At 70.3% G+C, this 54373-nt stretch carries 61 protein-coding genes, 2 tRNA genes and 1 pseudogene (1 of these 64 running past the window's edge); 42 read left to right on the forward strand and 22 right to left on the reverse strand.

The window, feature by feature from the left end; all coding sequences use genetic code 11:
* Positions 1-63: 63 nt before the first annotated feature.
* A complete protein-coding gene (locus P0592_RS17070; protein ID WP_276272114.1) occupies positions 64-753 on the reverse strand; it encodes a VOC family protein in 690 nt (229 codons plus the stop codon).
* A 126-nt stretch (positions 754-879) separates the two neighbouring features.
* On the opposite strand from P0592_RS17070, the gene P0592_RS17075 reads away from it, so the two are divergent.
* Together P0592_RS17075 and P0592_RS17080 are read left to right on the forward strand one after the other, a co-directional pair.
* Positions 880-1560: a hypothetical protein gene (locus tag P0592_RS17075; RefSeq protein ID WP_276272115.1), complete on the forward strand. Its 681-nt coding sequence runs from the start codon at positions 880-882 to the stop codon at positions 1558-1560.
* Positions 1561-1602: 42 nt separating this feature from the next.
* Positions 1603-2013: a JAB/MPN domain protein-containing protein gene (locus P0592_RS17080; protein ID WP_276272116.1), complete on the forward strand. Its 411-nt coding sequence runs from the start codon at positions 1603-1605 to the stop codon at positions 2011-2013.
* On the opposite strand, the gene P0592_RS17085 is transcribed toward P0592_RS17080, so the two are convergent.
* The 3 genes from P0592_RS17085 to P0592_RS17095 form a co-directional block, all read right to left on the reverse strand.
* Entirely contained in the window at positions 2014-2223 is a 210-nt protein-coding gene (locus P0592_RS17085) for a ribbon-helix-helix domain-containing protein (protein WP_276272117.1), read from the reverse strand.
* A 43-nt stretch (positions 2224-2266) separates the two neighbouring features.
* A complete protein-coding gene (locus P0592_RS17090; RefSeq protein WP_276272118.1) occupies positions 2267-2479 on the reverse strand; it encodes a hypothetical protein in 213 nt (70 codons plus the stop codon).
* A 180-nt stretch (positions 2480-2659) separates the two neighbouring features.
* A complete protein-coding gene (locus P0592_RS17095) occupies positions 2660-3835 on the reverse strand; it encodes a M24 family metallopeptidase (protein WP_276272119.1) in 1176 nt (391 codons plus the stop codon).
* 151 nt (positions 3836-3986) lie between these two features.
* Between P0592_RS17095 and P0592_RS17100 the strand changes: the two genes are divergently transcribed.
* From P0592_RS17100 to P0592_RS17130, 8 genes and pseudogenes are all read left to right on the forward strand, one after another.
* Positions 3987-4655 (forward strand): sensor domain-containing protein, encoded by a 669-nt coding sequence (locus P0592_RS17100; protein WP_276272120.1) that lies wholly within the window; start codon positions 3987-3989, stop codon positions 4653-4655.
* A 202-nt stretch (positions 4656-4857) separates the two neighbouring features.
* Positions 4858-5028: pseudogene (locus P0592_RS20255) on the forward strand (winged helix-turn-helix transcriptional regulator); the annotation flags it as partial.
* A gap of 126 nt (positions 5029-5154) precedes the next feature.
* Positions 5155-6168 carry an ABC transporter ATP-binding protein gene (locus tag P0592_RS17105; RefSeq protein WP_276272121.1) on the forward strand — a complete coding sequence of 338 codons (1014 nt, stop codon included), beginning with the start codon at positions 5155-5157 and terminating at the stop codon, positions 6166-6168.
* Positions 6165-7094, forward strand: coding sequence for an ABC transporter permease (locus P0592_RS17110; protein WP_276272122.1), 930 nt, complete (start codon positions 6165-6167; stop codon positions 7092-7094). The genes P0592_RS17105 and P0592_RS17110 overlap by 4 nt, the downstream gene beginning before the upstream one ends.
* 225 nt (positions 7095-7319) lie before the next feature.
* Positions 7320-7748, forward strand: coding sequence for a DUF6069 family protein (locus P0592_RS17115; RefSeq protein WP_276272123.1), 429 nt, complete (start codon positions 7320-7322; stop codon positions 7746-7748).
* Between the two features lie 71 nt (positions 7749-7819).
* The gene (gene aroA, locus P0592_RS17120) at positions 7820-9100 is read left to right on the forward strand and encodes a 3-phosphoshikimate 1-carboxyvinyltransferase (RefSeq protein ID WP_276272124.1); all 1281 of its coding nucleotides are present in this window, start codon (positions 7820-7822) and stop codon (positions 9098-9100) included.
* Between the two features lie 84 nt (positions 9101-9184).
* Positions 9185-10384: a chorismate synthase gene (gene aroC, locus P0592_RS17125; RefSeq protein WP_276272125.1), complete on the forward strand. Its 1200-nt coding sequence runs from the start codon at positions 9185-9187 to the stop codon at positions 10382-10384.
* A 1-nt stretch (position 10385) separates the two neighbouring features.
* On the forward strand, positions 10386-11012 hold the full coding sequence (locus tag P0592_RS17130; RefSeq protein ID WP_276272126.1) for a uracil-DNA glycosylase: 627 nt from the start codon (positions 10386-10388) through the stop codon (positions 11010-11012).
* Positions 11013-11033: 21 nt separating this feature from the next.
* On the opposite strand, the gene P0592_RS17135 is transcribed toward P0592_RS17130, so the two are convergent.
* A complete protein-coding gene (locus tag P0592_RS17135) occupies positions 11034-11579 on the reverse strand; it encodes a hypothetical protein (RefSeq protein WP_276272127.1) in 546 nt (181 codons plus the stop codon).
* A 101-nt stretch (positions 11580-11680) separates the two neighbouring features.
* Between P0592_RS17135 and P0592_RS17140 the strand changes: the two genes are divergently transcribed.
* From P0592_RS17140 to P0592_RS17185, 10 genes are all read left to right on the forward strand, one after another.
* Complete coding sequence (locus P0592_RS17140; protein ID WP_276272128.1) at positions 11681-12421, forward strand: hypothetical protein; 741 nt, start codon at positions 11681-11683, stop codon at positions 12419-12421.
* A gap of 40 nt (positions 12422-12461) precedes the next feature.
* Positions 12462-12545 (forward strand) — tRNA-Ser (locus P0592_RS17145).
* Between the two features lie 225 nt (positions 12546-12770).
* Entirely contained in the window at positions 12771-14171 is a 1401-nt protein-coding gene (locus P0592_RS17150) for a PGF-pre-PGF domain-containing protein (RefSeq protein WP_276272129.1), read from the forward strand.
* A 48-nt stretch (positions 14172-14219) separates the two neighbouring features.
* Positions 14220-14519 carry a DUF5785 family protein gene (locus tag P0592_RS17155; protein WP_276272130.1) on the forward strand — a complete coding sequence of 100 codons (300 nt, stop codon included), beginning with the start codon at positions 14220-14222 and terminating at the stop codon, positions 14517-14519.
* A gap of 66 nt (positions 14520-14585) precedes the next feature.
* Positions 14586-14915, forward strand: a complete 330-nt coding sequence (locus P0592_RS17160; RefSeq protein WP_276272131.1) for a DUF7344 domain-containing protein — start codon at positions 14586-14588, stop codon at positions 14913-14915.
* 48 nt (positions 14916-14963) lie between these two features.
* Positions 14964-15725, forward strand: a complete 762-nt coding sequence (locus P0592_RS17165) for a GTP cyclohydrolase III (RefSeq protein WP_276272132.1) — start codon at positions 14964-14966, stop codon at positions 15723-15725.
* Between the two features lie 82 nt (positions 15726-15807).
* On the forward strand, positions 15808-16386 hold the full coding sequence (locus P0592_RS17170; protein WP_276272133.1) for a CBS domain-containing protein: 579 nt from the start codon (positions 15808-15810) through the stop codon (positions 16384-16386).
* A gap of 40 nt (positions 16387-16426) precedes the next feature.
* Positions 16427-16894 carry a GNAT family N-acetyltransferase gene (locus P0592_RS17175; protein WP_276272134.1) on the forward strand — a complete coding sequence of 156 codons (468 nt, stop codon included), beginning with the start codon at positions 16427-16429 and terminating at the stop codon, positions 16892-16894.
* A 30-nt stretch (positions 16895-16924) separates the two neighbouring features.
* A tRNA-Thr gene (locus P0592_RS17180) sits at positions 16925-16998 on the forward strand.
* Positions 16999-17085: 87 nt separating this feature from the next.
* On the forward strand, positions 17086-17838 hold the full coding sequence (locus tag P0592_RS17185) for a hypothetical protein (protein WP_276272135.1): 753 nt from the start codon (positions 17086-17088) through the stop codon (positions 17836-17838).
* 42 nt (positions 17839-17880) lie between these two features.
* Here P0592_RS17185 and P0592_RS17190 read toward each other — a convergent pair whose 3' ends face one another.
* Positions 17881-18372: a DUF7529 family protein gene (locus tag P0592_RS17190; protein WP_276272136.1), complete on the reverse strand. Its 492-nt coding sequence runs from the start codon at positions 18370-18372 to the stop codon at positions 17881-17883.
* 274 nt (positions 18373-18646) lie between these two features.
* Between P0592_RS17190 and P0592_RS17195 the strand changes: the two genes are divergently transcribed.
* The 3 genes from P0592_RS17195 to P0592_RS17205 all read left to right on the forward strand — a co-directional run bounded on the left by P0592_RS17195 (position 18647) and on the right by P0592_RS17205 (position 21090).
* On the forward strand, positions 18647-19990 hold the full coding sequence (locus P0592_RS17195; protein WP_419181140.1) for a hypothetical protein: 1344 nt from the start codon (positions 18647-18649) through the stop codon (positions 19988-19990).
* Entirely contained in the window at positions 19987-20262 is a 276-nt protein-coding gene (locus tag P0592_RS17200; RefSeq protein ID WP_276272138.1) for a DUF7410 domain-containing protein, read from the forward strand. Before P0592_RS17195 ends, P0592_RS17200 begins: the two co-directional genes overlap by 4 nt.
* Positions 20263-20805: 543 nt before the next feature.
* Entirely contained in the window at positions 20806-21090 is a 285-nt protein-coding gene (locus P0592_RS17205) for a DNA-directed RNA polymerase subunit L (RefSeq protein ID WP_276272139.1), read from the forward strand.
* Positions 21091-21106: 16 nt separating this feature from the next.
* On the opposite strand, the gene P0592_RS17210 is transcribed toward P0592_RS17205, so the two are convergent.
* From P0592_RS17210 to P0592_RS17220, 3 genes are all read right to left on the reverse strand, one after another.
* A complete protein-coding gene (locus P0592_RS17210; protein WP_276272140.1) occupies positions 21107-21967 on the reverse strand; it encodes a hypothetical protein in 861 nt (286 codons plus the stop codon).
* Between the two features lie 80 nt (positions 21968-22047).
* Positions 22048-22863 (reverse strand): imidazole glycerol phosphate synthase subunit HisF, encoded by an 816-nt coding sequence (gene hisF / locus P0592_RS17215; protein WP_276272141.1) that lies wholly within the window; start codon positions 22861-22863, stop codon positions 22048-22050.
* A gap of 80 nt (positions 22864-22943) precedes the next feature.
* Positions 22944-24038 carry a PQQ-binding-like beta-propeller repeat protein gene (locus P0592_RS17220; RefSeq protein ID WP_276272142.1) on the reverse strand — a complete coding sequence of 365 codons (1095 nt, stop codon included), beginning with the start codon at positions 24036-24038 and terminating at the stop codon, positions 22944-22946.
* Between the two features lie 106 nt (positions 24039-24144).
* Here P0592_RS17220 and P0592_RS17225 point away from each other — a divergent pair, with 106 nt between their 5' ends.
* A complete protein-coding gene (locus P0592_RS17225; protein ID WP_276272143.1) occupies positions 24145-24336 on the forward strand; it encodes a DUF7550 family protein in 192 nt (63 codons plus the stop codon).
* 31 nt (positions 24337-24367) lie between these two features.
* Here the strand turns inward: P0592_RS17225 and purL are convergent, their stop codons facing one another.
* The 5 genes from purL to P0592_RS17250 all read right to left on the reverse strand — a co-directional run bounded on the left by purL (position 24368) and on the right by P0592_RS17250 (position 28465).
* Positions 24368-26530 carry a phosphoribosylformylglycinamidine synthase subunit PurL gene (gene purL, locus P0592_RS17230; protein WP_276272144.1) on the reverse strand — a complete coding sequence of 721 codons (2163 nt, stop codon included), beginning with the start codon at positions 26528-26530 and terminating at the stop codon, positions 24368-24370.
* A gap of 46 nt (positions 26531-26576) precedes the next feature.
* The gene (locus tag P0592_RS17235) at positions 26577-26975 is read right to left on the reverse strand and encodes a hypothetical protein (RefSeq protein ID WP_276272145.1); all 399 of its coding nucleotides are present in this window, start codon (positions 26973-26975) and stop codon (positions 26577-26579) included.
* Positions 26976-27047: 72 nt separating this feature from the next.
* Positions 27048-27701 carry a DUF2306 domain-containing protein gene (locus tag P0592_RS17240; protein WP_276272146.1) on the reverse strand — a complete coding sequence of 218 codons (654 nt, stop codon included), beginning with the start codon at positions 27699-27701 and terminating at the stop codon, positions 27048-27050.
* Positions 27702-27788: 87 nt separating this feature from the next.
* A complete protein-coding gene (locus P0592_RS17245) occupies positions 27789-28091 on the reverse strand; it encodes a DUF7521 family protein (RefSeq protein WP_276272147.1) in 303 nt (100 codons plus the stop codon).
* Positions 28088-28465, reverse strand: coding sequence for a winged helix-turn-helix domain-containing protein (locus P0592_RS17250; protein WP_276272148.1), 378 nt, complete (start codon positions 28463-28465; stop codon positions 28088-28090). Before P0592_RS17250 ends, P0592_RS17245 begins: the two co-directional genes overlap by 4 nt.
* Before the next feature lie 204 nt (positions 28466-28669).
* Here P0592_RS17250 and P0592_RS17255 point away from each other — a divergent pair, with 204 nt between their 5' ends.
* The gene (locus P0592_RS17255; RefSeq protein WP_276272149.1) at positions 28670-29818 is read left to right on the forward strand and encodes a multicopper oxidase domain-containing protein; all 1149 of its coding nucleotides are present in this window, start codon (positions 28670-28672) and stop codon (positions 29816-29818) included.
* Between the two features lie 96 nt (positions 29819-29914).
* Here P0592_RS17255 and P0592_RS17260 read toward each other — a convergent pair whose 3' ends face one another.
* Entirely contained in the window at positions 29915-30166 is a 252-nt protein-coding gene (locus P0592_RS17260; protein ID WP_276272150.1) for a hypothetical protein, read from the reverse strand.
* Between the two features lie 156 nt (positions 30167-30322).
* Here P0592_RS17260 and P0592_RS17265 point away from each other — a divergent pair, with 156 nt between their 5' ends.
* Together P0592_RS17265 and P0592_RS17270 are read left to right on the forward strand one after the other, a co-directional pair.
* Positions 30323-31009: a PHP domain-containing protein gene (locus P0592_RS17265; RefSeq protein WP_276272151.1), complete on the forward strand. Its 687-nt coding sequence runs from the start codon at positions 30323-30325 to the stop codon at positions 31007-31009.
* A 3-nt stretch (positions 31010-31012) separates the two neighbouring features.
* Positions 31013-32098 carry an asparagine synthase C-terminal domain-containing protein gene (locus P0592_RS17270; RefSeq protein ID WP_276272152.1) on the forward strand — a complete coding sequence of 362 codons (1086 nt, stop codon included), beginning with the start codon at positions 31013-31015 and terminating at the stop codon, positions 32096-32098.
* A 9-nt stretch (positions 32099-32107) separates the two neighbouring features.
* Here the strand turns inward: P0592_RS17270 and P0592_RS17275 are convergent, their stop codons facing one another.
* Together P0592_RS17275 and P0592_RS17280 are read right to left on the reverse strand one after the other, a co-directional pair.
* Entirely contained in the window at positions 32108-32584 is a 477-nt protein-coding gene (locus P0592_RS17275) for an NUDIX hydrolase (protein WP_276272153.1), read from the reverse strand.
* Between the two features lie 40 nt (positions 32585-32624).
* Complete coding sequence (locus P0592_RS17280) at positions 32625-33599, reverse strand: transcription initiation factor IIB (protein WP_276272154.1); 975 nt, start codon at positions 33597-33599, stop codon at positions 32625-32627.
* Positions 33600-33826: 227 nt separating this feature from the next.
* On the opposite strand from P0592_RS17280, the gene gatC reads away from it, so the two are divergent.
* Positions 33827-34105 (forward strand): Asp-tRNA(Asn)/Glu-tRNA(Gln) amidotransferase subunit GatC, encoded by a 279-nt coding sequence (gene gatC, locus P0592_RS17285; RefSeq protein WP_276272155.1) that lies wholly within the window; start codon positions 33827-33829, stop codon positions 34103-34105.
* Position 34106: 1 nt separating this feature from the next.
* On the forward strand, positions 34107-35387 hold the full coding sequence (gatA, locus tag P0592_RS17290; RefSeq protein WP_276272156.1) for an Asp-tRNA(Asn)/Glu-tRNA(Gln) amidotransferase subunit GatA: 1281 nt from the start codon (positions 34107-34109) through the stop codon (positions 35385-35387).
* A gap of 169 nt (positions 35388-35556) precedes the next feature.
* Here gatA and P0592_RS17295 read toward each other — a convergent pair whose 3' ends face one another.
* Positions 35557-38640, reverse strand: a complete 3084-nt coding sequence (locus P0592_RS17295) for a PAS domain S-box protein (RefSeq protein ID WP_276272157.1) — start codon at positions 38638-38640, stop codon at positions 35557-35559.
* 217 nt (positions 38641-38857) lie between these two features.
* On the opposite strand from P0592_RS17295, the gene P0592_RS17300 reads away from it, so the two are divergent.
* The gene (locus tag P0592_RS17300) at positions 38858-39172 is read left to right on the forward strand and encodes a DUF7344 domain-containing protein (protein WP_276272158.1); all 315 of its coding nucleotides are present in this window, start codon (positions 38858-38860) and stop codon (positions 39170-39172) included.
* 88 nt (positions 39173-39260) lie between these two features.
* Complete coding sequence (locus P0592_RS17305; protein ID WP_276272159.1) at positions 39261-39443, forward strand: hypothetical protein; 183 nt, start codon at positions 39261-39263, stop codon at positions 39441-39443.
* 5 nt (positions 39444-39448) lie between these two features.
* Here the strand turns inward: P0592_RS17305 and P0592_RS17310 are convergent, their stop codons facing one another.
* Positions 39449-39760, reverse strand: coding sequence for a HalOD1 output domain-containing protein (locus tag P0592_RS17310; RefSeq protein ID WP_276272160.1), 312 nt, complete (start codon positions 39758-39760; stop codon positions 39449-39451).
* A gap of 131 nt (positions 39761-39891) precedes the next feature.
* Between P0592_RS17310 and P0592_RS17315 the strand changes: the two genes are divergently transcribed.
* Complete coding sequence (locus P0592_RS17315) at positions 39892-41415, forward strand: FAD-binding domain-containing protein (RefSeq protein ID WP_276272161.1); 1524 nt, start codon at positions 39892-39894, stop codon at positions 41413-41415.
* On the opposite strand, the gene P0592_RS17320 is transcribed toward P0592_RS17315, so the two are convergent.
* Positions 41412-42515 (reverse strand): glycosyltransferase, encoded by a 1104-nt coding sequence (locus P0592_RS17320; protein WP_276272162.1) that lies wholly within the window; start codon positions 42513-42515, stop codon positions 41412-41414. The genes P0592_RS17315 and P0592_RS17320 overlap by 4 nt on opposite strands.
* On the opposite strand from P0592_RS17320, the gene P0592_RS17325 reads away from it, so the two are divergent.
* Positions 42420-43937, forward strand: coding sequence for an MFS transporter (locus P0592_RS17325; RefSeq protein ID WP_276272163.1), 1518 nt, complete (start codon positions 42420-42422; stop codon positions 43935-43937). The two genes, P0592_RS17320 and P0592_RS17325, sit on opposite strands and share 96 nt — an antisense overlap.
* Before the next feature lie 31 nt (positions 43938-43968).
* Here the strand turns inward: P0592_RS17325 and P0592_RS17330 are convergent, their stop codons facing one another.
* The gene (locus P0592_RS17330; protein WP_276272164.1) at positions 43969-45018 is read right to left on the reverse strand and encodes a glycosyltransferase family 4 protein; all 1050 of its coding nucleotides are present in this window, start codon (positions 45016-45018) and stop codon (positions 43969-43971) included.
* Between the two features lie 87 nt (positions 45019-45105).
* On the opposite strand from P0592_RS17330, the gene P0592_RS17335 reads away from it, so the two are divergent.
* The 3 genes from P0592_RS17335 to P0592_RS17345 are packed head-to-tail and all read left to right on the forward strand — an operon-like array spanning position 45106 to position 46577.
* Positions 45106-45393 (forward strand): ribonuclease P protein component 4, encoded by a 288-nt coding sequence (locus P0592_RS17335; protein ID WP_276272165.1) that lies wholly within the window; start codon positions 45106-45108, stop codon positions 45391-45393.
* A gap of 51 nt (positions 45394-45444) precedes the next feature.
* Positions 45445-45693, forward strand: coding sequence for a YhbY family RNA-binding protein (locus P0592_RS17340; RefSeq protein WP_276272166.1), 249 nt, complete (start codon positions 45445-45447; stop codon positions 45691-45693).
* On the forward strand, positions 45693-46577 hold the full coding sequence (locus P0592_RS17345; protein ID WP_276273952.1) for a mechanosensitive ion channel family protein: 885 nt from the start codon (positions 45693-45695) through the stop codon (positions 46575-46577). The genes P0592_RS17340 and P0592_RS17345 overlap by 1 nt, the downstream gene beginning before the upstream one ends.
* 171 nt (positions 46578-46748) lie before the next feature.
* On the opposite strand, the gene P0592_RS17350 is transcribed toward P0592_RS17345, so the two are convergent.
* Positions 46749-46979 (reverse strand): DUF2249 domain-containing protein, encoded by a 231-nt coding sequence (locus P0592_RS17350; protein ID WP_276272167.1) that lies wholly within the window; start codon positions 46977-46979, stop codon positions 46749-46751.
* A gap of 147 nt (positions 46980-47126) precedes the next feature.
* Here P0592_RS17350 and P0592_RS17355 point away from each other — a divergent pair, with 147 nt between their 5' ends.
* The 6 genes in view from P0592_RS17355 to P0592_RS17380 are tightly spaced (at most 9 nt apart) and all read left to right on the forward strand, a layout consistent with a single transcriptional unit that may run on beyond the window.
* Entirely contained in the window at positions 47127-50273 is a 3147-nt protein-coding gene (locus tag P0592_RS17355; RefSeq protein ID WP_276272168.1) for a molybdopterin-containing oxidoreductase family protein, read from the forward strand.
* Positions 50273-51454, forward strand: coding sequence for a 4Fe-4S dicluster domain-containing protein (locus P0592_RS17360; protein ID WP_276272169.1), 1182 nt, complete (start codon positions 50273-50275; stop codon positions 51452-51454). The genes P0592_RS17355 and P0592_RS17360 overlap by 1 nt, the downstream gene beginning before the upstream one ends.
* Positions 51455-51463: 9 nt before the next feature.
* Entirely contained in the window at positions 51464-52162 is a 699-nt protein-coding gene (locus P0592_RS17365) for a TorD/DmsD family molecular chaperone (RefSeq protein ID WP_276272170.1), read from the forward strand.
* Positions 52155-53171, forward strand: coding sequence for an ethylbenzene dehydrogenase-related protein (locus P0592_RS17370; RefSeq protein ID WP_276272171.1), 1017 nt, complete (start codon positions 52155-52157; stop codon positions 53169-53171). The genes P0592_RS17365 and P0592_RS17370 overlap by 8 nt, the downstream gene beginning before the upstream one ends.
* The gene (locus P0592_RS17375; RefSeq protein WP_276272172.1) at positions 53168-54085 is read left to right on the forward strand and encodes a HEAT repeat domain-containing protein; all 918 of its coding nucleotides are present in this window, start codon (positions 53168-53170) and stop codon (positions 54083-54085) included. The genes P0592_RS17370 and P0592_RS17375 overlap by 4 nt, the downstream gene beginning before the upstream one ends.
* Before the next feature lie 3 nt (positions 54086-54088).
* Positions 54089-54373: the 5' portion of a hypothetical protein gene (locus tag P0592_RS17380; protein WP_276272173.1), read on the forward strand. 351 nt of this gene lie beyond the right edge of the window; only the first 285 of its 636 coding nucleotides appear in the window; it begins with the start codon at positions 54089-54091; the stop codon falls past the right edge of the window.

Raw genomic sequence — 54373 nt, forward strand, 5'->3', positions numbered from 1 at the left:
AAACGGCGGACGAGCGGAAGACGACGTTCGTGAACTACACTCGTGTTTCGGGGGCGGAGAACGTCACGAATCGCCGACCAGCGTCAGGTAGTGCCCGTCCGGGTCGCGAACGCGTACCCCCTCGTCGACCGAGGTGACCGCGCGCGCCTCGTCTGCCACCCCGTCGGCGATCGACCGGGGGTCGTCGGCCGCGACGCCGAAGTCGACGTGGACACCCCCGCGGGCGTCGGCGATCCCGAGTCGCGGTGCCCACAGCTCCAGGTCGAGTTCGCCCGTCGTCAGTCGCACTCTGCCCTCGTCGCGGCCGTCGTCGACCAGCTCGAAGCCAAGCGACCGGTAGAACTCGACGGCGGCGTCCAGCTGTTCGACTTCGAGGACGAGCTCGAACAGTCCGGTGACGCCGCTGCCCGAGGACCGCCGCTCGCCCAGTTCGACGCAGTTGCCCTCCGGGTCGTAGAAGTACAGCGAGCGGGCGTCGCCGAACGTCTCCTCGACCAGATCGAACCGCTCGTCGAGGCGGTCGTACCAGTCGTCGTACTCCCGCTCGGGGACGGTCAGCGCGTAGTGGGTGTGGAGCCCGCCGCGCGGGACCGGCCCGGGCGACTGGAGGCGCAGTTCCGTCTCGCCCGCGGTCAGCACCGCCGCGTCGGCCGTCTCCCGCTGGACGTCGAGTTCGAGGAACGCGTCGTAGAACGCCGTCATCCGGTCGGTGTACTTCACTTCCAGCGTGAGCCACTCGGGGGTGGAGAGCATATGCCGAGGGTAGGACAGCCCGGGTGAAAAGCGCCGGTGACGTCCCGGCGCGACCCGACGCCTCGGGGCGGGGTCCCCACCGCCGGGGTTGTACCCTTTATCCGGCCGCGTCACCAAATCCGTCGTATGCCGATGAAAGCCTCGGACGCGGCGACGGACTGGCAGGAGATCGACCGCTGGGACCGTGGCGCGGGCTGGCTCGCCCACCCCGACGAGGATATGCAGCGGGCGAGCCACGTCCTCGGGACGGACGCCGGCGCGCTCGTCGTCGACCCCGTCGACGCCGAGGGCATCGACGACCTCCTCGCCGAGTTCGGCGAGGTCGCCGGCGTCGTCCTCCTGCTCGACCGCCACAAGCGAGACTGCGCGGCGGTCGCGACCCGCCACGACGTCCCGGTGTACGTCCCCGAGTGGATGTCCGGCGTCGAGAGCGACCTCGACGCCCCGGTCGAACGCGTCGGGCGTCAGATCCCCGGGACCGACTACGGCGTCCACGAGGTGGTCGAGAACCCGTTCTGGCAGGAGGCCGCGCTGTACGGCGAGGACGACGACACGCTGGTCGTCGCGGAGTCCGTCGGGACCGCGGAGTTCTTCCTGGCCCCCGGGGAACGGCTCGGCGTCCATCCGGTGCGGCGGCTCACACCGCCGAAGAAGCTGTCCCGACTGACGCCCGAGCAGATCCTGGTCGGACACGGGCGAGGGGTCCTGGAGGACGCGGGCGAGGCGCTCCGGGACGCGCTCCGGGGGTCCCGGCGTCGGTCGCCACAGCTGTTCGCGAAGACCGTCCAGTCCCTCGTCTTCGGGTAGGGTCGGCGACGGGGTTAAACCGCGTCCCCGCCTACTCGGAGTGTGGTCTACGTCACGCGCGGACTCGTCGAGACGCTGTTGCGGCTGGCCAGCGAGGCCGAACCCGACGAGGTCACCATCTCGCTGTCGGTCACGCCGGCCGGCGACCTCCCCGACGCCGACCTCGACGACGAGACGCCCGTGTTCACGGACTTCTACCTCCCCTCGGCGGGCAGTTCGGTCAACGCCGTCTTCGGGATGGACCTCGGGACGCCCGCGGGTCAGACCGAGGGGCGGTTCGTCTCACACCCCGGCGGGCTACTGGGCGTCACCGAGGAGGACGACCTCCACGAGGTGGTGTTCGTGGCCATCCCGCCGTGGGAGGAGGACGACTTCGGGGCGTTCGACCGCTCGGGACGGCGACAGCGGGTCACCATCCTCGACGTCGAGCCGCCCGAGGAGTCGCTGGCGTAGCTACTCCAGGTACCCCAGGTCCCGGAGCTGGTCGGTGATGTCCTGGAACTCCGCCTCGGTCAGTTCGCCCTGTCGCTGGTGCTGGACGACGATGCTCCGCAGCAGGAACCGAACGAGGTCGGAGGTACTCGAGAAACTCGTCCCCTCGATGGTCTCCTCGACGCGGTCGGCCAGATCCTTCGGGATCGAGACCGTCGTGTAGTCGGCCATACCGGAGTCAGACCGGCCGCGAGGAAAACGGTTGTGCCCTCGGCTACGGCTGGTCGGCGGTCGTGTCGAACTGGCCGGCCGTCGCGGAACTGGACGGGGAGAACAGCATCGGCGCGCCCGCCGAGCGCGAGGACCGGTCCGGTTCGGTCCGGGGCGGCTCGGCGTCGGGCTCGGTCGTCGCGTCGTGTTCGGTCCGTGGCTCGGTGCGAGCGGCGGTCGTGAAGGGATCGTCGGTCGTCGGCTGTCGTGTGCTCATTCTGTCGGTGGTGTCGTGTCGCGGTATGTCTCGAAGTCTGTCGTCGGGATCGTGGCTGCGGCGTCGGCGATGAGTACGAGCATCGGTGCCAGTCCCTTCCGCCCAGTCTATAATAAAAGTTAATGTTGGATTCTGCACCGACACTAGTTCGCACGGTCCGCCAAGCGGAACTCCGGCGGGTCAGACGACCAGGCGCTTCTCGTAGTCGGTGAGGTTCTCGTAGCCGTCCTCGGTGACGACCACGAGGTCCTCGATGCGGACGCCGCCGACCTCGGGGTCGTACAGGCCCGGTTCGACGGTGACGACGTGGCCCGGTTCGAGTTCGCCGCCGTTGGGCGAGAGCCGCGGCAGTTCGTGGACGTCGAGGCCGACCCCGTGGCCCGTGCTGTGGATGAACCCCGTCTCGGTGCGGTCGTCGCTGCGCAGCGTCGGGTGGCCGGCCTCCTCGTACACGTCACAGACCGCGGCGTGGATCGCCTCGCCGGTCACGCCCGGTTCCAGCGCGTCGAACGCCGCCGCCATCGCCCGCTCGGTCAGGTCGTACCACTCCCTGACCGCGTCGCTCGGTTCGCCGACGCAGAAGGTCCGCGTCATGTCGGCGTGGTACTTCGTCGCCTTGTCCCGCGGGAAGATGTCGACGATGATCGGCTCGTCGGCAGACAGCGGCCCGCTCCCGCGGTCGTGAGGGTCGGCGGCGTCGCCCCCGCAGGCGACGATGGTCTCGTCGAGCGAGCAGCCGTGGCGCAGCAGCGTCACCTCGATCTCCTCCTTGACGCGCTCGCTGGTCAGTGGCTCGCCCTCGTGTTCGAGCGTGCCGTCGTCGGCGACCGTCGCCGCGTCCAGTAGCTCCTCGGCAGCGGCCATCGCGGCCTCGTTGGCCCGCTGTGCCGTCCGGACGTGGTCGATCTCCTCGTCGGTCTTGGTGGCGCGGATCTCGGTGACGACGCCCTCGGTGTCGGCCGTGACTTCGATCCCCCGAGTGCGGAGGCCGTCGGCCGTCTTCAGCGGGAACCGCGGCGGGACGGCGACGCTGTCGACGTCGTAGGAGCCGAGGAAGCGCGCGAGGACGTGCGAGACGGCCTCGTCCGGGCCGTGTGCTTCGACGAGTTCGGCGTGGTCGAAGTCGACGTACCGCTGGACGCTGTCGGCGCGGGCCTCCCGCTTCGCGCGGCCGTACTCGAGGCTCCGCGGGAACAGCAGGTGCGTCTCGCCGTCGTACAGCGTGACGAACGGATCGGGGGCGTCGAACCCCGAGAGGTAGTACTGGTCGGACACCTCCGAGTCCGCGTCGAGGAGGTAGCCGTCGACGCCGGCGTCGTCGAGATACGAGTCGAGCGTGGTCAGATCGGGGTCCATACAGTCCGGTGTGAGCCTCGCCGGCAAAGGGCTACCGCCGCCGGTGGTGCTGGCCGGCGGCTCCCTTCCGATATAAAACCGTTTCGCCCGACTGCCGCGTTCGCAACCGACGACGCGGTTATACCGGGACGCGGTGCGACCACCGATACGTATGGGACACTCCGTCGCCCCCGGTGACGCCCTGACCCGGTTCGTCACCGCCCCGCTGCGCGTATCGACCTACAAGCGACTCGCCTACCTCCTGCTCGCGTTCCCCCTTGGACTCGCGTACTTCGTCGGGTTCGCCACCGCCGCGTCGACGGGCGGGGCGCTCGCGTTCACGCTCGTCGGCGTGCCGCTGTTGCTCCTGACGCTGCTCGGAACGACCGCCGTCTCGTGGTTCGAGGCCGGCCAGTCCCGCCTCCTGCTCGACCGCGAGGTCGCCGGACCGGCGACGTTCGAACGGCTGACCGACGAGCCGGCGCTGCCCGACGACTGGGGAGCCGCACTGAAGCGGTTCCTCTCGGAGCCGACGACCTGGACCAGCGTCGGGGTCGTGCTCTGGAAGTTCGTCTTCGGCGTCCTCTCGTTCGCGGTGGTCGTCACCGCCGGGTCGCTCGTGACCGCGCTGCTGGCCGCCCCGTTCGTCTACGACGAGCCGGGCGTGACCTACCGGCTCGGTATCGGTGCCGTCGACACGCTGCCGGAGGCCGTCGGGCTCGCCGTCCTCGGTCTCGTCGCGCTGCTCGCCGCACTGAACCTCTGTAACCTCCTCGCGACGCTGGGGAGTCGCCCGACGGAGCTGCTGTTGTCCGCCGGACGCGATCCCGATCCGGAGTGAGCGACGAAGGACCAAGAGCGGTAGTTCCCGACGGTCGCTCATAACCGACGACCGACCCGGCGGACCGGCCCACCGATCCCCGGCGACTACGGCGGCTGCTACCCGGCCAGCGGCCTGCTCGCGCTCCGCGGTCGCTCGCATACGATGGCCGTCCCGCTTCGCCCCCGCCCGCGAGGACCGCCGGCCGTGGGGGTACACCGAACTGGAGGAGCGACTCGGCGTCTCACCGAACACGCTCGCGACGCGGCTCGGCGAACTGGCGGCCGCGGGACTCGTCGACCGCACCGCCGACGACGAGATCCCGTGGGGAGTACGAGGCCACCGGAAGGCCGCGGATCTCCAGCCGGTGTTCGCGCAACTCCGTCAGTGGGCCACGCGGTACGATATGGACGGCGCGGAGCCGCCGGAACAGGCCCGAGCGCCGTGGCTACCTGGTGTCGTAGTTACCGAGGGAGTCGGGACGGGACAGTATTTGTCGGTGGCGCGCTTGTCTCCGCCCGTGACCGACGACGCGATCGTGGCCGAGGGCGTCGAGCTCACCTACGCCGACGGGACCCGGGCCGTGCGTGGCATCGACCTCACGGTACCCGAGGGGGAGTTCTTCGGCTTTCTCGGCCCCAACGGCGCGGGCAAGACGACGACGATCAAGATGCTGGTGTCGCTCCTGCGCCCGACGGCCGGGACCGTCCGGGTCAACGGCTTCGACGTGGAGACCGAGGGCCGAGCGGTCCGCGAGACGGTCGGCTATATGGCCCAGGAGACGAGCGTCGACCCGGAACTGACGGCCCGCGAGAACCTCCGGTTCGCCTGTGACGCCTACGGCGTCCCGCGGGGGGACCGCGCCGACCGCATCGACGAACTGCTGGACCTCGTCGACCTCGCGGACGTGGCCGACAAGCGCGCCGACGACTTCTCCGGCGGGATGAAAAAGCGCCTCGACGCCGCGACGGCGCTCGTCCACCGGCCGCCGCTGGTCTTCCTCGACGAACCGACGACCGGGCTGGACCCGAAGGCCCGCAACCGCCTCTGGGACTACTTCGAGCGCATCAACGACCGCGGGACGACCATCTTCCTCACGACCCAGTACCTGGAGGAGGCCGATGCCCTCTGTGACAGGCTCTCGGTCATCCTCGACGGCGAGATCGTCTCGGAGGGATCGCCCGCGGAACTCAAGCGGACGGTCGGCGGCGAGATCCTCGACGTCGACGTCGAGGGCGACGAGGACGACAGACGGCAGGCCGCCCGTGTCGCCCGCGAGAGGGACCTCTTCGAGGACGAGGCCGCGGTCGAAGTGACCGACGGCGGTATCACGGTCACCTCCGAGCGCGCTCGCTCCCGGGGGACGGACCTGCTGGTCGCGCTCCGTGACGCCGGCGTCGTCGTCACAGGGTTCAACGTCCGTGCGCCGACGCTCGACGACGTGTTCCTCGCCATCACCGGCGACCACGTCGAGGGCGCAGAGCCGGGGCCGACCACCGAGACCGTCGCCGTCGACGGGGGTGACGACCCGTGAGCACGCCGGGCGACGACTCGACGCCGCCGGCAGATGCCGCGGCGGAGACGGATCGGGTGCCCCGGTCCGGGAACTCCTTCCTCGGGGACTTCTGGGTGAACTTCGTCCGGTGGAACATCAAGGCGGTCCGCAACCCCTTCGTGCTGGTCGTCTCCCTCGTCCAGCCGATCATCTTCCTCGTCCTGTTCACGCAGGTGTTCGGTCAGGTGGCGACCGGCGCGGTCAATCAGGGCGCTGCGAACATCTCCTACGAGACGTATCTGGTGCCCGCGATCTGTATGCAGGTGGCGCTGGCGGCCGCCACCACCTCCGGCGTCGGCCTCGTCAACGACATCGAGAACGGGATGTTCGAGAAGGTGCTCGTGAGTCCGATGAACCGGGCCGCCGTCTTCCTCGGGAAGACCGCCGCCGAACTGGTCCGCATCGGCGCACAGATCGCCATCATCATCGGCCTCGGGACGCTGCTGGGCGCGGAGGTGGCGACCGGACTGACGGGCGCAGCGGGGATCGTCGCCGTCGGGATCCTCTTCTCGCTGTGGTTCACCGCGCTGTCGAACGCCCTCGCCGTCGTCACGAAGGACCAGGAGTCGACCATCATCGGCGCGAACCTGCTCCAGTTCCCGCTGCTGTTCGTCTCGACGGCCTTCCTCCCGCTGTCGGTCCTGCCGGAGTGGATCCAGGTCGTCGCCCGGTTCAACCCCGTGACCTACGGCGTCGACGCCGCGCGGGCCATCATGCTGGGCCGAGACGTGATGACCGTCATCGAAGTGACCGACTACGGGCTCGACTTCGGCGGCCTCCTCGGCGTCGGGGACCTGCTCAACACCGTCGTCCCGGCCGTGGCGATCCTGCTGGCCCTCGGGACCGTCTTCGGGGGCGTCGCCGTCTACCTGCTCCAGCGCGCGTCCAGCGCGGACGTGCAGTAACACCGCCGACGGACCCCTTACCGTTGCTCCGACGACCGCTCGTATGACGACAGGCCGAGGAGCCGTCGGGCGCTGGTCGCCGACCTGGCCGTGCCGGCGAAACTATGCGCTCGCACCGAGCGAGGCCGTCGGGCGGCCTTCGAGTGCCGATAGCACGGGGCGAGGCCCGTGCGAGAACCCGTAGGTCAGTTACTACTTTATCAGCTCTGCCGACGTAGTCCCCGTATGGCAGCTATCACTTCACTATCCCCCATCGCTACCACGGGCGGCGAACTCGCGCGTCGGACGGCGCTCGGCGTCCTCGTCGCGGCCGTCGCGGCGCTGCTGGTCGCCGGTATCGCCGGGGCGCTCGCGCTCCCGCTCGGCGTGACCGGGGCGACGAGTCCGTTCGCCGCCGTGCCGATCGTCGCGTCGACCGTCGTCGCCGGCACGGGTGCCGCCGTCGCCTACGCGGCCCTGGTACGGTTCACCGACCGCCCGGTGCGGAACTTCACGGTGCTGGCCGGCGTCGTCTTCGTCGGGATGCTGGTGCCCGTCGTCGCCGTCGCACCGACCCTGGGCGTCACGGCGACGGGGCAGGCGGTCCTCGTGGCCCTCCACGTGGCCGTCGCGGTCCCGCTGGTCGCGTTCGTCGTCGGGGCCGTCGGGCGCTGATCGGGCTCCGGGCTCGCGGCCAGTTCGCACAGAGCGGTAGCCTCTTGTCGCCCGGCCGCAAGGCCGGAGGTATGGACGTCACCATCGGCGAATCGACGGTCTCGGGGACCGCACAGGCCCCGCCGTCGAAGAGCTACACGCACCGTGCTATCCTCGCGGCGGGCCACTCGGAGGGCGCGACCGTCCGGAACCCGCTCGTGAGCGCCGACACGCGAGCGACGATGCGGGCCGTCGAGGCCTACGGCGGCATCGTCGACCGCAGCGACGAGAGCGCGCTCGCCGTCACGGGCTTCGACGGCCGGCCCGAGACGCCGGACGACGTGATCGACTGCGCCAACAGCGGGACGACGACGCGACTGGTGACCGCGACCGCCGCGCTGGGCGAGGGACTGACGGTCCTGACCGGCGACGACTCCCTTCGCTCGCGGCCCCAGGGGCCGCTGCTGGACGCCATCGAGCAACTGGGCGGCCGCGCCGAGAGCACGCGGGCCAACGGTCAGGCCCCGCTGGTCGTCGGCGGCGACGTCGGTGGGGGGCACGTCGCCATCCCCGGCGACGTCTCCTCGCAGTACGTCACCGCGTTGCTGATGGCCGGCGCGGTCACCGACGCGGGGATCGACGTCGAACTGACGACCGGGCTGAAGTCCTCGCCGTACGTCGACATCACGCTCGAAGTGCTCGACGCCTTCGGGGTCGACGCCGAACAGACGGACGACGGTTACAGCGTCGCGGGCGGCCAGACCTACGACGCCGGCGACGCGTACGACGTGCCCGGCGACTTCTCCTCGATGAGCTACCTGCTCGCCGCGGGCGCGCTGGCCACCGAGGACGAACTGACCGTGACCTCGGCGTTCCCCAGCGCACAGGGCGACGCCGCCATCGTCGAGACCCTGGAGCGGATGGGGGCCGGCCTCGACTGGGACCGCGAGGCGGGCGAGATCACGGTCCGGCGCTCCGACCTCTCGGGCGTCGAGGTCGGCGTCGAGGACACGCCGGACCTCCTGCCGACCATCGCGACGCTGGGCGCGGCCGCCGACGGCGTCACCCGTATCACCGACGCCGAGCACGTCCGCTACAAGGAGACCGACCGGGTGAGCGCGATGGCCGAGGAACTCACGAAGCTCGGTGCCGAGGTCGAGGAGCGAGAGGACGAACTCGTCGTCTACGGCGAGGAGAGCGAGCTGCGGGGCGCGACGGTCGACGGCCGCGCCGACCACCGGATCGTGATGTCGCTGGCCGTCGCCGGGCTCGTCGCCGACGGCGAGACCACCGTCACGGGGGCCGAGCACGTCGACGTGTCGTTCCCGGACTTCTTCGACGTACTCGAGGGACTGGGCGTTCGGCTGCGCTGAGGGGCGTCTCGCTGTCGGCCGCCCCGGCTGCCCGCCCCCGAACATCTACAAGGTTCAAATGCCCCCATCCCCGACACGCAGGTAATGAACGGCAACGAGTTCGGTCGTCTCTTCCGGATGACGACCTACGGCGAGTCCCACGGGGAGGCGATGGGGTGTACGGTCTCGGGCGTGCCCGCCGGCGTCGAGCTCTCCGAGGCGGAGATCCAGCAGGACCTCGACCGGCGCAAGCCCGGCCAGTCGATGATAACCACCTCGCGCGGCGAACCCGACAAGGTGGCGCTCAAGTCCGGTGTCCAGGACGGCTACACCACGGGGACGCCCATCGGGATGGTCATCCAGAACAAGGACGCCCGCTCCGGGAAGTACGAACCCTTCATCACGGCCCCCCGACCCAGCCACGGCGACTACACCTACTCGGCGAAGTTCGGGACCCGGAACTGGGGCGGCGGCGGTCGCTCGTCGGCCCGGGAGACGGTGAACTGGGTCGCCGCCGGCGGCGTCGCCAAGCAGGTGCTGGCCCAGTCGGACTACGACGTCCGGATCAAGGCCCACGTCTGCCAGATCGGGGACGTCGAGGCCGGCCCGGTCACCTTCGAAGATATGCTCGAACACAGCGAGGAGAACGAGGTCCGCTGTGCCGACCCCGAGGCCGCCGAGGAGATGCGCGAACTGGCCGACCGGTACCAGACCGAGGGCGACTCCATCGGCGGGGCCATCTACTTCGAGTGTCGCGGCGTCCCGCCGGGACTGGGCGCACCGCGGTTCGACAGCTTCCCCTCGCGACTCGGGCAGGCGATGTACTCCATCCCCGCGGTCAACGACTTCGAGTACGGTATCGGCCGCGATGCCCGGACGACCGCGGGCAGCGAGTACAACGAAGACTGGGAGTTCGACGACGACGGGAACCCGGTGCCGGAGGGCAACGACCACGGCGGCATCCAGGGCGGGATCACGACTGGCCAGCCGATCTACGGCGAGGTGACCTGGCACCCGCCGGTCTCGATCCCGAAGACCCAGACCACCGTCGACTGGGAGACCGGCGAGGAGAAGGAGATCACCGTCACCGGCCGCCACGACCCCGTGTTGCCGCCGCGGGCGGTCCCCGTCGTCGAGGCGATGCTGTACTGCACGGTGCTGGACTTCATGCTGCTCGGCGGCCGCATCAACCCCGACCGCCTCGACGACCGGCCCGGCGAGTACGACACCGACTACCACCCGTCGAGTCCGCAGAACGACCCCGAGGACGCGCCGACCCAGGCCAAGAGCGTCGACGAGGACTAGAATGGACGCCGAACAGGAGTCCCAGGCGAACCCCTACGGGATGGACGAGGAGTGCCGGAACTGTCCCGAGCTGTGTGAGACCCGCGAGAACGTCGTCCACGGCTACGGCGACGTCGGAGCCGACTTCGTCGTCATCGGGGACTCGCCGAGCCGAGGAGCCGACGCGTCCGGCGTCCCGTTCACCGGCGAGGACGAGCGAGGACTGCTCGACGTCCTCGCCGCCGTCGACCTCTGTGAAGACCCCGACGCCGCCGAGCCCGAGCTGGCACAGACGTTCCTGACCTACATCACGCGCTGTCGCCACCCCGAGCGCCCGGCAACCGACGAGGAGGTCCGGACCTGCGAGCCGTACCTCAACAGCGAGGTCCGGATGATCAACCCAGAGCTGCTGTTGCCGGTCGGCCAGCGGCCCCTCGAAGAGCTGGCCTTCGAGTACACCACGCTGAGCCGCGACGAGCTGGACATCGGGGAGCGCCACGCGACGACGATCCGGGGCCGTGGCTTCGAGATCCTCCCGATGATCCCGCCCGCCGAACAGACCGACGCGGAGCGGACGGCCTTCCTCGAACACTTCAGCGACGTGCTGGGCCAGGACTACCGACAGACGAAGGGCCGGCGCGGCCGATAGCGCCGGCAGCCAGCCGACCGGTCACGACTCGCCGAGAGCGTCCGGCTCCGGCGGGTCCTCGTACCGCGCGGCCGCCTGCAGCCGGTTCCGGGCGTCGTGCTGGAACTCCGCCGCGCGGGTCTCGTCACCACGTTCGCGAGCCCACGACGCGCCGCTGAGCCACTGCGCGGCCTGCCAGAGACAGGTCGCCTTCTTCCGGGCCGTGTCGCAGTGCATCCCGACCGCCCGGCTCTCGGCCCGGCGAACGGCCGTCGTAAAGTGGTCGACGGCCTCCTCGAAGTCGCCGGCGGCGTCGTCGAAGTCGCCGCGTGCGAGCGGCTGGTCCCCGTCCTCGTACGCGGCGAGTGCCACACTCAGTCGGCGGCGTCCCTCGCGGTACTTCGCGCGGCCGACGGTGTACTCCCGCCGCGCGCCGGCGTCCCCCGTGAGCGTCGCTCTGACGCCACAATCGGGGCAGACGACGACGGGCTGCTCGTCGCCGACGACCCGGTACTCGACCCCGCACCCCCCGCACTCGTAGGTCGTCGTCCGCTCCCCCCTCCCCTCAGTGCGGTCACGAGTTTGCATCTGAGTGGTTAGTAGTTTGACTCTTTCTGGTATAAATCTAGGCCTCGCCGTCGCGACGCGAGAACGGAAACGACTAACCGCAGACCCTCGGAGAGGGCGATATGACAACCGTCGCAGTGCTCGCGGACCCGCCGGTCGAGGGGGCCGTGGCGTCCGGCCTCCGCGGGGACGTACTGGACGAGGCAGAGGCGACCGCGCTCTACACGGCGATGCTGTGCGACGTGTGTCGCGCCGTCGAGGCCAGCGGCGCGGACCTGCTCGTGAACTACCGGCCCCCCGAGCAGGTCCCCGACGGCGTCGACCCCGAGACCGCCCTCCGGGAGCCGCTGTCGGAGGCGCTGCACGACCCCGACGACGCCCGCTACGAGGTGCAGGTCGGCTCCACGCACGCCGCCCGCGTCGGCAACACCGTCACCCACCTGCTGGAACGCGAGGGGGTCCAGACCGCCGCCGCGGTCACGCCCGCGTCGGGCCTGCTCGCCCGCCAGCAGATCGACAGCGCCGCGATGAAGCTCCGCTCCAGCGAGGTCGTGCTCGGCCCCGCCGGCGACGGGCGGGTGTACTACGCCGGCTTCGCCGAGCCGATCCACTTCGAAGACGCCTACGCGCCGCCGACCGTCGAGACGCTCACCGAGCGGGCGACCGACGCCGACCTGGCCGTCGACTTCCTCCCGTCGGTCCCGGTCGTCGAGACCACGGCCGACCTCCGGACGGTCGTCCCGCTGCTCCGCGCCCGCCACCGCGCGGACCGCGTCGTTCCGCCGCGGACCACCACGCTCGTCGAGGAACTCGGGCTGCGCGTCCGGGGGACCGACGACGGACTCGAACTCCTCCGGGAGTAATCGACAGTCCTTAGAGGAGCCGTCCGCTATCGCAGTCCGAGGTGGGGTGGCAGAGCGGCCTATTGCGCCTGCCTTGAGAGCAGGTATCCGAGAGGATTCCTGGGTTCAAATCCCAGCCCCACCGCTCCTCTGCGAACGACAGTGAGCAGGAACGGTGTGACTGAATCTGAACCCCTGGAAGTCGCAGCCCGCGCAGGGAGCGGGAGCGACCGAGCGGAGCCGTCTTCCTCTGGTCCAAATCCCAGCCCCACCGTACCTCGCTCCGAGCACGGCGGCACCGACGGAGCGCCGCCGATCGACCAGCGGTTACCGGGCGGTTTTAAGCCGCTGGGTGGGGCAGATTCACCCGATGCTGCGAGTGAAACGGTCCTCGAACGAGACACTGCGACGCGTCGCGACGGTCGCGATAGCCCTCCTCCTGATAGCGACGGCGGTCCCGGTAGCCGCAGCCCAGCCGAGTATCTACCTCGCGAACGCGAGGGTCAGCGACACGACGGTCGCCGTCGGTCAGACCGTCACCGTCACCGGCGTCGCGGAGAACCTCGGCAACGACTCCGGGGGGTACACGATGACGTTCAAACGAAACGGGTCCAGGTTCGCCTCGAAGCGGGTCGTCGTCGAGGCGGGTGAGCGGACCGTCGTGACCCGAAACGTGAGCTTCGACACCGTTGGAACGTACAGGATCAACGTGAACGACCGGACGGCCGGCGTCGTGCGAGTGGACCGCGTGACGGCGACCGAGCTGAACGACACCGGCGACAGACAGGAGGTCGAAGTCCGGGCCGGGGACGCCCCGGTCGGGGAGCCGTACCGGCTCGCGTTCCCGACCGCGAACCAGACGATCGCCGTCGAGAACTGGACCCTGGTGGCACAACGGGACCAGTTCGTTCAGCGGGTGGTCACGTACGACAGTGCGGCGGCCGCCGACGTCGACGTGCCGTCTGATTCCGCGACGGTTCTCGGGGTGGTGACCACCGGGTCGACCGAGGGGGTCGACGCGGTGACGATGCAGATCGCGATCGACCGCGGCCGGTTGCGAGACGGGGGACTGACCGCCGAGACGGTCGGCATCTATCACCGGAACGGCTCGACCTGGGAACAGTTGAACACGAGCGTCGTGACCGAGCGGGCCGAGTCCGTCGTCATCGAGGCGCGGGCGGACACGTTCTCGACGTTCGCCGTGGGTCGCTTCGAGCCGCGGTTCGAGATCACGAACGCGACGTTCAACTCGGAGAACTCGGCGGCCGGCCAGCGGATCCTCCTCGACGGGACGATCGCGAACGACGGGGCCATCGCCGGGCAGTACGAGGCGGACATGATCGTCAACGGCGAGACGGTCAACACGACGACAGTGACGGTCCCGGCCAACGAGTCGAGGTCGGTCAGTCTCTGGTACGACGTGACCGAATCCGACAGATACCGTGTCCGACTCAACGACCGAGACGTCGGGACGCTCATCATCAGCGAGAGTCAGGTCCGGAACGGGAGCGACGATGGGGCCGCGACGGCGACGGAGCGGACGACGGCCCCGTCGACGGCGACCACGGCCGGGCCGCCGGACGACACCGGCGACCTCCCGGGGGGGATCCCCTCGACGGTCCTCGGGATCGACACGCTGTATCTCGCCGGCGGCGTCGGGGCGGCACTGGTCGTCTTCCTCCTCGTCGTGGTGCTGTTGCGGCGGGGCGGCGGCGGTCCCGGTGGCAGCTCGGGCGACGGCGGCGGGACCGGCGGGTTCGAGCGCCTCTGACCGGCGCGGAGAGCAATTCTTTTCCCGGTGCTGGTCTCACGGTCGGGTATGGACTGGCCGCACGACCCAGACGGTGAGGAAGGGAGCGAGGGCCGGCGGAAGTACGGACACGCCGTCCTCGCGAAGAAGGTCGACGAGGACGAGGACTTCCCGCTGACCGCCGAGGAGTACGTCGAGCAGTACGGCGACCACCCGATCCGGATCGACTACGAGACGGTCGTCAGCGTCGAGGAGATCTTCGAGCACGTCGACGAGGCGGAGTTCGCCGACTTCCCCGAGTTCCACAAGGCCCTCGGGCGGGCGCTGCGCGAGGCCGACCTCTGGCCGTACCGCCTCGAACACGCGTAGCTCCGCACGCGGCGTGTGGTGTGGGGACGCGACACATACTTGTAGGGGGCTGTTGTACGTGCGCGTATGGCCACGCGAGGCTCGAACGACACGACGGGGGGACTACCGGACGCGGTCGTCAGCGACCTGCTGGACGCGGACGAGCGTCGGATCGCACTGTCGATCCTCGCCGACCGGGGTGCGATGGTCGTCGACGACCTCGCCGCGGCCGTGGTGGCCGCCCGCGACGACTGCGCCGAGTCCGAGGTCTCGACGGCGGACCGCGAGGCGATGCGCGAGGAACTGTACACCGAACACGTCCCGAAGCTGACCGCGACCGGCGTCGTCACGTACGACTCGATGACCGGGACCGTCGAGCTACAGCGCCAGGGCATCGTCGGACGCGGACGGGCCTGATCGGATTCCGACAGACCGATAGCCCCGGCAGCACAACGTCGGGCAACAGTGACGAACACGCAGGTCACCCACGTTCAGATCGACAACTACGGGCCGTGGACGGTGACGCCGGAGCCGCGGCGAGAGGTCGACCTCCAGACGCTGCAGTCGCGACTGTACGCCGACCTCGCACAGCTGTTCGGCAACCGCGACGGCTACGTCTTCTTCTCGCGGTTCGACAACATGATCGCCGTCACGAACGGGCTCGACGAGCGCGATCACGCGCTGATCCAGAAGTCCGTCGGCAACCGCTACCCGGTGACGATGAGCCTCTCGGTCGCGACCGGTACCACGCCCGCGTCGGCGCTGGGCACCGCCACCGACCAGCTTCAGGCGGCCGGCAGCGCCCAGGACGAGGGCCGACGCGAGGTGCTCCGCGGGCAGACCATCGACGAGGAGTTCCGGACCGACACCGACGTCCAGTTGGCGCACTTCGACGTCGACGACGCGACCGGGAAGTACACCGACGAACTCAACGAGTTCGACACGTTCATCCAGATCGAGCAGGGGTACGCCGCGCTGATGAAGTACATGCGCGAGGCCCACGACTCCCTCTCCTTCTTCGTCGGCGGCGACAACGTCATCGCGGTCTGCCCGTCGCTGGACGCCGACGCCTACCACGACGCCGTCGAGCACGTCCGGGAGTCCGTCGACGTCGAACTGAAGGTCGGCGTCGGTCGAGGGCGGACGGCGGCCGACGCGGGGATGGACGCCAAACACGCACTGGAGTCGTGCCGGGCGACGGGGGACACCGTCACCGTCCACGAGTGAGCGGCAGTTCTTCGACTACGCTATCGTACCTCATAAGCGTGGTGTAGGTATCTTTTAGACTGGTCGTGTGGTACGTTCACGTATGAACGAGCCGGTATCGGTGCGGGAGGTGATGAACCGGGAGTACGTCGGGGTCAGCGAGTCCGACGACCTGCTGGAGACGACGGAACTGCTCGTCCGCGAGGACGAGTCGACGGCGCTGGTCCTCCGGGGCAACGACCCGGTCGGCGTGGTCTCTCAGCGGGACATCCTGGGGTATCTGGTCTCGGACGGGGATCCCGCCTCGGCGACAGTCGAGGACGCGATGACGGAGTCGGTCCCGACGGTCGCGCCGGCGATCAGACTCCCGGAGGCTCGCGACCGGATGGCCGCCTGGTCGACGGACTGGGTCCTCGTCGCCGAGGAGGGCGAACCGCTGGGGACGCTGACGGAGGGCGACATCCTCTCGTCGGCGCGACTGGAGAGCGAGGCGACCGTCGACGTCGCCGACGACGACGAGCGACGGGTGGCCGCGACACAGTCGGCCGCGGCCGACGGGACGGCGACGGCCGTCGACGACACCTTCGAGGACCAGGGCATCTGCTCGGCCTGCGGGACGCTCACCCGCGACCTCGCCTCGTTCAACGGACAGCTGCTCTGTGTGGACTGTCGGGACGTCTGACCCGGGCAACTGTTTTGCCGGCGGACCGCCAACCGCGAGCGTGGAGATCACCACCGCTTCCTCCGACGACGCCGACAGGGTCGTCGACCTCTGGGTCGCTCTCGCGCGCGACCAGCGCGCCCACGGATCGCAGTTACTGGCGGAGGCCAACCGCGACGCGATCCGGGAGGCGGTCTTCCAGCGCATCGTCGCCGACGACCTGCTGCTCGCCGACGAGAGCGGTGAGACGATCGGGTTCGTCATGGCCACCATCGAGCAGGGCCGGTACGAGCAGGCCCTGACCCGAGGGCTCGTCGAGAACATCTACGTCGTCCCCGAGCACCGCCGCGAGGGGGTCGGAGGCGCGCTCCTCCGGGCGGCCGAGCGACACCTCGCCGAGTCCGGAGCCGACACCGTCGCGCTCGAAGCGATGGCCGACAACGAGGCGGCCCGGTCGTTCTACGCCGACCACGGGTACGAACTCCACCGCGTGGAGCTGACGAAGCCGACCGAAAGCGATACGCTCTAAACGGTCCCCCCGCAACGACCGGACGCGAGCGCCAGGGGAGCTTGGGTGGTCCAAGCACTCGACTTGTAATCGAGAGTTCGTGGGTTCAAATCCCACCCCTGGCTCTTCTCGCCGCCCGTCACCGCGTTCGGACCGGTAGGCCCCGGCAAACTAACCGTCTATTCGCCGTTGCACCCGCGAGGTGAACACAGATGTCAGACGGGACAGATCCGGAGGCGGACGGCGAACGAGAGGGAGACCCGCCCGACGGCGACGCCACCGACGAGGAGAGCGGCGAGCCGGTAGCGGCCTCGGTGGTCGGTGACGAGGCGGTCACGGAGGCGGACGAGGAGACCGACGCTCCCGACACGCCGACCGAGCGCCAGCGGGAGTTCGCGAAGATGCAGCGCCGCCTCGACGAGCGCGAGATGGGGCTCGACAGCCGCAGCGAAGAACTCGACCAGCGCGAGCGGAACCTGGACCAGCGCGAGCAACGGCTCGACGAGCGCGAGCGCGAGCTCGAAGACCGGCGGGACGCCCTCGACGAGCGGGAAGTGACGCTCCGACAGCGGGCCGAGACGCTCGACGAGCGCGCGACCGAGATCGAGGAACAGGAGGAACAGCTGGCCGAGCGAGCGGCGAAACTGGGCGACCACGAGGAGACGCTGCACACCTACATCGACGGGCAAGTCGAGGGCCTCACCGAGCGGGTCACGGAGACGATGCACGACGCGCTCGACGAACACGAGCACCGCACGGGCGGGCAGTTCGGACCGGCGGGGACGATACTCGTCGGCCTCGTCGGCCTCGCGCTCTCGGTCGTCGGCGTCGGCTACGTCGTCCTCGCGGCCGCGGGGTCGCCGGCCGTCGTGTTCGGCGGGACCGTCACGAACCTCGTCGCCGGGACGATCGTCCTGCTGATCGGGCTCGCGCTGAACCTCGGACCGGTCGCCGGGCGGGTCTGAACCGTCGGCCCCGTGGTCGCCCCGGGACGGCTCTCGCGCGGGCTACGGGAGCACCTGCTCGGGGTCGTCGATCGTGAACGTGAGGACGCGCCGCTCGTCGAGCGGTCGGACGTGGACGCGGATCTCCCCCTCCGCCCGGGCGGCCTCGACGAACTCCTCGTGCTCGCCGGGGCTGAAGTACAGCGGCACCAGGACCGCCGTCTCCGTCTCGGGGTCTTCGAGCGCGACCACGGCGTAGATCGTCCCGCCGGTATCGGCTCGGAACACCTCCGCGCGTCCGAACCCGCCGGCACGGTCGAACGCCGCGGCGACCGGGTCGAACTCGTTGTCCGGCGCGAGCAGTTCGATCCCGGTCCGCTCGACGTCGCCGGTCCGCACCGCGACGTCGCCGGGGTGGATCTCCCGTGCCGTCCAGTCGCGGTCCCGGTACTCGTCGGCCGTCGCGGCCATGTCCTCGACCACCTGGTCCCAGTACGGCATTACGTCGGCCGCGGGGTTGTCGGGCTCGCCGGTCGGGTCTGGGTCGGTGGGCATACCTTGGCCACGGCCAGCCACCCGCAAAAGCTTTCGTGCTCTCCGGACGCGGCGGCCGGTTCGACACGACCTCCGAGTTGGCGTCGTCGCACGCGACCGGGGACGTGGTCCCTCCGGTCGCCGGTCCGGGGCGGCGGGGAGCGAACGCGCGGGTCGGTGACCGGTCGACCCGGCCTGCGCGGATGTCGGAAGGTACAGGGACGGGAGGGTCCTAACGCCGACGATGACACGGTGTGGACACCGTTCGAGGCAGGTGCGAGCCCTCCTCGGCGCACTGGTCGCCAGCGCGGGACTGCTGGCCGTCGGGACCGCGAGCGCACACGGCGGGAGCCTCGCCGCCGGCGGCCGGGAGCCGCTGGTCATCCCGACGTGGCTGTTCCTCGCGACCGGCGGGGCCGCCGTCGGGGCCTCTTTCCTGCTGGCCTCGTTCGTCACCGACCGCTCGTTCGTCCGTCGCGTCCACCGCTGGGGCCGCCCGCTCGTCGACAGCGGCACGCGGGTCCCGCGGCTGCTCGGTCAGGCCGTCGGACTCGTCGGGTTCGCGACCGTCCTGGTCGTCGGCTTCTACGGCCCGCCGACGCCCCGTGCCAACCTCGCGATCCTCCTCGTCTGGGTCGGCTGGTGGGCCGGGCTGGCGATGTCGATGTATCTGCTTGGCAACAGCTGGACCGTCCTCAACCCCCTGACGACGATCGCCGGCGTGCTCCCGTCGCTGGACCGCCCCTATCCCGACGGGCTGGGCGCGTGGCCCGGCGTCGTCGGCCTGCTCGCACTGGTCTGGCTCGAAGTCGTCAGCCCGCTTGCCGACGACGCCCCGCTGCTCGCGACCGCCGTGCTGGGCTACTCCGTCGTGACGCTCGCGGGCGCGGTCGTCTTCGGCCGCGAGGCGTGGTTCGCCGAGGCCGACCCCGTCGAGCGGGTGTTCCGCTACTACGGCCGGGTCGCGCCGATCGGCCGCGACGAGTCGGGCCTGCGCCTCCGCCTGCCCGGGATGGACCTCTCGACGCCGCGGCTCGTCGACGGGCCCGACGAGGTCGCCTTCGTCGTCGCGCTCCTGTGGGTGACCACCTACGACGGGCTGGTGACGACGCCGGCCTGGCGGGACCTGACGACGCCGCTGGTCGAAGCGGGGCTGCCCGCCCACGTCCTCTACCCCGTCGCGCTGCTGCTGGGCTTCGGGCTCTTCCTCGGCGTCTACCGGCTCGCGGTCCGGACGAGCAAAGCGACGGCCGAGACCTACCTCTCGGAGGCGACGCTGGCCGAGCGGTTCGCGCCGCCGCTGCTCGCGATCGCCGCCGGCTACCACTTCGCCCACTACGTCGGCTACTTCCTCGCGCTCGCGCCGACGCTCGTCGCCGCGACCGCCTCGCCGCTGATCGCTCCCGCCACGATCCCGTTCTACCGGCTCCCGGCCTGGTTCGGCGGCGTCGCCATCGCGGCGGTCGTCGTCGGCCACCTGGTCGCCATCTGGGCCGCCCACACCGCCGCCTACGACCTGTTCCCCGGCCGGCTGCAGGCCATCCGCTCGCAGTACCCCTTCATCGCCGTGATGGTGTTCTACACGATGACCAGCCTGTGGGTCGTCTCCCGCCCGGAGGTGCCGCTCCCGCACCTATGAGCCAGTCGACCACCGGCCACGAGTACGACGCCCCCGGCGACGACGAGCCGGCGTTCGAGTGTGCGTACTGCGGCCGCCCGTTCGCCCGCGAGGACCTGCTGGCGCTGCACCGCGGTCAGACCCATCCGGCCGAACTGGACGACAACGAGGTCGCGGCGTTCCGCGAGGCCCACGCCGCCGAGGAGGAAGCGATCGGGAGCTTCCGCCTGCGGGCGCTCGGGGCCTTGGTGCTGATCTACTTCTTCCTGCTGATGGTGTACGCGCTCGTCTGACCCGTCGATAGATTCCGGACCCGCTCGCTCTCGGTCGCAGGCACGAGTGGAAACGGCGTCCTCGACGACCTCCCGGAAGCCCTCACCCGCTCGCGGTGGCTATCCGTAGTCAGCAACAGCGACACCACTGGCATCCACTCGGAAGCCCTCACCCGCTCGCGGCGGGTGTGCGGGATATCCTCGCTCCACTGCGTTCCGCTCGGATAGTGCCCGCGCACCCGCCGCGACCCGGTTCGCCCTTCCAGTCCGCCAGGCCGCGGGTGCGAGCGCGACGGAGCGCGCTCGCGGGTGTGTCCCCACGCCTCCCCGGTCGCTCGCGTCCGCGAGCGACACGCGTCCTGGCCGCTGCAGATGTGGTAGAACCCACGGTAGCCGGGAGCGCGTTTCGTCGCGCGCCCCGGACCCGGCCGAGGGCTTCCGTCGCTGGTCGGCGGCAGCGATCGAACTGGGTCACTGGTCGGCCGATCTTCGAGCGCCCGAGCCTGCGAGAGCGACTAGGGCGAAGCGACACGTTGATGGGTCACAACGGCGGAACACATCGGTATGGACCTTCGCGTCATCGACAAGTCCGACACCGAGCTCTCTATCGAGATCGCGGGCGAGGACCACACGTTCATGAACGTCATCAAGGGCGCGCTGCTGGAGACCGAGGGCGTCGAGGCGGCGACCTACGACGTCAACCCCGAGCAGTCCGGGGGACAGACCGACCCGGTGCTGACGATCAAGACCGAGGAGGACGTCGACGCGCTCGACGCCCTCCAGGACGGCACGGACCGTGTCATCGAGAAGACCGACGCGTTCACCGACGCGTTCGAGGCGGCCGCGTAGACCGGCTTTTCGCTGCTCAGCAGACCACGTGCGTGACGAACACGGTGCCGTCCGGCGCGACGTGGACGTCGACGCCGACGGTGCCGGCCTCCGAACTCCGGTAGGGGATGCCCCGGATCGCGTAGCTGTCGACCAGCGACTGCGCAAGCGCCGGCTCACTGTCGAAGCCGTCCAGCGACTGCCCGACGCGGTCGTAGTCGACGCGGTAGGCCATCACGGCGGGCCGTTCGCAGGCGAGGTCGAACCGCGAGAACGCCTCCCGCTCGGGGCCGGGCCCGTCGCCGGCCCTCGCTTCGACAACCGCCTTGTTGTAGTAGGCGGCGGCCTCGTCGGTCGCGGCGTCGCGGGTCAGCTCGCCGGCACCGGCGCGTGCCCGCTGCTCGTTGAGCGCGTCGACGTATGCGTCCTCGACGGCCGACAGCGAGAGGCCCGCCGCGGTGTCGGCCTCGCCCGGGGCCGCGGGGACCGCGGGCGGTGACCCGCTGGCACCGGTGTCGAAGCCCGGCAGCGGCACGATCCCGAGCCCGCCGAGGGCGATGACGCCGAGCAGCACCGCGACGACGGCGTAGCCGGCGACGTACTTCGGTTCGATCACGTCCCGCCAGCTCGTCTCGATGTCGGCCAGCGGGTCCGAGTCGGCGACGGGTTCGCGGACCAGGTCGGCGCTCCCACACCGGTTGCAGGGCGGGGAGTTGCGCTGGTGCTGGCGGCCACAGTCCTGGCACACCCAGACGGAGCCGCCGGGCTGGACGTCGTCGTCGGTCGACTCCGGGCCGACCGGCTGGACGGCCTTCTCGAAGGTGCCGTGGCCGCAGTTGTCACAGGGCGGGTCGTCCTCCTCGTGGGGCTTCCCACACCACTCGCACCGCCATTTCATCGGCGACTCTAGGAGGCCACGGTACAAAGGTAGCCCGGAGGGCGGACGGGCGTGGCCGTGCTTGCGCCGATCCCACCCGCTCAGAGCCGGACCGGAATCCCCTGCTCGTCCAGGTACGCCTTCGTCTCCGCGATTGAGTACTCGCCGAAGTGGAAGATCGAGGCCGCGAGTCCGGCGTCGGCCCCGGCCTCGACGAACACCTCTTCCATATCCGCCGGGCTGCCACAGCCCGAGGAGGCGATCACCGGCGTCGAGACGTTGTCACAGACCGCTTTCATCAGCGGGATGTCGTACCCCTCTTTCGTCCCGTCGGCGTCGATGGAGTTGACGAAGATCTCGCCCGCGCCGCGGTCCTCGGCCTCCTGTGCCCACTCGACGGCGTCCAGTCCCGTGCCCTCGCGGCCGCCCTTGACGGTGCACTCGAACCAGCAGGACTCGCCGTCGATCTCGGCGTAGTGCTCGCCCTCGTCGTCGAAGCGCCGGCGGGCGTCCAGCGAGATGACGATGCACTGGCTCCCGAAGGCGGCCGCGCCCTCGTCGATGAGATCGGGGTTCGCGATCGCGCCGGAGTTGATCGAGACCTTGTCCGCGCCGGCCCGCAGCGTCTCCTTGACGTCCTCGCGGGTGCGGATGCCGCCGCCCACTGTGAGTGGGATGAACACCTCGTCGGCGACGGCCGAGACCGTCTCCAGCATCGTCTCTCGGCCCTCCGCGGAGGCGGTGATGTCGAGGAAGACGAACTCGTCGGCCCCGGACTCGTTGTAGGCCTTGGCCATCTCGACCGGGTCGCCGGTGTACTCCAGGTCCTCGAAGTTGACGCCCGTGTAGACGGCGGCGTCCCCGTTCTCGTCGACGTCGACGTCGATACAGGGGATGATGCGCTTGGTGAGGGTCATCTACTGTCCGTGGCTTCGCTACAGGGCCGTTTGACGGTTTCGGCTGGCGCAAGGTCCGCTGGCTGCCGCGTCGTCCTCGCTCACTCCAGCTCGCCGCGCCGGAGCGCGAACAGGCCGTCGTGGCTCCCGACGAAGACGCGGTCGCCGCGGACGACCGGCGCGACGGAGCTGTACCCGACCGGGACCGTCCACTGTTCGCTGCCGTCGGCCATCGAGACCGCGTAGGCGTTCCCGTCGTTGCTCCCGACGTAGGCCGTCGCGCCGTCCGGCCCGACCGCCGGCTGTGTCACCAGCCAGTCCTCGGCGTCGAACCGCCAGCGCCGCTCGCCGGTGTCCCGGCGGTGGGCGTGCAGCGACCCGCTCGCGGTGCCCACGAGCACGGTGTCGCCGGCGAGGACCGGGCGGCTGTCCGAGAGCGCCTGTCCGGTGTCGACGCGCCACTGCTCGCTGCCGTCGGCGGCCGAGAGCGCGAACAGGTCGCCGCTGTCGTCGTCCGGCCGCCCGGTCGGGACGTAGACGGTGCCGTCGACGGCCGTCGGCCGTTCGACGCGACCGGGACCGACGTCTGTCGACCACCGCTCGCTGCCGTCGGCGGCCGAGAGCGCGTGGAGGGTGCCGTCCGCGCGTCCGACGTAGACGGCGTCGCTCGTCGCGCCCGCGGTCGAGACGTCGCCCTCGAGCGCGCGCCATCGTACGCTGCCGTCGGCGGCGTCGACGGCCGTCACCCCACCTTCGCTCAGGTAGACGGCGTCGTCGGTGGCCGCGATGGGGGCCAGCGAGGACGCGTCGGGTCGCCCCCAGACCTGCGTGCCCTCCAGGTGCTCGAACGCGCGGGTGCCGTCACAGCCCGCGACGACGGCCAGCGGTCGCCCGTCGGGACCGGTCGCGCCTGCCAGTCCCGCGTCGTAACAGACGGTGTCGCCGGGGTCGTCGAGCAGGACGCGCCACCGCTCGTCGCCGGTCCCCGGATCGAACGCCAGCGTGCGCCACGTCGTCAGCGCCACGAGCGCGCCGTCGACGACGGCGAGGCTACCGATCGTCCCCTCGGGGCTCCGCCGCCACGCGACCCGCTCGTGTCGCGGCCCGCCCGTCAGCTGCGTGAGACAGCCCCCGATACTGGCCGTCCCGACCGCTCCCAGCGTCGCCAGCAGCGACCGGCGCGTGTACTCCGTCATAGCCGTCCGTTCTCGCCTCCCCACAAAGTGCCTTCAGGTCGCTCAAAACCCGCTGTGAGCGACGGAATCCGACAGGTACAGGTGCCCGCTCCGAGAACGGCCGCGTATGGCAGACGACCACCACGACGAGGACCGTCCGGACTACGACCCCGAGAACGTCGACCTGCCCGAGCGCGAACCGCCGCTGCGGGAGACCGCGCCACAGAGCGACTTCACGACGGGACAGGTCGGTCAGGGTGCCGCCGTCGCGCTCGTCGGCCTCCTGCTGACGTTCGGCGTCGCGCTGCTCCTGGTCTGAGAACCGTCGTCTCCGCTCCGGACGACCCCCCTCAGGCGAGTTCGTCCTCGATGACCGAGCGGAGGTCGGCGACCGCCGCCGCGTCGTAGCGGAGCCGTTCCCCGCCGACCGTCAGGTCAAGCGTCGCCGACCCGTCGGCCGCGCCCAGTTCCGTCACGGGCGCGACGCCGTCGAAGGCCGCCCGCACCGCGTCGGGATCGGTGGTCTCGAAGACGACGCGGCCCGGTCGTTCGTCGAACAGGGCGTGCTGGTCGGCACCGTCTCCCGTCTCGACGGCCACCTCGGCACCCGCGTCCTCGTGGACCATCTCGGCCAGCGCCACCGCCAGGCCGCCGTGGCTCACGTCGTGGCTGGCCAGCACGTGATCGGCGTCGGCCACCTCGGCGATCGTCTCGATCAGCGCCGCGGGGGCCGACGGGAGCGCGGGGAAGCGGTCGGCGCCACCGAACTGCGCGAGGTACTCCGAGCCACCGAGTCGCGGGTCGGTCTCGCCCGCGAGCGCCGCGTCGCCGACGACGACCAGCGTGCCCTCGCCCGAGAGAGCCATCGGGGGCGCGTCGTAGCCGTCCTTGACGCCGACGAGCGCGAGCGTCGGCGTCGGCGGGATCGGGCCTGTCTGTGAGTCGTTGTACAGCGAGACGTTCCCGCCGACGACCGGCACGTCGAGGTCGCTGCACATCTCGGCCAGCCCGTCGACGATGCCCTCGAAGCCGCCGTAGACGTCGGGCTTCTCGGGGTTGCCGCCGTTCAGGCAGTCGACGGCGGCGTGGGGCGTCGCGCCCTTCGCTGCGACGTTGGTGGCGTTCTCCAGCGCGACGGCGCGGGCACCCTCGTAGGGCGCGGCGTCGGTCCAGTTCGGGTCCGCGCCCGCGGAGAACGCGAGCCCGGTCTCGGCCTCGCGGACGGCCAGCAGGGCGGCGTCGTCGCCCGGCAGGACGCTCGTCCGGACCTGCACCTCGTGGTCGTACTGGCGGTAGACCCACCGCTTGGAGGCGCAGTTGGGGCTGCCGACGACGGCCTCGAAGGCCTCGTCGAGAGCGACGTCGGGCAGGTCCCGCTCGGCCTCGACGGGGGACTCCGCCGGGAGGTCGTTCATCGGCGCGCCCTCGCCGAGGAACTCCGCCCCGACGTCGACGACGGTCTCGCCCTCGAAGGTGCAGACGTAGTTGGTGCCGGCCGCGGTGAGTTCGCCGATGACAGAACACCCGAGGTCGTAGCGGTCGGCGAGCTCGGCGACGCGGTCGACGTTCTCCGGTGTCACCTCGTACACCATCCGCTCCTGGCTCTCCGAGAGGAGGATCTCGGTCCCGTTCATCCCGGGCTCGCGCTGGTGGACGCGTTCGAGTTCGATCTCGGCTCCGAGGCCGCCCTTCGCGACGAGTTCGGAGGACGCGCCGCCCAGCCCCGCCGCGCCGAGGTCGCGGGCCGACTCGACCAGCTCCTCGTCGAGCAGCGCCTCGTTGCACTCGATGAGGAGCTTCTCCGTGTAGGGGTCCCCGACCTGGACGGCCGGGCGGTCCTCCGTCTCGGCGTCCTCGTCGAGGTCCTCGCTGGCGAAGGAGGCCCCGCCCATCCCGTCCCGCCCAGTGGAGTTGCCGACGAGGACGAGCTTGTTGCCCGGCTCCTGTGCCTCCGCGGTGAGGGTCCGCTCGGGCTCCAGCAGGCCGATACAGGAGACGTTCACGAGGGGGTTGCCCTCGTAGTCCTCGTGGAAGGCGACCGACCCGGCGACGGTCGGGACCCCGATGCAGTTGCCGTAGTGGGAGATCCCCTCGACGACGCCCTCGAAGAGGTACTGGGAGTGTTCGCGGTCGAAGTCGCCGAAGTAGAGGGAGTCGGCCAGTGCGATGGGGTACGCGCCCATCGACAGCGTGTCCCGGACGATGCCGCCGACCCCGGTGGCCGCCCCGTCGAAGGGGTCGACGTAGGAGGGGTGGTTGTGGGACTCGACGCCCATCGTGATGTACGTCTCCTCGCCGTCGCCGTGGCTCGGCAGCGAGACGACGGCGGCGTCGTCCCCCGGGCCGATGACGACCTGCTCGCCCTCGGAGTCGAACGCCGAGAGCAGCGGGCGCGAGGAGCGGTAGGCGCAGTGTTCGCTCCAGAGGTTCTCGAACAGCGCGGCCTCGGCCCGCGTCGGCTCCCGGCCGAGCTCGTCGACCACGAGGTCGTGGTCCGCGTCGGAGAGACTCATTACGTCCCCGTGGCTCCCGGCCGGCTAAATCGCTTACTATGAGGGCTCAGTCGAGGCGCTGCTCGGCCGCGGAGACCGTCGGTGCGGTCTCGCCCTCGTAGCCCGCCTGCCGGGACCGGCGCTGGAACGCGTTCTCGGTCACGCGGCTCGTCTCCGTGCCCACGACCCGGACGACGTCGCCCAGCCCCATCTCGGCCAGCTCGCCCTGCGCGTCCTCGATGGGCGCGGCGGCCTCCGGCGAGGGCGGGGCGAACGTCGAGATGTCGTTGACGATCGCGAACCCGTCGTCGAGGCGGTCGGCCGCGTCGAGGGTCTCGCTCGCTGCGGTCTCCATCTCCCCGGCGGTGAGTCGCCCCTCGAAGGAGAGATAGAGTCTGTTCGTCGCCCGATCGGCCCGGATCTCGTAGCTCGCGCCGGCGTTCTCGCCGGTCTGGGTGATCGCCATACCGGTACGTGGGGCGCTGTCGGAAAAGGCGGGCAGGGTTACTGTGTAGGGACGGGGCGGAGCCGGACGCGCTCAGCCGAGGCCGAACCGCCGCTCGTACCGCCGCTGGAGGACGACCAGCAGCGGGGTTCCGAGCAGCGTGGGCCAGAGCCACCGCAGGGCCGCCGGCAGGAAGAGGAAGTTCACGGCCGAGACGGCGCTGACGGTCGCGATGTAGCCCGCCCCCATCCGGACGACGTGGTCGCCGAGCCACGCCCCCGGCTCGCGCTCCGAGCGGAACCGCCGGACGTCGCCGAGGGCGAACACCGTCCCGAGACCGCCGAACACGAGCATCACCACGGCGAAGTCCGTCCCGCGGAGGAACCACAGGCCCGCCTGGACCAGGAGCCCGGCACTCGCCAGGCCGAACAGCCCCACGGCGACCCAGTCGGTCGTCGTCGGGTCGTCGTCGGGACGCTTGCGGGAGAGCGTCCGGGCACCCGAGAAGGCGAAGTAGAAGCTGAACACCGCGACGAGCGCGAGGAATCGCCGGAGTCCGGTCGGGTCGAGCGCGAACAGCGCCACCGCCGTCGCCGAGACGACGGCCATCGCGTAGACGAAGGTCCGCCCGGCCCGGCGGTGACGCGGCCCGCCCTTCTCGGTGCCGAACGCGACGAGTCCGGCCAGCAGCGCGACGAAACCGGCCAGGACGTGGAGGTCGAGTAGGGGGGCTTCGAGGGGCGACATAGCGGGGTGGGGCGGGCGATCGGACCCACCTTCTCCGGATCGGCACAAAAAACACCGCCCCGAACACCGCCGGTCGCCGGCCTCCGGTCACCGCACGTACAGCGAGTAGAGGATGATCCCCAGTCCGACGGCGGTCATACTGCTGGAGACGAAGACGCTGGTGTAGATGAGGTCGACGCCGAAGACGTTGCCGACGACGATGTCCAAGACACCGCCGAGGACCGCACCTAACGTGACCACCCCGAACCCGTACGTGAGCCACTTGTGCTCGGGACTGCCGGTCCGGGTGTAGGCCCCGTAGGAGTAGTACGTGATGAGGCCGCCGATGACGAGGATGAGCGTCTTCGCGGCGACGATACCGATCTGTGAACTGGGGATGTGTGGACTCATGTCTCTTTTCGCACCTCCGACCAGAGGTTCTCCAACCGCTCGTCCGGCGACCGGGCGCGGTGTGCGATGTCGACCTCGAACTCGCGGTCCTCGTCGAGCAGGATGACCACCTCCTCGAAGTCGATCGCGTACCGGCTCGCGTGTTGCCCGTCGGCTCGCACCTCGACGCCCTCTTGGAGCAGTGACGACTCGGTGAGCAGTTCCAGCTTCCGGTAGGTGGTCGACAGCGGGACGCCGCTCGCGTCCGATATCTCGCTTGCTGTCATCGGCTCGTCGAGCGCTCTGACGATCTCCCGGCAGTCCTCGTCGTCGAGCGCGTCGAGGACCGTCGTCAGCTCCGGAGTCTCGTCGTCGGCGAACGGGTCCCGGACCATCGTTACACCGTTGGCCGGGACGGAGGTTTAAGCACTCCGACTCGTCCGACGGCCGCCGTGGGGTCGAGCGGATCGATCACACGTTCGGCTTCTCCCCCGCCGGACACAAGCTGTCCCCCGATTCTCAGTCGCTGGGAACGGTTCTGCCGGCCTGAGAACACGCTCGGAGGGGTTTATACCCGGACCGTATACGTTCAGGTGTCCATGACGAAGCAGATCGGTGCTCCCGGTTCCGGAATGTCGCGTCGCGAGTTCGTGAAGGCGTCCAGCGCGGGCGGCGTCGCCGCCCTCGCGGGCTGTGCCGCGCCGGGTGACCCCGAGCAGAGCGTCGACGCCGGTACGGAGACGGCCGCCAGTCAGAGCGGTGGCCTGCCCACCACCTCCCCGCCCGAGATCGTCAACGTCGACGAGCAGGGCGGCCAGGTGACGCTGTCGTCGGTCCCCGCGCGCCACCTCGCCCACCCGACGGACACGATGGGCGGTCCCGTCGAACTCCCGCAGGTCTGGGCGTTCAAGGCCGACGACGGCGACCCCAGCGTCCCCGGTCCGATCCTCCGGACGACCGAGGGGGAAGACATGGAGGTGACGCTCGACAACACGGACGGGATGCGCCCGCACACGGTCCACTTCCACGCCGTCTCGAAGAACTGGGAGGACGACGGCGTCCCGACGACGACGGGCATCCGCGTCGATCCCGGGGAGAAACACACCTACGAGATCCCCGCCAACGAGCCCGGCACGCACCTCTACCACTGCCACTACCAGACCCCGCGGCACCTCGACATGGGGATGTACGGCATCTTCCGGGTCGATCCGAAGGGGTACGAGCCGGCCGACAAGGAGTACTTCATGACGCTGAAGGAGTGGGACTCCCGGCTCAACCGTCAGATGGCGGGGATGGACGCCAGCTACAGCCCCCGGAACCGCCAGCCCGACACCTTCACGGTCAACGGGAAGTCCGCGCCCCGGACCCTCCACCCCGAGGACGGCTCCCCCATCATCGTCGAGCAGGGCGACACCGTCCGCCTGCACCTGCTCAACGGCGGCTACATGGACCACCCGATGCACATCCACAACCACCGCTTCGAGGTCCGCTCGAAGGACGGCGGCGTGATTCCGGAGGTCGCCCGCCACCGGCAGGACGTCTGCTCGATCCCGCCGGCCGGCCGCCGCACCCTGGAGTTCGAGGCCGACGCCGACCCCGGGATCTACCTGATGCACTGTCACAAGGTCAACCACGTGATGAACGGGTCCAGCTACCCCGGCGGGATGCTGACCGGCGTCGTCTACAAGGAGGCGATGGACACGGACATCTTCGGCACGCTGATGGACTACGCGGGGTACGACGGCTGACCGAAGCGAGGCCTGCGGAACTGACGAACGGCGACCATCGGAAACCGTGAGTCACGACGGCTGACCGAAGCGACCTCCGCCCGCTCGCCGTCGACGCTACTCGTGCCGGGTGACGTGATAGAGGACGCCCCAGACGAACGAGATCCCGACCATCAGCACGACGACGCCGGCGAACTGGTCGCTGTACGGAAACGACACTCCGGCGACTCGCTCGGCCGTCACTGTCGCCGCCGTCGACGCCGCCTTCAGATCGGGCGACACCGCCCAGATGTACTTCGACAGCACCGTCCCCACCACGAGCGTCACGAACGACGCGAGCGCGTGCGACCCACCTGTCTTGGCTGGCATACAGCGCGTTGACACGTCCGCCTGACTTATCAAGGCTGTCGTCTCTCGCTCGGGCCGGAGCCGTGCCGGGCCGCCCTCGACCGCCGCGTTCAGGACGCCTGACACCTGTCGGGGCGGACCGGGGTACTTTTGCCCCGTCCGGCTGTACTGACGCTCGTGCTTTCGGTCGAGCTCCACGCGCACTCGTCGCTGTCCCACGACGGGCGCGATCCCGTCGAACTCCTGCTGGAGCAGGCCAGCGCGGTCGGGCTGGACGCGCTGGCGGTCACCGACCACGACGAGCTCGACGCCAGTCTCGAGGCCGCCGACCTCGCGCCAGAGTACGGTCTGATCGGCATCCCGGGGATGGAGGTCTCCAGCGCGGCGGGCCACGTCATCGGGCTGGGCATCCAGGAGGTGGTCCCCGCGGGGCTGTCGTTCCGCGAGACGCTCGACCGGATCCGCGACCAGGGCGGGATCGCCGTCGTCCCGCACCCGTTCCAGGAGTCCCGCCACGGCGTCCTCGCGGAGATCTCGAAGGACACGCTCTCGGAGGCCGACGCCATCGAGGTGTACAACTCCCGGCTGCTGACCGGTCGGTCGAACCGGCAGGCCGAGCGGTTCGCGCGGCGGCGCAGGCTCCCGATGACCGCCGGCAGCGACGCCCACATCGCCGAGATGGTCGGCCAGGCGGTCACGGAGGTCGACGCCGACGAGCGCTCGGTCGACGGCATCCTCGACGCGGTCGCCGACGGCCGCACCACCGTCGTCGGCAAGCGGACGCCCTGGCGCATCAGCTTCCGACAGGCCGCCGGCGGGGCCAAGCGCCGGGTCGTCAGCCGCATCGGCGACATCTGGGACTGACCGATGCAGGGCGCAGCCCCCGCCACCGTCCGCGAGGCCCTCGACGCGGGCGACCCGCTCCCCGGGACGCGGGGGTTCGCCGGCGAACTGGACGGCAGGCTGGTCAGGGACGTGCTGGGCCGCGAACCGCTGTTCGTCGACCGGGACGGCACGGCCCCGATAGCCGACGGCCGCTGGAGCCACGACCCGACCGAGCTGACCGATCCCGACCCGGTCCCGGCCGGACACGCCGTCGACGGCGAGGCGTCGGACCGTCTCTGGTCGCTGCCCGATCCGGACCCGTTCACCGACCGCGAGCGCGCCGTCGCGCGGGTCCGAGACGCCGTCGAGACCAGCGTCGACGAGGTCGACGCCGACGGGCTGGCGGTCGCGTTCTCCGGCGGCGTCGACTCCGCGATCCTGGCCGCCCGGCTCGACGCGCCGCTGTACGTCGCGGGCTTCCCGGACAGCCACGACGTCGAGGCGGCCCGCTCGGCCGCCGACCTGCTCGGACGCGAACTCCGAGTGGTCGAGCTGACCCACGACGCCATCGAGCGGGCGGTCCCGGAGATCGTCGCCGCCACCGGCCGGACGGACGCGATGGCCGTCCAGATCGCGCTCCCGCTGTACCTGACCGCCGAGCGCGTCGCGGCCGACGGCTTCGGCCGGCTGGCACTCGGGCAGGGGGCCGACGAGCTGTTCGGCGGCTACGCGAAGGTCGCGAACGCGCCCGAGGACCCGCGCGTCGACGCCGACACCGTCCGGGGTGCGCGCCGGGAGGTGGTCGCGACGCTCCCCGACCAGCTCCCGCGAGACGTCCTGGCGCTCCGCGCTGCCGGCGTCGAGCCGGTGACGCCGCTGCTGCACGACCGGGTCGTCGCGGCCGCCCTCCGGCTCCCGGGGGAGCTGCTGGTCGAGGGCGACCGGCGGAAGGTGGCGCTCCGGGAGGCGGCCACCGACGTCCTCCCCGACGCCGTCGCCGAGCGCGACAAGAAGGCCGCGCAGTACGGCTCGCTGGCCGCCCGCGAACTCGACCGGCTCGCCCGGCAGGCCGGCTACAAGCGCCGGATGGACGACCACGTCACGAAGTACGTCGAGTCGCTGGTCTGAGCGGCCGTGTCAGCGGTCCTCGACGGCGGCGACCGCCTGTTTCCCGACCTCGACCACGTCGTCTGGCAGCTCGCCCGCTCGCTCGTCCAGCTCCGCCGGCGTGAACCACGTCCAGTCCCCGGCCGGCTGTTCGCCCGGCCCGGGGTCGATCTCGCGGCTGTCGCTCGCGCCGTAGAAGACGAAGTCGACGTGCTGGTGGCCCACGTCGCCGTTCTCGTGGACGTTGATGTCCTCCAGCAGGAAGTGCTGGGGCTGGGGGATCGACCGGACGGTCTCGCTCTCGACGCGCTCCCGCGGCGCGACCAGGTCGACGTCGAGCCCGAGTTCCTCGCGGGTCTCCCGGAGCGCGGCCTCGTGGGGGAGCTCGTCGCGGTCGACGTGGCCGCCGGCGGGCAGCCACATCCCGAGCTTGTCGTGTTCGTGCAGCGCGACGGCACCGTCGCTGACGACGTAGACGGTCGCGACGAAGTGGCGGGTCGTCTCCATAAACCGGGCGACGGCTCGACGGTACGTCTGCGTTACGGAGTTAGACGTGGACGCTGTCCTCGGCCTCGAGCAGTTCGTGGTAGCGGTTGCGGATGGTGACCTCGGAGATGTTCGCGACCTCGCTGACCTCGCTCTGGGTGACCTTCTCGTTCGTCAGCAGCGAGGCGGCGTAGACGGCCGCGGCGGCCAGCCCGACGGGGGACTTCCCGGAGTGAACGCCCTCCTCCTTGGCGTTTTTCAGCAGCTGGCGGGCCCGGCGCTCGACCTCCTCGGAGAGGTCGAGGTCGGAGGCGAAGCGGGGCACGTAGCTCTCGGGGTCGGCGGGCTGGATCTCGAGGCTGAGCTCGCGGACGACGTAGCGGTAGGTCCGGGCGATCTCGTCCTTGCCGACGCGGGAGACGTTGGCGATCTCGTCCAGCGACCGCGGCGTGCCGGCCTGGCGGGCCGCGGCGTAGAGGCTGGCCGTGGAGACGCCCTCGATGGAGCGACCGGGCAGCAGGTCCTCGTCCAGCGCCCGGCGGTAGATGACCGAGGCGGTCTCGCGGACGTTCTCGGGCAGGCCCAGCGCCGAGGCCATCCGGTCGATCTCGCCCAGCGCCTGTTTGAGGTTGCGCTCCTTTGAGTCGCGGGTGCGGAACCGCTCGTTCCAGGTGCGCAGGCGCTGCATCTTCTCGCGCTGGCGCGAGGACAGGGAGTTGCCGTAGGCGTCCTTGTCCTGCCAGCCGATGTTCGTCGAGAGGCCCTTGTCGTGCATCATGTTCGTGGTCGGCGCGCCGACGCGGGACTTCTCGTCTTTCTCCTTGGAGTCGAACGCGCGCCACTCGGGGCCGGGGTCGATCTCGTCTTCCTCGACGACGAGGCCGCAGTCCTCACAGACCGTCTCACCGCGCTCGCTGTCGGAGACCAGCGAACCGCCACACTCGGGACAGACCAGGGACTCCTCTTCCTGCTCGCTCGTCTGCTCGTCCTCTGTCTCGCGCTCGCTCGTGTATCGGCGGATAGTGGTGTCAGTCATTGGTTGGGGGAACGGGCGGGTACGGGCACCCGGAAAACGGCGGAATTGTCTCTGTATACATCTGTTGGTGGTCGAGCAACTTAAAAGCTTTGCCGAAACGCAAAGCGATTATGGACGTTTCCGAAAACTGAGTTTTCGCTACCGTGCGAAACAGTTTGTGTATGTGAACGTGTGACGTGGTCGGGGCTTCCGTAACGCTTACCGCCGGGCCAGCACTCGCCTCGGGTATGAGCGACAACGCCGTCGACCCCGAGGCGGTCGAGCACGTGGCCGACCTGGCCCGGGTCGACCTCGACGACGAGGAGGTCGAGCGGTTCACCGAGCAGTTCGGCGAGATCCTGGCCGCCTTCGAGGCGCTGGACGAGGTGCCCGAGACAGACCGGGAGGCCGACCTCACGAACGTGATGCGGCCCGACGAGGTCCGCGAGGGACTGACCCAGGAGGAGGCGCTCCGCAACGCACCCGACTCCGAGGAGGGGCAGTTCAAGGGGCCGAAGGTGTCGTAGGATGGAGCACAACGGCTACATCGCGACCGAGACCATCGAGGGGGCCGACGACGGACCGCTGGCCGGTCGCACGGTCGCGGTCAAGGACAACATCTCCACCGAGGGCGTCGGCACCACCTGCGGGTCGAAGATGCTCGAAGACTACGTCCCGCCGTACGACGCCACCGTCGTCGAGCGCCTGAAGGGGGCCGGCGCGACCATCCCCGGAAAGACGAACATGGACGAGTTCGGGATGGGGACGACGACCGAGACCTCCGCGTTCGGGCCGGTCGAGAACCCCGTCGCCGAGGGGCGCGTCCCCGGCGGTTCCTCCGGCGGTTCGGCGGCAGTCGTCGCCGCGGGCGACGCCGACCTGGCGCTGGGCAGCGACACCGGCGGCTCGATCCGCTGTCCCGCCGCCTTCTGTGGCGTCGTCGGCATCAAGCCCACCTACGGGCTGGTCTCGCGCTACGGGCTGGTCGCCTACGCCAACAGCCTCGAACAGATCGGTCCCATCGCGCCCACCGTCGAGGAGGCCGCCGAACTGCTGGAGGTGATCGCCGGTCCCGACGAGCGCGACGCGACGACCCGCGACGCGACCGACAACGGCGGGAGCTACGACTACGCCGCCGCGGCCGACGGCGACGTCGACGGGCTCTCGATCGGCGTCCCGACGGAACTGCTCGACGGGGCCGACGGGGAAGTCGTCGAGACGTTCTGGGACGCACTGGACGAACTGGAGTCGAAGGGCGCGAGCTACCACGAGGTCGACCTCCCGAGCGTCGAGCACGCCGTCGAGGCCTACTACGTCATCGCGATGGGCGAGGCGTCCTCGAACCTCGCCCGCTTCGACGGGGTCCGCTACGGACGGAGCGGCGGCCGCGACGGCAACTGGAACGAGTCGTTCGCGAACGCCCGCGAGCGTGGCTTCGGCGAGGAGGTCAAGCGCCGCGTCCTCCTCGGAACCTACGCCCTCTCGGCGGGCTACCACGACAAGTACTACAAGAAGGCCCAGGACGCCCGTGCCTGGGTCAAGCAGGACTTCGACGCGGCGCTTTCCGACGCCGACGTGCTGGCCTCGCCGACGATGCCCGTCCCGCCGATGGAACGCGGCGAGAGCCTGGACGACCCGCTGACGATGTACCTCGCCGACGCCAACACGACGCCGGTCAACCTCGCGAACCTCCCGGCGATCTCGGTCCCCGCCGGCGAGACCAGCGACGGCCTCCCGGTGGGACTCCAGCTCGTCGGGTCGGCCTTCGACGAGCAGACGATCATTCGGGCCGGGAGCGCGCTGGCGTAGGGCCGCGAGGGAGCGGCGCGACGAGCGGTTTTTCGCCCACGTTTTTCGCCGAGCGGTGCGCGTAGCGCACCCGAGGCCGAAAAAGGTGGTCGCACGAGCAGACGATCATTCGGGCCGGGAGCGCGCTGGCGTAGGGCCGCGAGGGAGCGGCGCGACCGAGGAGACCACGTCACTCCGTCGGCCTCGCGGCCGTCCTCGCGGCCAGCAGCGAGTCGAACACCTTCCGCTGTGCCTTGCGGAGGTGCTGGTGGAAGGTCGGCGCTGCGACGCCCAGCGAGTCGGCCGCCTCCTCTGCCGTCGCCTCGCGGGGCCACTCGAAGAAGCCGATGCCGTGTGCGATCTCGAGCGTCGTCCGCTGGCGGTCCGTCAGGTCGTCAGTGAGCGCCTGCTGGACGCGTGCCCGTGGGTCCTCGCGGGTGGTCTGCCGACGCTTCAGCAGCTGCGAGGACGGGTAGTGCTCGTCGACGGCGTCGATGATGCGCCGGACGTCGGCCGACGGCGGGACGTGGACGGTCAGGTAGTAGTCGCCGTCGCGGACGACGCCGCGCTCGATGCGACCGCCGACGGCCGCGAGCGTCGAGAGGATCGGCGGCTCGGTCGCACAGAACTCGAAGCGCCGGTCCTGGTCGCCCCGGACGGTCAGCGAGTGCCAGTGGGGGTGTTCCTCGACCGCCGTTCGCAGGGTCGCTCGGCCCTCGGGCGTGACGGCCCCGTAGATACGGAACTCGTCGTCGGAGATCGGCACGGTGTTCTCGATGGTGATCCGCCCGGCCTCCCCGGATTCGACACCGAAGTCCTCGAACACGTCCGCGATCTCGAACTCCAGTTCCACGACCTCGTCGCTCATCAGCGCCTGCTTTCGCTCCGTCGCGGCGATGGCGTGCCCGACGAACTCCCCGAGCTGGTCGACCACCGCTCGCTCCCGTCCCTCGAAGGCACCCGTACGCCCGGCGTAGATGCTCAACACGCCGTAGAGCACCTTGTCGTGCACGATGGGGACGGCCGCCGACGACCGGATCCCGTGGGCCACCGCGTCCACAGACCAGGGGGCGTAGTCCGCGTCGGTCTCGACGTCGTCGACGGTCTGGGTCTCGCGGGTCCTGAAGGCTCGGCCGGTCGGCCCCTGTCCGAGGTCGTCGTCCGGGTCGATCGACGTCTCGATCTCGTCGAGGTAGTCCGCCGCGCCGGCCTGGGCCCGCGTGACCAGCTCGCTCGACCCGGTCTCGACGCCGCCGAGCCAGGCGAACAGGTACGACTCCGTCGCCGCGAGCCGCTCGCAGACCGTCTCCTCGATCTCCTCGCGGGTCGACTGCTCGATGACGGCGTCGGTGGTCTCGCGGACGACGCGGTTGAGCTCGTCGAGCGCAGAGAGCTGCTCTCGCTGACGGATTAGCTCCTGCTTGCGGGCGTGGGCCTCGATGGCTGCGGCCAGCGTGTTCGCGACCGACTGGACGAAGTTGACGTCGAGCGGGGAGACGGAGCGAGGCTCCGTGTCGTGGACGCCGAGGATGCCCCACGGGTCGTCGTCGGGGCCGATCAGGACGCTGATGCCGCTCCTGACGTCGTGGTTCGTCAGCAGGTCGGGTCCGTCGAACCGCTCCTCGTCGGCCAGGTCTTCCACGACGACGGGGTCGCTGGCGTCGAGCGTGTAGGCCGCCTGTGACCCGTTCTCGACCGCGGAGACGGTCGCCGAGCCGACGATCCCCTCGTCCCAGCCGGTCCCGGCGCGCAACAGCAGCTCGTCGCCGTCGTCGTCCAGGTCGAGCACCTTCACGTAGTCGACGGCGAGCGTCTCGGCCACCCGGCGGGTGGCCTCGTCCATCAGGCCGTCGAGGTCGCCGTCGTCGAGGCTCTGTCGGCCGAGGGCGGCGATGACGGACTGCTGGCGCGCCCGCGTCCGCAGCAACCGCTCGCGTCGCTTGCGGTCGGTGACCTCCCGGACGACGCCCGCCCGGCCGTACCGCTGCTCGTCTCCGTCCATCGGGAACGGCGTGAACCGGGTCTCTACGGGCACGGTGTCTCCGTCGGCGGTGAGGAGCTCGGTCTCGATGGTCGTCGCGTCCTCGTCGCTGTCGACGAGGGCATCGTTCCGACGGTCGGCCCGGGCCAGGTCGGTCTCGCTCGTCACGAGCGTCGCCTCCGCGCCCAGCAGTTCCTCGCGGTCGTAGCCCGTCAGGCGCGTGTGAGCCTCGTTGACCATGACGAACCGGTTCCGATCGTCGACGACGTAGACGCCGTCGTCGACCGTCTCGACGACGGTCTCGTACTGTTCTAGCCGGCGCTCTCGCTCGTGACGCTCGGTGACGTCCCGGACGACGCCGATCCGCTCGGTGGTCCCGGGCTCGGGACCGTCGAGCAGCGAGAAGGTGGCCTCCGCGACGATCTCGTCGCCGTCCGCCGTCGTCAGCGTCGTCTCCATCCGCGCCGTCTCGCGGCTACCGTCCCGCAACTCCGACTGGAGCGTGTGTGCCCGCTCCGCGGTCTCTTCGTCGACGATCGCGGACGCGTGGCGGCCGAGCAGGTCGGCCGGCTCTTCCCCCAGCAGGTCCGCGTACGCGTCGTTGACGAACGTGAGCGTCCCGTCCTCGCCGACGACGTACACCCCGTCGTCCATCGTCTCGATGATGGCCTCGTACCGTTCGAGTTCCCGTTCGCGTGCCCGACGCTGGGTGATGTCACGGAAGTAGACCGACAGCCCGCTCTCGGAGGGGTACGCCGTCACGTCGAACAACCGATCGAGCGGGGGGTACCGCGCCTGGAACGACCGGGACTCTCCGGTTCGCATCGCCCGGCGGTACTCGGCCTCGAAGGCGGAGTCGACGGTTCCGGGAAACGCGTCCCAGACCCGCTGGCCGAGGAGGGCGTCGGCCGACTGTTCGAGGAGCGTCTCCGCCCGGTCGTTGACGTAGGTGAACCGCCAGTCGTCGTCGAGCGCGAAGAAGGCGTCGTCGATACGCTCGAGCACCGACTCCAGTTCTCCCGCCTGGGACGGTCCCTCGCCAGCGCCGGCGGTCGCCTGTTGCCCGGCCCCCCGGGTCGCCGCCTCGACCGGCCGCCACCAGACCCGGCCGCTGGCTCCGACCTTCTTGGTGGCCAGCCGACCGCAGTCGACCAGGTGGCGCAGTCGGTCGTACGCGCTGCGTCGACCCAGGTCGAGACGCGTCGCCACCTCGCTCGTCGTCAGCGGCTCTCGGTCGGCCCCGAACACCCCCAGCGTCTCCCGCTGGGTCGGCGTCAGTTCGTCGCCGGGCATACGTCATTCACAGTCGGGTGACACTAATAGACTCCGCCGGCGGAGGCGTCCGTCGTCACGTACTTGGAAAGTACCTGGAAAAGAAGTCGTTACGGCCGTCCGTCGCTGCCTCGCGTCCGCCGCTGTCTCGGACCTATCCGGCTAGGCCCCAGTCTTACACTCGGGCACCGGCACTATACGGTACGCACCGATTACCGATCGGCGCGAGAACCCAATCATGTCAAACACCAAGCTTGACCGGTCGCACCGAGGGGGAGCGCTCGATCACCTCCCCGCGACGGAGCGACACGAACTGCTGTCCTCGGCCCGCCGCAGGGTCGCCGTGAGGGTACTCACGGCCCGCGACGGGTCGATCACTCTCGAGTCGCTCGCCCGCTCGATCACGGCCCACGAGGAGACGAACGCGGACGACGAGTCGGTCCGAGCGGTCTCGATCTCGCTTCACCACTGCCACCTCCCCAAACTGGACGAGGCGGCGGTCGTCGACTACGACGCGGACGCCAACGACGTCCGACTGACCGACGAGGCGTAAACTGCGGTGACGCAGCCGCCCCTGGTCCCGGTGGGGAGGTCGGTCCCGTCTGTCACACACTTTTGTCGGTACGTACCGTAGAGCGAGTATGAGTGACGACGAGAGTGACGGGGGCTGGCTCCACTGGCCGACCCTGCTGAAGGGGGCCCTCGGCGGCATCGGCATCGGATTGGTCCTCGCACTCGCACTGGAGAACTTCGCGCTGGGGATCGCGATCGGCGTCGCGAACGGTCTCGGCTTCGCCGTCGGGTGGCGACGCTCGCGGCGGTAGTGCGCTCACTCCACGGCCGCGTCGAGGTCGTCCTCGAGTTTCCTGAGCGAGACGACGCCCTCCTGGGTGATCCGGACCCTGTAGCCGTGGTAGGAGAAGGAGATCTCGATCTGTGACTCCGGGACGGGTGGCTCGCTGAACAGTTCGTCCAGGATGTGGTCGATGCGGGGGTAGAGGGGCGGCAGTTCCGTCTCGTCGACGTCCTCGACGTCCGCGATGGTCTCGAGTACCCGGTAGTTCGGCGTCTCCTCACCGGGTTCGACCTCACGCTCGACGATCCTCTTCGTCGGCGGACGCTCGTCGTGTTGATCCGACATACGGTTCCAGCGTGGTGCAGGTCGTAAGATAGTTTTTGCCGGACGGCTGCGGACTACTTTTCAGATTACACCTTCGATGACGAAGGGCAGGTGCCGGCGGTGTTTTTGACGCTCCCGTCCCTCGACCCACTGTGACCGACGCCGTCGTCTGGCACCGGGCCGACCTCCGTACCGTCGACAACGCGGCGCTCGCGGCCGCCAGCGACGCAGACCGGGTCGCGCCGGCGTTCGTCGTCGACCCGGTGTACTACGGCGACGACGGGCTCGCCTGCGACGCCCGCCTGCGGTTCCTCCACGAGTGCCTCGCCGACCTCCGCGGGCAGTACCGCGACCTGGGGAGCGACCTCGCGTTGCTGTCGGGGGACCCTCACGAACGCGTCCCCGAACTCCTCGATCGCGGCTTCGCGGTGTACGTCAACCGCGACGTGACCGCGCGCCGGGGACTGGCCCGCGACGAGGCGCTCCTCGACCGCGAGGGCGTGCAGGTGTTCGACGACGACGGGATCCGCCGTCCCGGCCAGCGCCACCGAGACGGGACCGTGGCGGTCGACACGCGCGCGACGCGGGCCGGCGAGGGGTGGGACGACCACTGCGAGGCGTACTTCGAGCGCGAGCCCCACGCACGACCGGACGGGCTCGGCCCGAACCCGGTGGACTCCGAGGTGACGATCGAGGAGGTCGAGGCCAGACACGACGTGGCTCCCGAGAAGCGCGGCGTGCCGGCGGGGGGAACGATGGCGGGAAACGAGCGGCTGTCGGCGTTCGTCGACCGTCTGACCGACTACCCGCGCGTCGTCTCGCCGCCCGCCGCCGCGGAGGACCGCTCGTCGCGGCTCTCGCCGTACCTGACGTTCGGCGCGCTCTCCCACCGGCAGGTGTACCAGCGGGTCCAGTCGGCCCCCGAGAGCCGGGGCCGGGAGATGTACACCTCGCGGCTGTTCTGGAACCGCCACTACCACCAGAAGCTGGCCGACTGGCCGGGCTGGACCGAGCGGGCGGTCAACCCCGTGTTCCGGGGGCTGTTCCGGGACGAGCACGACGAGGACCTGGACGCCGCGTGGCGCGAGGGCCGGACGGGGTTCCCGATGGTCGACGCCGCGATGCGCGCGCTGACCGAGACCGGCTACGTCAACTTCCGGATGCGGGCGCTGGCGGCGACGTTCTACGTCTACGTGCTGAAACAGTGGTGGAGGCGCGGGGCCGACTTCGTGTACGAACACCTCGTCGACGCCGACCCCGCCATCAACTACACGCAGTGGCAGTCCCAGTGCAACCTCACCGGCGTCCACCCGGTGCGGGTGTACGACCCCGAAAAGCAGCTCCGAGAGTACGACCCCGACGGCGCGTTCGTCCGCGAGTACGTCCCCGAGCTGGCACCGCTCCCGGACGAACACCTGCCAGCGCCGGCCGAGACCCCGGTCGGCGTCCAGCGGGAGTGTGGGGTCGACGTGGGCGAGGACTACCCCTACCCCGTCGTCGACTACGACCACGAGGCCGAGCGGGCCCGGGAGCGGTACGCCGCCCTCGCCGACCGGGCGCGCGAGGCGCTGTCGGACCCGCGGGTCCGCCGCCGGGGATCGTTCTCGAACCGCGGACGGGACCGGGCCGACGACGGGGGCGAGGACGGCGGCCAGACCAGCCTCGACGACTTCTAGCTGACCTGCTCGTAGACGTCCCGGAGCCGGTCGACGGCGCGCTCGACGCTGACCCGCTCGCGGCGGGCCAGACAGTTCTCCCGGAGGCGCTCACGCTCGGCCAGCGTCCGCTCGATCGCGTTCCGGAAGGCGTCGACGTCGCCCTCCGGATAGGTGTAGCCGGTCTCGCCGTCGTCGACGGTGTCGCTGAGCGCCCCCGCGTCGACGCCGGCGACGGGCGTCCCACAGCAGTTGGCCTCCAGCGCGACGAGCCCCTGGGTCTCGACGGGGCTGGGGAACGCGAACACGTCGAGCGTGCCGTACAGCGACGGCAGTTCGGCGCGGTCCAGAAAGCCCAGGAAGCGGACGTCGACGTCGGCCTCGGCGGCCCGCCGCTCCAGCCCCTCGCGGGCCGGACCGTCGCCGCCGAAGACCACGGTCACGTCCAGCCCCTCACAGGCCGCGATGACGTCCGGCAGGCACTTCTCGTGGCCGTGCCGGCCCGTGTAGCCCACCAGCGGCCCGTCGGGCAGGCCGTGGCGCTCGCGGAAGTCGTCGTCGGGCCGCGGGGCGAAGAAGTCGGTGTCGACGCCGTTCGGGATCACCTCGACGGCCACGTCGGCCCCGACCGAGTTCCGGACGTGGGCGGCGGCCTCGGCGCTCGGGGCGACGACCACGGCGGCCCGGTCGAGGAACCACCGCTCGTAGTGCTCGGCGCTGGACTGGACCGCCGCCTCGACGGTGTCGGTGACCGAGACGTACTCCGCGTACTCCCCGGTCGGCGTGTGGTAGGAGGCGACCAGCGGCGCGTCGACCTTCCGGGCGAGGCGCTGGCCCGCCATCCCGAGGCTGAAGGGGGTGTGCGCGTGGACGATGTCGGCCTCCGCGACGGCGTTGGGGACCTGTGGCATCCCGACTCGGAACCCCTCGTAGAACGGGAACGGGACGCTCCGGACGGGATACTCCCCGTCCTCGGGGGCGTGACTGCTGCGCGGGTAGACCACGTCCATCCGCCCGCCGCGGGCGTGCCAGCGGTCCCGCCACGTCTTGACCGTGTAGGTCACGCCGTTGACCGTCGGCAGGTACGTGTCGGTGAACGCGGCCACCCGCGGCAGTGTCATCGCCGCCGGGTAGACCGACCAGCGGGTAAACCCTTGTCATCCAGCGGCGTCGCCGGGGCAGTGTCCTTTTGGTCGGCCACGGTGAGAAAGCGGGTAATGGCACGGGACCGCTGGCTGTACGCGTGGGCTGTCGGATCGGTCGCACTCGGGGCGGCGTCGCTGCTCGTCCCGCTGTACTTCGTCACGATTGGGGGGAGCACGCTGTTGCTCGGCGTCCTCGCCGGCCTCGCGGCCGCGGCCGGGGCACCGGGCGCACTGCTGTTCGGTCGGGTCGCGGACCGCACCGGGAAACGACGCTCGCTCGTCCTGCTGGCGCTCGGACTGGCGACGGTGGCCATCGTCGTCGTCGCACTGACCGACGTCGAGTGGGTCGTCATCGCCGGGAACGGCCTGCTGTGGTTCGCCGCGGGCGCGGTCGCTCCGGTACTCACCCTGCTCGTCACCCTCGGGCACCTCGAACGGGACTGGCCGGGCCGGTTCGCCGCGCTCAACCGCTACCAGGGCTGGGGGTGGGCCGGCGGCCTTGTCCTCGGGCTCGTCTGGACCACCGCTCTGAGCGGGCCCCTCGGTGCCGAGACGGCCCAGCGCTGGCTGCTGTGGCTCTGTGCCGCCGTCGCCGCCACCGCGGCGCTGCTCGTGGCCGCGTGGCTCCCGAGCGACGCGGCCGCGGCAGAACAGCCCCGTCCCAGCCGCGTCGCCCGTGCGGTCGCACGGGCGCGCCGGGTGCCGGTCCGCAGTGCCACCTTTCCCGTCGGACCGGCCCGGCTCTACTGGCTCACCCGGTCGATGCACCCCCGGGCCGTGGCCGCGCGCTTCACCCCGTCGCTGGCGCTGTACTTCGCGGCCGTCGTCGCCATCTTCGTCGGGTCCGGGGTCTTCTGGGGACCGCTGCCGGCGTACCTCTCGACGGTCCAGGGGTACGACTCCGGCGTGGTGTTCGCGCTGTACTTCCTCTCCAGTCTCGGCTCGGCGCTGTGCTACGGGTGGGCCGGGAACCTGGCCGAGCGGTACGACAGTGCCGGCCTCCAGACCGCCGGCCTCCTCGTCCGCGCGGTCCTGCACCCGGCGGTGGTCGTGGTCGGGCTGGTCCTCCCGGCGACGGTCGTCAGCGTCGTCGCCAACGGTGCCGTCTTCGTCGGCATCGGCGTGGCCTGGGCCGTCATCGCCGTGACGGCGGCCAGCATCGTCACGGGCCTCGCGCCCCCGGCAATCCGCGGCGAGGCGCTTGGCATCTACACCGCCGTCTCCGGGCTCGCCAGCGGCGTCGGCTCCGTCGCCGGCGGCTGGCTCGCCGGCTACGGCTTCCTCACGGCCTTCGTCGTCGCCGGCGCGTTCGTGGCGGTCGGGGCCGCGCTGACGACGGTCGTCTGGCGTCGCAACGGGGAGGCGGCGAGCGCGACGACGGCGGCGACCGGCCAGTAGTCGGATCGGTGCGGGCCGCTCCCGACCCCGCTCAGACGAGCCCCTCGTAGGTCTCGACCAGCCGCTCGCCGACCCGGTCCAGCGAGTGTTCGCGGGCGGTCTCCCGGGCGTTCTCGCCGAGGCGCTCGCGGAGGCCGGGGTTGGCCGCCAGCCGGTCCAGCGCCTCGCGGAACTCCGCCCGGTCCGCACAGATCAGGCAGTCGTGGCCGTCCTCGTAGTACTCCCGGAAGACGGGGATGTCCGAGAGGACGACGGCCTTCCCGCAGGCCATCGCCTCCAGCACGGCGATGCCCTGGTTCTCGGCCTTCGTCGGGAACAGGTAGACGTCGCCCGCGCCGAAGGCTCCCCGGATGTCGTCGATCCACCCGCTGAAGGTGACGTTCTCCGGCGGGTCCGACACCCACCGCCGGACCGTCTTCGAGGCCTGTGGGCCGTCGTCGTAGGGGCCGAACCACGCGAAGTCGTAGTCGGTCGCTCGCGCCAGTTCGCAGAACGTCGTCAGCCCCTTGCGCTCGAAGACGTTGCCGACGGCGAAGACGACCATCCCGTCCAGGTCGTAGCGCTCGCGGTACTTCCCGCGCAGCGACTTGAACCCCTCGAGGGCGTCGATGTCGACGCCGTTCGTCACGGGCTCGATGGGGGCCTCGACGGGGTACGATTCGAGGACGTCCTTCGTGTACTCTGAGGGACACAGCACCCGGTCGGCCTGCGAGTAGAACCACCGGAGATACCGGCCCAGCGCCGGCGCGACGAGGTTCGAGCCGCGGAAGCTGTCCCGGAAGTCCTCGCGCGTGACGTGGGCGTGCAGCACCAGCGGCACGTCGTGGCGCTTCGCGTGCCGTGCGACGGCGACCGACCCGGGGCCGATCATGTTGCAGTGGGCCACGTCGAACTCCCGGAACACCGGATCGTCGAAGGCGACGTTGCCGCCCAGCGCCCACCCGGGGTGGCCGTCGTGCCAGGGATTGGTGAGCACGTCGACGTCGGTGTCGGAAAGCGCCGCCCGCTGCTGGTCGACGGCGGTGCCGATGCCCGACCGGTCCAACCGATCGGCGAGTTCGAGGTAGTTCAGGACGCGCACGCTCGCTCGCTCACCGGCCGCGCGCAAAACGGTTCCGACTCCGCCGGTCCGGAAGGGGTAAGAACGGGCCGGTCCCACCTCCGCCCGATGACCGACGAGGCGACCATCGCACGGGAGCGCATCGAGCGCCTCCAGTCGCTGGCCCGCGAGGCCGTCGAGGCCGGCCGCGAGGACCGGGCGCGCGAGTACGTCGCCCGCGCCCGTCGCGTCGCCGAGCGCCACCGGCTCCCGCTGCCGCGGACGTTCAAGCGGTTCACCTGCGACGCCTGTGACGCCTTTCTCGTCCCGGGCCGGAACGCCCGGGTGCGCACCCGGACCGGCCACGTGGTCGTCACCTGTGACTGTGGCACACAGGCTCGGTACCCCTACGACTGACGCGGTTCCGCGAATCGGGGATTTATAGTCTACGACGCCGTTGGCGAAACCATGTCAGAGACGCCTCGACGACAGCGCATCCACGAACTGGACACGACGCTGCGCGTCGGGAAGAGCGGTATCGAGTCGGTCGTCGACGAACTGGACTCGCAGCTCTCGGACCGGGAGTTCGTGAAGGTGAAGTTCCTCCGCGCGGCCCGCGGCGGGACGACCAGCGAAGACCTGGCCGACGACCTCGCCGACGAGGTCGGGGCCGACGTGGTCCGTGTCCGGGGGCACACGGCGGTGTTCGAGCGATGATGCAGGTCGCCCCCGTCGCGAACGTCCTCGACAACTTCCTCCCGGAGGGACTTGCCGGGACGCTCGCCTCGGCCATCGTCTTCGTCGCCGTCTTCGCCGTCGTCTACCTCGTCGGGAAGGCCGTGGTCATCCCCGTCGTCGACCGCTCGCTGCAGTCTCGCGACCTCGACGAGCACGCCCGCAAGCCGCTGAAGAAGCTGGTGAGCATCGCCATCGTCTTCGTCGCCATCTCGGTCGCGTTCGGACTGGCCCAGTACGGCGACTTCCTGCAGTCGCTGGCGACCATCGCCGCCGCCGCGACGCTGGCCATCGGGCTGGCGATGCAGGACGTGCTGAAGAACTTCGTCGCCGGCATCTTCATCTACACCGACAAGCCGTTCCGCATCGGCGACTGGATCGAGTGGGACGGCAACTCCGGCGTCGTCGAGGACATCAGCCTCCGGGTCTCCCGGGTCCGCACCTTCGACAACGAGCTGCTGACGGTCCCGAACTCGCAGCTCACCGACGGCGTCATCAAGAACCCCGTCGCGAAGGACCAGCTGCGCCTGAAGTTCACCTTCGGCATCGGCTACGACGACGACATCGACAAGGCGACCGAGATCATCCTCGAGGAGGCCCGGAACCACCCGGAGATCCTCGACGACCCCGGGCCCTCCGTCCGGCTGGTCGAGCTCGGGGACTCCTCGGTCGGCCTCCAGTCCCGCATCTGGATCGACAACCCCAGCCGCGCCGACTTCGTGAAGACCCGCGGGGAGTTCGTCCAGTCGGTCAAACAGCGGTTCGACGAGGAGGACATCAACATCCCCTACCCGAACCGCACCATCGGCGGCGGCCTCGAACTCGCCGGCCTCGACAGCCCCGTGGAGCCGGCCACCGACGACTGAGACGCCCCCGCCGCCCGCGTCGCCACCGCCCGCAACGGGCGGACAGCGGTTCCGTCGGGCCGGCACCGAGCGTCCGGTCGGCCCGGGACCGAAGCGACGGTCACAGTTCTGTCGGACTCCGGCCCCGGCCAGCGACCGCGTCGAGCCGGAGCCGACGACGCCGCCGCGGGGCTACCTCGGCCGTATCTCGACGTGCCACTCGTCGTCCGCGACCTGTGTCGTCTCGTGGTCGTAGCCGCGCTCGTCCAGTACGTCGTACAGCGGGACGGGCTCGAAACTGTTGACCAGCAGGAGACACTCGTCGCCGTCCAGTTCCCCCAGTTCGGAGACGATCCGTCCGAACGGTTCGCCCTCGACCTCACGGACGTCGAGTCGCCGGCGGTCGGCGTGATCCGTCGCCATACCGAACCGTGGTTCCCCTTCACCACAAACCCTTTCCGCGAACATCTTCGCACCCCTTCCTCGCCGCTGGGAACCGGTGTGGCGGTTGAATAGTCCCTCGTCACTGGGTCCCGATATGCGCGAGACCGCTCCACGGAGGGATGTACGGTGCCGCTGACGAGGCGCGACTTCCTGACCGCGGCCGGCGCGGGCGCGGTCGGCGCGCTCGTCGAGGGTGCCTGGGGCGCGACACAGGCGACCGACCCCATCACGAGTGTCGATAACCCCCTGCAGTCCTACCCCAACCGCGACTGGGAGGACGTGTACCGGGAGATCTACGCCTACGACGACGTGGACTGGACGGTCTGTCACCCCAACTGCACCCAGTCCTGTGCGCTGAACTTCTATATGAAGAACGGCGTCCCCATCCGGGCCGAGCAGGTGTACCACAACGAGGAACCGTCGGTCGGCCCGTCGGGGTACGAAGACGCCGGCGTCAGCCAGCAGTGGAACCCGCGTGGCTGTATGAAGGGGCTGACGCTCCACCGGCGCACGTTCGAGCCCTCTCGCATCAAGTACCCGATGGTCCGCAAGGGGTGGGACCCCGACGACCCCAACCCCGAGGGCCGCGGCGAGGACGAGTTCGAGCGGGTGTCCTGGGAGGAGGCCGTCGACCTCATCGCCGAGAAGATGGCGAATCTGGAGGACAGCAAACACTTCCAGGTGTTCAACGCCATCAAGGCCGACGGCCTGTTCACCCGACACGGCTCCGGGCGGCGGCTCGCCTCCATCTTCGGGGGCTGCGAGTGGACGGAGTACGACTGGTACGCCGACCTGCCGCCGGGCCACGTCATCACGACGGGCTACCAGACGTCGGACGGCGACGCCGCCGGGTGGCGCAAGTCCGACTACACGATCATCCAGGGGAAGAACCTCATCCACAACAAGCTCGCCGACAACCACTGGTTCCAGGAGATGCGGGAGCGAGGCGGCGAGATCGTCGGGATCTACCCGGACTACTCGCCGACGGTCCAGAAGTGCGACCGGTGGCTGCCGGTCCGGCCCGGCAGCGACCCGGCGATCCCCCTCGCGTTCGCGCACGTCATCATCGACGAGGAGTTGTACGACCCCGAGTTCATGCGGGGCTACACGAGCCTCCCGCTGCTGGTGCGCGAGGACGACGGCAAGTACCTGCGCGCCCACGAAGTGTTCGAGGACCACGAGGAGCCCCCCGAGGACACTCACGACGCCGAGGAGGCGGGCGACTGGGGGGACTTCGTCGTGGTCACCGAAGACGGAGCGCTCGCCCCGCTCGCGCGCGAGGAGGTGGGTTCCGAGACGCCGGCCACCCCGCGGCTCGAGGCCGAGCGCGAGGTCGATCTGGTCGACGGGTCGACGGTGTCGGTCCGGACGGACTTCGCCCGACAGAAAGAGACCGTTATGCGGGACTACGCGCCGGAGCGGGTCGAGGAGATCACGACGGTCCCGGCCGACGCCCTCAGGAAGACCGCCCGGGAGTTCGCCGAGGCCGACACCGCCCAGTGGATCACCGGCGAGGGGATCAACCACTGGTTCCACGGGTCGACCCAGCTCCAGCGGAGCGTCTTCTTCGTGCAGTCGATGCTGGCCAACGTCGGCGAGCCCGGTGGCGGGTACCACAACTTCTCGGGGCAGTACAAGATCGAGCTCCTGGACGGCTACCCCGAGTACGTCAACCCCGACGGCCACAAGGCCCACGGGATGTATCCGGGCTACGCCTTCGCCTTCTTCGGCGGTGAGCAGCTCGACCCGCGTGACATCCGCGGGGGCTACGAGGGCGACCTCGTCCCGCAGGGCGACGTCGACGAGCCGGTCGTGCCGGAGGGGGCGGAGGGGTACACGATGGCCAAGCCCGAGGTCCTCTGGACGATGAACTGCAACCTCCTGAACCAGACCAAACACCAGGAGCACGTGATGCGGAACTTCGTGAAGCACCCGGACACGGCCAACGAGCTGTTCGTCGTCTCGGACATGCACATGACCTACTCGGCCCGCCACGCCGACATCGTGCTCCCGGTCCCCTCCTGGCTGGAGTGTGACTATCCGGACATCACCGTCGGCCCGGAGAACCCCTTCATCCAGATGGACAGCGGCGTGATGGACCCGATCTACGACACCAAACAGGACGGGGAGATCGTCGCGCTGGTCGCCGAGAAGCTCGACGAGAAGATCCCGCCCGAGGAGCGCAACGTCGACTCCTACCGGGCGTACTTCGAGGAGTTCCTCGACGACGACGGCGACGTGAGAGAGTACATGCGGGAGGTGTTCGACGCGAGTATGACGACTCGGGACATCGAGGTCGAGGACCTGGAGGACGGCCCCGAACGCCTCCAGCTCAAGACGTACCCGCGGACGCCGTTCTACTCGCAGACCCACGAGGACCGCCCGTTCTTCACCAAGACCGGTCGGATGGAGTTCCACAAGGAGGAGGACCGCTTCGGCGAGCTCGAGTTGAGCGACCTGTGCCACGTGGAGAGCCCAGAGGGGACCCCGTACGGGGCCAACCAGAAGTGGGACAGCGCCGCCGACGAGACCAACGACCTCTACGAGGAGGGGTACCAGTACTTCTACAACACCCCACACCCGAAGTACCGGACCCACTCCTCGTGGGGGATGACCGACTGGAACCTCATCTGGGCGTCGCGGGACTTCGGGTCCGTCAGCGGCGATCCCGAGGGGACCGAGCGGCTGATAGACGACTTCTCGTTCCCGCAGGGCGACGGTGAGACGAACGACGCCCCGCCGCTGGGCGAGGCGTTCGTCGAAATGCATCCGGAGGACGCCGAGAAACACGGCGTCGAGAACGGCGACTACATCCGGATCGTGGGCGACCGGGGTTCGGTCGTCGTCCGAGTGCTGATAAGCGACCGCCAGCGGCCGAGTTCGGCCGGCGACGTCGGCCAGCTCACCATCTGGCACGGCTGGTGGGAACAGCACTTCCCGGCGGACGAGGAGAGCGACGACGACATCTCGGGGTACAACGTGGCGACGAACATCTGGCTGAACCCGATGCTTGAGACCGACGACCTCGTCCACAAGTCGACGTTCGGCAACCCCAACATCGCCGACGAGGTCGAGGACAGCATCGCCTGGGCCGACGGGTCGGGGTTCCACGTCGGCTACGAGGAGGCGGTCTGGTCGCCGACCGGCGTCGAGCGCGATACGCTGGTGAAAGTCGAGAAGTACGACGACGCGAGCTACTGGCCCGGCGACGCCCGCGAGGACGAGACGTTCCAGAGCTACGTCGACGGAACCCTGCAGAGAGGTGACGACTGATGCCCGAGGTAGACAACCCACAGCTCGGCCACTCGCACAGCTACCCGTACGAACGCCGCGAGGAGGAGCGGGACTGGCACTGGGGGATGGTGGTCAACACCAACCGGTGTATCAACTGTAACACCTGCTCCTTTGCCTGCAAGTCCACCTGGACCAGCGGCGAGGGCGAGGAGTACATGTGGTGGATGAACGTCGAGACCGAGCCCTACGGCGGCTACCCGATGGGCTGGGACATGCGGCTGCTGGACGACCTCGGCGCGAACGAGACGATCTTCGACGCCGCCGACGGCGGCGAGGACGTCCACGGCTACATCGCCGAGAAGCAGGCCTGGGAGTACCCCGCGCTGGGCGACGACCAGGTCCACGGCGAGTACCCCGAGGGCGAGGTCGTCGAGTCGGACCTGGAGAACGACGAGTACCACGACATCTGGCAGTTCTACCTCCCCAGGCTCTGCAACCACTGCAAGAACCCGGCCTGCCTCGCGGCCTGTCCGCGCAAGGCCATCTACAAGCGCGAGGAGGACGGCATCGTCCTGTTAGACCAGGAGCGCTGTCGGGGCTACCGCCGCTGTGTGAAGGCCTGCCCGTACCACAAGCCGATGTACAACCCCGAGACGGGCATCACCGAGAAGCCCGTCGGCTGTTACCCCCGCATCGAGGAGGGGAACGTCCCGCGGTGTGTCTCCTCCTGCATCGGGAAGACCCGCCTCCACGGCAACATCAACCGGGGTCCCGACGCCGGCCCGGCCGGCGGGAAGTCCTCCGCGGCCAGCGGGCGCTCGCCCATCAACTACCTCGTCCACTCCGACGAGAAGGTGGCGCTGCCGCTGTACCCGCAGTTCGGCACCCAGCCCCAGGTGTTCTACATGCCGCCCTACCACGTGCCGCCGGAGTTCCTCACGCAGATGTTCACGCCCAACACCGACCAGAAGCGCAACGACTGGCCGGGCTCGACCTACGAGGAGTCGGTGAAGATCGTCCAGGAGCGGGTCCGGAACCCCAGCCACGAGGTGTTGGGCATCCTCCAGCTGTTCGGCGCGACGACGCGGCTCATCGAGACGTACAACGTCAAGGAGAACCGCGTGAAGGGCTGGGACCGCACGGGCGAGAAGGTCGTCGACGTCCCCATCGAGGAGCCGATGGAGGTCCGCGAGGGGGAGATGTGGACCAACCAACCCTGAGGTGACAGTATGCAGGACACACCACAGCACCACGCGAGACGCGCCGCGCTGTACGGGTTCGTCGCGACGGCGTTCCACTACCCGGACGAGGCGGTCGTGACGGACCTGTTCGACGCCGAGGTCCGCGAGGCCGTCCGCGAGGCCGGTGCCGAACTGGACCTGGCCGCAGAGACCACGGCGCTGCTGGAGGCCCTCGCCGACGCCGACCCGGACGCGATGGAACCGGCGTACAACGACCTGTTCGGGCTGCCGGGCGAGGACGGCACCTACCCCGTCGTCCCCTACGAGGCCCACTACACCACCGGCGAGGAGGTCAACGAGAGCCAGCGACGGATCGCCACCGTCGTCGGTCTGCTCGAGGAGTTCGACCTCGAGGTCAGCGACGAGTTCGACGAACGCCAGGACCACGTCGCCGTCGAGCTCGAGCTGATGCAGGTCGTCGCCGCCCAGCGGGCCGTCGCGCTCGAATCCGGCGACGACGAGGCGGCCGTCCACCTCGCACAGGCCGGCGCGACCGTCCTGGACGAGCACCTCGTCGACTTCGTGCCGGCGCTGGCCCACAGCGTCCCCGACGGCTCCGGGGACGCCGCGCCCGCTTCCCAGGTGTACGCCGCCGCCGCCGACCTCGCGGCGGCGCTCGTCGAGTTCGACGAGGCGAGTCACCCCGACCCGATCGCCGCCGGAACGGGGGTGCGTGCCGATGGCTGACCTAGACCGGAGCGCGGCCCGCCGGGCGACCGCCGCCGCGGCCGTCGTCGCCGCCCTGCTGGTCGTCGGTCAGATGGCGGTCACGGCCGCCGTCGTCGGCGGCCAGCAGCCGCTCGTCGAGACCGAGCGGCTCCCACAGACCGCGGCGGACGACCGATGGGAACAGGCACCTTCGCGGACCGTCTCGCTGTCGAAACAGCAGATGGCCGTCCCCTACGGCGGCGGCAGCGTCGACGAGATGCAGGTCCAGGCGCTGACCAACGAGAGCCACGTCGCGATCCGGCTGACCTGGACCGACCCGACCAACGACACGAGTCTGCGTGCGCCGACGAACTACAGCGACGCGGCCGCGGTGATGCTCCACAGCGGCGAGAAGCCGCCGATCACGATGGGCGCGACCGGGACGCCGGTCGACATCTGGTACTGGCGCGCCCAGTGGCAGTACGGCGTCGACGACAGCGCCGCGTGGAGCAACGACATGTACGCCTACCCGCACCCGGACAACGAGACCAAGCCCGGGCTGGCGGCCGGGAACCCGCTCTCGAAGGCCCGCTACGCCGACTACGGGCAGAACTACTACGCCGCCGGCTACGGCTCCCTGAGCTACGCGCCGACCCAGAACGTCCGGGCGCGCGGGACCCGGGACGGCGACGAGTGGTCGGTGGTCTTCGTCCGGGAGCACACGACCGACGGGACCTACGACGCCGCGTTCCGGCAGAACGAGACGATGTACCTCGCCTTCGCCGTCTGGAACGGCAGCGCCGACGAGGTCAACGGGAAGAAGTCGCTCACGATGCAGTTCAGCACGCTGAACACCTCCTCGGGCGAACTCGCCGCCGCCAGCACCGGCGGCGGCGGTGGCGACGGGAGCGCCGCCGGCGGGACCGGCGGTGGGGCCGAGAGCGGCGGGACCGGCGGGGGTACCAGTCCGCTGTTTTCCTCGGTCGGGACCGTGATCGCCGCCGTCGTCGTCAGCTGGACGGTCGTCTACTGGAGGGCCGTCCGATGAGCTACGAGAACTGGAGCGCCCGCGGCCGCGCCCCGGGGGACAGCGAGACCGAGGTGCGGGCTGCGCTTTCCGCCGACACGGCACGGACGCGCCAGGACGCCGCCATCGCGCTGGTCGACGCCGCCGAGTCCGGCCTCGAAGCGGCGACCGTCGACGCCCTCGAAGCGAGGGTCCGCGAGGACGACGACCCGGAGGTCCGGCAGTTCGCCGTCGAGGCGCTGGGCGTCGCCGGCGCGGCGACGGAGGCGATCGCCGACGCGCTGGCGGACCCGGAGCCGTGGGTCCGCGCCGAGGCCGTGGTCGCGCTCTCGCGGGCCGGCGGCGACCCGGACGAGATGCGGGCGGCGCTCGACGACGACAGCGGGTGGGTCCGGCGCAACGCCGTCATCGCGCTGGGCAAGCTGGGGGCGGCCGACCAGCCGCTGCTGATCGAGCGAATCAAGTCCGACACTCACCCCGCAGTCCGGGAGTACGCCGCGCAGTTCCTCGGCGAGGTCGCCGACGACGTCCCGGAGGCCGAGCGCATCCTCGCGGCGGTGCTGGCCCGGGAGCCGAACGCCTTCGCCCGCGCGAAGGCCGCCGAGAGCCTGGGCCAGCTCGGGACCGACCGCGCGGAGACAGCCCTGGAGGACCACGGCGTCACCGACCGGAGCGAGGACGTCGTCCGCGCGGCCAGGCAGGCGCTGGCGGCCGCCCGCGGGACCGACCCCGATGACCTCGACGTCGAGGTCGACCCGCCGTCGGCACCAGGGAGCGGCCCCGACACCCCGGCCGAGCGGTCCGTCGCCGGCGACGGCTTCGACCCGGCGGGATCGTTCGGCGAGCGGTCCCGCGGGGGGTCGCCGGCCCCGGGCGGTGCGCCCGGCTTCGATCCGCAGCGCGACCTGAACACGAACCCGGAGGACAGGACCTGATCTATGCCATACGAACTCGACTCGACCAGCGAGGAGCCGGAGCGTGAGGCGGAGGACCCGGCCGACGGCCAGAGAGCGAGCGACGGGCAGACGGCGGCCGACGGAACGGCGTCGTCGCTCGGCGTCCCCATCCCCGACGACCACGTCGGCCCGTTCGTCGCGGAGGCGCTGGAGGACCCAGAGCGGGCGACCGAGTGGGACGACATCGTCGACGCGATGGTGGCCCCGGCCGCCCGCGACGCGTGGGCCGAACTGACGCCCGTCGAGCAGGCGAGCGAGGTCCTCTCG

The organism is Haloarcula litorea (genome assembly GCF_029338195.1).
Taxonomy (GTDB): domain Archaea; phylum Halobacteriota; class Halobacteria; order Halobacteriales; family Haloarculaceae; genus Haloarcula; species Haloarcula litorea.

Bases quoted from the DNA above. Each gene is read 5' to 3' on its own strand.
- P0592_RS17115 (WP_276272123.1), top strand. From the start codon at position 7,320: ATGGCAGCTATCACTTCACTATCCCCCATCGCTACCACGGGCGGCGAA.
- P0592_RS17245 (WP_276272147.1), bottom strand. From the start codon at position 28,091: ATGAGTCCACACATCCCCAGTTCACAGATCGGTATCGTCGCCGCGAAG.
- P0592_RS17320 (WP_276272162.1), bottom strand. From the start codon at position 42,515: ATGACACTGCCGCGGGTGGCCGCGTTCACCGACACGTACCTGCCGACG.
- P0592_RS17130 (WP_276272126.1), top strand. From the start codon at position 10,386: ATGGACGCCGAACAGGAGTCCCAGGCGAACCCCTACGGGATGGACGAG.
- P0592_RS17305 (WP_276272159.1), top strand. From the start codon at position 39,261: ATGAGTGACGACGAGAGTGACGGGGGCTGGCTCCACTGGCCGACCCTG.
- P0592_RS17140 (WP_276272128.1), top strand. From the start codon at position 11,681: ATGACAACCGTCGCAGTGCTCGCGGACCCGCCGGTCGAGGGGGCCGTG.
- P0592_RS17260 (WP_276272150.1), bottom strand. From the start codon at position 30,166: ATGCCAGCCAAGACAGGTGGGTCGCACGCGCTCGCGTCGTTCGTGACG.
- P0592_RS17090 (WP_276272118.1), bottom strand. From the start codon at position 2,479: ATGAGCACACGACAGCCGACGACCGACGATCCCTTCACGACCGCCGCT.
- P0592_RS17155 (WP_276272130.1), top strand. From the start codon at position 14,220: ATGGACTGGCCGCACGACCCAGACGGTGAGGAAGGGAGCGAGGGCCGG.
- P0592_RS17200 (WP_276272138.1), top strand. From the start codon at position 19,987: ATGAGCCAGTCGACCACCGGCCACGAGTACGACGCCCCCGGCGACGAC.
- P0592_RS17135 (WP_276272127.1), bottom strand. From the start codon at position 11,579: ATGCAAACTCGTGACCGCACTGAGGGGAGGGGGGAGCGGACGACGACC.
- P0592_RS17250 (WP_276272148.1), bottom strand. From the start codon at position 28,465: ATGGTCCGGGACCCGTTCGCCGACGACGAGACTCCGGAGCTGACGACG.
- P0592_RS17095 (WP_276272119.1), bottom strand. From the start codon at position 3,835: ATGGACCCCGATCTGACCACGCTCGACTCGTATCTCGACGACGCCGGC.
- P0592_RS17160 (WP_276272131.1), top strand. From the start codon at position 14,586: ATGGCCACGCGAGGCTCGAACGACACGACGGGGGGACTACCGGACGCG.
- P0592_RS17150 (WP_276272129.1), top strand. From the start codon at position 12,771: ATGCTGCGAGTGAAACGGTCCTCGAACGAGACACTGCGACGCGTCGCG.
- P0592_RS17240 (WP_276272146.1), bottom strand. From the start codon at position 27,701: ATGTCGCCCCTCGAAGCCCCCCTACTCGACCTCCACGTCCTGGCCGGT.
- P0592_RS17220 (WP_276272142.1), bottom strand. From the start codon at position 24,038: ATGACGGAGTACACGCGCCGGTCGCTGCTGGCGACGCTGGGAGCGGTC.
- purL (WP_276272144.1), bottom strand. From the start codon at position 26,530: ATGAGTCTCTCCGACGCGGACCACGACCTCGTGGTCGACGAGCTCGGC.
- P0592_RS17190 (WP_276272136.1), bottom strand. From the start codon at position 18,372: ATGCCCACCGACCCAGACCCGACCGGCGAGCCCGACAACCCCGCGGCC.
- P0592_RS17300 (WP_276272158.1), top strand. From the start codon at position 38,858: ATGTCAAACACCAAGCTTGACCGGTCGCACCGAGGGGGAGCGCTCGAT.
- P0592_RS17235 (WP_276272145.1), bottom strand. From the start codon at position 26,975: ATGGCGATCACCCAGACCGGCGAGAACGCCGGCGCGAGCTACGAGATC.
- P0592_RS17365 (WP_276272170.1), top strand. From the start codon at position 51,464: ATGCAGGACACACCACAGCACCACGCGAGACGCGCCGCGCTGTACGGG.
- hisF (WP_276272141.1), bottom strand. From the start codon at position 22,863: ATGACCCTCACCAAGCGCATCATCCCCTGTATCGACGTCGACGTCGAC.
- P0592_RS17310 (WP_276272160.1), bottom strand. From the start codon at position 39,760: ATGTCGGATCAACACGACGAGCGTCCGCCGACGAAGAGGATCGTCGAG.
- P0592_RS17275 (WP_276272153.1), bottom strand. From the start codon at position 32,584: ATGGAGACGACCCGCCACTTCGTCGCGACCGTCTACGTCGTCAGCGAC.
- aroC (WP_276272125.1), top strand. From the start codon at position 9,185: ATGAACGGCAACGAGTTCGGTCGTCTCTTCCGGATGACGACCTACGGC.
- P0592_RS17375 (WP_276272172.1), top strand. From the start codon at position 53,168: ATGAGCTACGAGAACTGGAGCGCCCGCGGCCGCGCCCCGGGGGACAGC.
- P0592_RS17070 (WP_276272114.1), bottom strand. From the start codon at position 753: ATGCTCTCCACCCCCGAGTGGCTCACGCTGGAAGTGAAGTACACCGAC.
- P0592_RS17100 (WP_276272120.1), top strand. From the start codon at position 3,987: ATGGGACACTCCGTCGCCCCCGGTGACGCCCTGACCCGGTTCGTCACC.
- aroA (WP_276272124.1), top strand. From the start codon at position 7,820: ATGGACGTCACCATCGGCGAATCGACGGTCTCGGGGACCGCACAGGCC.
- P0592_RS17295 (WP_276272157.1), bottom strand. From the start codon at position 38,640: ATGCCCGGCGACGAACTGACGCCGACCCAGCGGGAGACGCTGGGGGTG.
- gatC (WP_276272155.1), top strand. From the start codon at position 33,827: ATGAGCGACAACGCCGTCGACCCCGAGGCGGTCGAGCACGTGGCCGAC.
- P0592_RS17270 (WP_276272152.1), top strand. From the start codon at position 31,013: ATGCAGGGCGCAGCCCCCGCCACCGTCCGCGAGGCCCTCGACGCGGGC.
- P0592_RS17210 (WP_276272140.1), bottom strand. From the start codon at position 21,967: ATGAAATGGCGGTGCGAGTGGTGTGGGAAGCCCCACGAGGAGGACGAC.
- P0592_RS17345 (WP_276273952.1), top strand. From the start codon at position 45,693: ATGCAGGTCGCCCCCGTCGCGAACGTCCTCGACAACTTCCTCCCGGAG.
- P0592_RS17370 (WP_276272171.1), top strand. From the start codon at position 52,155: ATGGCTGACCTAGACCGGAGCGCGGCCCGCCGGGCGACCGCCGCCGCG.
- P0592_RS17340 (WP_276272166.1), top strand. From the start codon at position 45,445: ATGTCAGAGACGCCTCGACGACAGCGCATCCACGAACTGGACACGACG.
- P0592_RS17225 (WP_276272143.1), top strand. From the start codon at position 24,145: ATGGCAGACGACCACCACGACGAGGACCGTCCGGACTACGACCCCGAG.
- P0592_RS17205 (WP_276272139.1), top strand. From the start codon at position 20,806: ATGGACCTTCGCGTCATCGACAAGTCCGACACCGAGCTCTCTATCGAG.
- P0592_RS17350 (WP_276272167.1), bottom strand. From the start codon at position 46,979: ATGGCGACGGATCACGCCGACCGCCGGCGACTCGACGTCCGTGAGGTC.
- P0592_RS17085 (WP_276272117.1), bottom strand. From the start codon at position 2,223: ATGGCCGACTACACGACGGTCTCGATCCCGAAGGATCTGGCCGACCGC.
- P0592_RS17185 (WP_276272135.1), top strand. From the start codon at position 17,086: ATGTCAGACGGGACAGATCCGGAGGCGGACGGCGAACGAGAGGGAGAC.
- P0592_RS17335 (WP_276272165.1), top strand. From the start codon at position 45,106: ATGACCGACGAGGCGACCATCGCACGGGAGCGCATCGAGCGCCTCCAG.
- P0592_RS17170 (WP_276272133.1), top strand. From the start codon at position 15,808: ATGAACGAGCCGGTATCGGTGCGGGAGGTGATGAACCGGGAGTACGTC.
- P0592_RS17075 (WP_276272115.1), top strand. From the start codon at position 880: ATGCCGATGAAAGCCTCGGACGCGGCGACGGACTGGCAGGAGATCGAC.
- P0592_RS17280 (WP_276272154.1), bottom strand. From the start codon at position 33,599: ATGACTGACACCACTATCCGCCGATACACGAGCGAGCGCGAGACAGAG.
- P0592_RS17255 (WP_276272149.1), top strand. From the start codon at position 28,670: ATGACGAAGCAGATCGGTGCTCCCGGTTCCGGAATGTCGCGTCGCGAG.
- P0592_RS17360 (WP_276272169.1), top strand. From the start codon at position 50,273: ATGCCCGAGGTAGACAACCCACAGCTCGGCCACTCGCACAGCTACCCG.
- gatA (WP_276272156.1), top strand. From the start codon at position 34,107: ATGGAGCACAACGGCTACATCGCGACCGAGACCATCGAGGGGGCCGAC.